Origin of the sequence: Photobacterium marinum (assembly GCF_000331515.1) — a bacterium.
In the GTDB taxonomy this organism is placed as follows: Bacteria; Pseudomonadota; Gammaproteobacteria; order Enterobacterales; family Vibrionaceae; genus Photobacterium; species Photobacterium marinum.
In genome coordinates, this window is sequence record NZ_AMZO01000020.1 from 115,343 (window position 1) to 173,013 (window position 57,671).

At 47.4% G+C, this 57,671-nt stretch carries 57 protein-coding genes (2 of these 57 running past the window's edge); 22 read left to right on the forward strand and 35 right to left on the reverse strand.

What is annotated here, in order from left to right; all coding sequences use genetic code 11:
* On the forward strand, positions 1–214 hold the 3' portion of the coding sequence (locus tag C942_RS13685) for a DUF4156 domain-containing protein (RefSeq protein WP_007466551.1). Its footprint begins 113 nt before the window's first position; only the last 214 of its 327 coding nucleotides appear in the window; the start codon falls outside the window, past its left edge; it ends in the stop codon at positions 212–214.
* Between the two features lie 56 nt (positions 215–270).
* Here C942_RS13685 and C942_RS13690 read toward each other — a convergent pair whose 3' ends face one another.
* Positions 271–552 carry a winged helix-turn-helix domain-containing protein gene (locus tag C942_RS13690; RefSeq protein WP_007466552.1) on the reverse strand — a complete coding sequence of 94 codons (282 nt, stop codon included), beginning with the start codon at positions 550–552 and terminating at the stop codon, positions 271–273.
* Between the two features lie 437 nt (positions 553–989).
* Between C942_RS13690 and C942_RS13695 the strand changes: the two genes are divergently transcribed.
* From C942_RS13695 to C942_RS13715, 5 genes are all read left to right on the forward strand, one after another.
* Entirely contained in the window at positions 990–1,388 is a 399-nt protein-coding gene (locus C942_RS13695; RefSeq protein WP_007466553.1) for an MAPEG family protein, read from the forward strand.
* A 113-nt stretch (positions 1,389–1,501) separates the two neighbouring features.
* Positions 1,502–1,852, forward strand: coding sequence for an ArsC family reductase (locus C942_RS13700; RefSeq protein WP_007466554.1), 351 nt, complete (start codon positions 1,502–1,504; stop codon positions 1,850–1,852).
* A gap of 9 nt (positions 1,853–1,861) precedes the next feature.
* Positions 1,862–2,995, forward strand: coding sequence for a succinyl-diaminopimelate desuccinylase (dapE, locus tag C942_RS13705; RefSeq protein ID WP_007466555.1), 1,134 nt, complete (start codon positions 1,862–1,864; stop codon positions 2,993–2,995).
* A gap of 23 nt (positions 2,996–3,018) precedes the next feature.
* A complete protein-coding gene (locus C942_RS13710; RefSeq protein WP_007466556.1) occupies positions 3,019–3,687 on the forward strand; it encodes a M15 family metallopeptidase in 669 nt (222 codons plus the stop codon).
* The gene (locus tag C942_RS13715) at positions 3,688–3,873 is read left to right on the forward strand and encodes a DUF2897 family protein (protein WP_007466557.1); all 186 of its coding nucleotides are present in this window, start codon (positions 3,688–3,690) and stop codon (positions 3,871–3,873) included.
* Between the two features lie 213 nt (positions 3,874–4,086).
* Here the strand turns inward: C942_RS13715 and C942_RS13720 are convergent, their stop codons facing one another.
* The 4 genes from C942_RS13720 to frsA all read right to left on the reverse strand — a co-directional run bounded on the left by C942_RS13720 (position 4,087) and on the right by frsA (position 8,547).
* Positions 4,087–5,328, reverse strand: a complete 1,242-nt coding sequence (locus C942_RS13720) for a glutamate-5-semialdehyde dehydrogenase (RefSeq protein ID WP_408633479.1) — start codon at positions 5,326–5,328, stop codon at positions 4,087–4,089.
* Between the two features lie 51 nt (positions 5,329–5,379).
* The gene (gene proB, locus C942_RS13725; RefSeq protein ID WP_083882350.1) at positions 5,380–6,576 is read right to left on the reverse strand and encodes a glutamate 5-kinase; all 1,197 of its coding nucleotides are present in this window, start codon (positions 6,574–6,576) and stop codon (positions 5,380–5,382) included.
* 122 nt (positions 6,577–6,698) lie between these two features.
* Positions 6,699–7,103 (reverse strand): sigma factor-binding protein Crl, encoded by a 405-nt coding sequence (gene crl, locus C942_RS13730; protein ID WP_007466561.1) that lies wholly within the window; start codon positions 7,101–7,103, stop codon positions 6,699–6,701.
* Between the two features lie 184 nt (positions 7,104–7,287).
* The gene (frsA, locus tag C942_RS13735; protein ID WP_007466563.1) at positions 7,288–8,547 is read right to left on the reverse strand and encodes an esterase FrsA; all 1,260 of its coding nucleotides are present in this window, start codon (positions 8,545–8,547) and stop codon (positions 7,288–7,290) included.
* 274 nt (positions 8,548–8,821) lie between these two features.
* Here frsA and C942_RS13740 point away from each other — a divergent pair, with 274 nt between their 5' ends.
* Positions 8,822–9,121, forward strand: coding sequence for a hypothetical protein (locus C942_RS13740; RefSeq protein ID WP_007466566.1), 300 nt, complete (start codon positions 8,822–8,824; stop codon positions 9,119–9,121).
* Between the two features lie 80 nt (positions 9,122–9,201).
* On the opposite strand, the gene gpt is transcribed toward C942_RS13740, so the two are convergent.
* The gene (gpt, locus tag C942_RS13745; RefSeq protein WP_007466568.1) at positions 9,202–9,660 is read right to left on the reverse strand and encodes a xanthine phosphoribosyltransferase; all 459 of its coding nucleotides are present in this window, start codon (positions 9,658–9,660) and stop codon (positions 9,202–9,204) included.
* Positions 9,661–9,714: 54 nt separating this feature from the next.
* Entirely contained in the window at positions 9,715–11,004 is a 1,290-nt protein-coding gene (locus C942_RS13750; RefSeq protein ID WP_007466570.1) for an NCS2 family permease, read from the reverse strand.
* Positions 11,005–12,247: 1,243 nt separating this feature from the next.
* Between C942_RS13750 and C942_RS13755 the strand changes: the two genes are divergently transcribed.
* Complete coding sequence (locus C942_RS13755) at positions 12,248–13,708, forward strand: aminoacyl-histidine dipeptidase (RefSeq protein ID WP_007466571.1); 1,461 nt, start codon at positions 12,248–12,250, stop codon at positions 13,706–13,708.
* 107 nt (positions 13,709–13,815) lie between these two features.
* Here C942_RS13755 and dinB read toward each other — a convergent pair whose 3' ends face one another.
* The gene (dinB, locus tag C942_RS13760) at positions 13,816–14,901 is read right to left on the reverse strand and encodes a DNA polymerase IV (RefSeq protein ID WP_007466574.1); all 1,086 of its coding nucleotides are present in this window, start codon (positions 14,899–14,901) and stop codon (positions 13,816–13,818) included.
* 223 nt (positions 14,902–15,124) lie between these two features.
* Here dinB and C942_RS13770 point away from each other — a divergent pair, with 223 nt between their 5' ends.
* Complete coding sequence (locus C942_RS13770; RefSeq protein WP_007466576.1) at positions 15,125–16,360, forward strand: GGDEF domain-containing response regulator; 1,236 nt, start codon at positions 15,125–15,127, stop codon at positions 16,358–16,360.
* 160 nt (positions 16,361–16,520) lie between these two features.
* Here C942_RS13770 and nqrM read toward each other — a convergent pair whose 3' ends face one another.
* The 10 genes from nqrM to bolA form a co-directional block, all read right to left on the reverse strand.
* Positions 16,521–16,742: a (Na+)-NQR maturation NqrM gene (gene nqrM, locus C942_RS13775; protein WP_007466579.1), complete on the reverse strand. Its 222-nt coding sequence runs from the start codon at positions 16,740–16,742 to the stop codon at positions 16,521–16,523.
* Positions 16,743–16,751: 9 nt separating this feature from the next.
* On the reverse strand, positions 16,752–17,774 hold the full coding sequence (locus C942_RS13780; protein ID WP_007466581.1) for an FAD:protein FMN transferase: 1,023 nt from the start codon (positions 17,772–17,774) through the stop codon (positions 16,752–16,754).
* 199 nt (positions 17,775–17,973) lie between these two features.
* Positions 17,974–19,197 (reverse strand): NADH:ubiquinone reductase (Na(+)-transporting) subunit F, encoded by a 1,224-nt coding sequence (gene nqrF / locus C942_RS13785; protein WP_007466584.1) that lies wholly within the window; start codon positions 19,195–19,197, stop codon positions 17,974–17,976.
* A 21-nt stretch (positions 19,198–19,218) separates the two neighbouring features.
* Positions 19,219–19,815, reverse strand: a complete 597-nt coding sequence (nqrE, locus tag C942_RS13790) for an NADH:ubiquinone reductase (Na(+)-transporting) subunit E (protein WP_007466586.1) — start codon at positions 19,813–19,815, stop codon at positions 19,219–19,221.
* Between the two features lie 7 nt (positions 19,816–19,822).
* A complete protein-coding gene (locus C942_RS13795) occupies positions 19,823–20,455 on the reverse strand; it encodes an NADH:ubiquinone reductase (Na(+)-transporting) subunit D (RefSeq protein WP_007466587.1) in 633 nt (210 codons plus the stop codon).
* Complete coding sequence (locus C942_RS13800) at positions 20,448–21,242, reverse strand: Na(+)-translocating NADH-quinone reductase subunit C (RefSeq protein WP_007466588.1); 795 nt, start codon at positions 21,240–21,242, stop codon at positions 20,448–20,450. Before C942_RS13800 ends, C942_RS13795 begins: the two co-directional genes overlap by 8 nt.
* On the reverse strand, positions 21,232–22,476 hold the full coding sequence (locus C942_RS24920; RefSeq protein ID WP_007466589.1) for an NADH:ubiquinone reductase (Na(+)-transporting) subunit B: 1,245 nt from the start codon (positions 22,474–22,476) through the stop codon (positions 21,232–21,234). The genes C942_RS13800 and C942_RS24920 overlap by 11 nt, the downstream gene beginning before the upstream one ends.
* A gap of 3 nt (positions 22,477–22,479) precedes the next feature.
* Positions 22,480–23,820 (reverse strand): Na(+)-translocating NADH-quinone reductase subunit A, encoded by a 1,341-nt coding sequence (locus C942_RS24925; RefSeq protein WP_007466590.1) that lies wholly within the window; start codon positions 23,818–23,820, stop codon positions 22,480–22,482.
* Positions 23,821–24,231: 411 nt separating this feature from the next.
* A complete protein-coding gene (locus C942_RS13815) occupies positions 24,232–25,377 on the reverse strand; it encodes a TRAP transporter substrate-binding protein (protein ID WP_007466591.1) in 1,146 nt (381 codons plus the stop codon).
* 194 nt (positions 25,378–25,571) lie between these two features.
* Complete coding sequence (gene bolA / locus C942_RS13820) at positions 25,572–25,886, reverse strand: transcriptional regulator BolA (protein ID WP_007466592.1); 315 nt, start codon at positions 25,884–25,886, stop codon at positions 25,572–25,574.
* Between the two features lie 242 nt (positions 25,887–26,128).
* On the opposite strand from bolA, the gene C942_RS13825 reads away from it, so the two are divergent.
* The 9 genes from C942_RS13825 (at position 26,129) to yajL (ending at position 34,488) form a co-directional block, all read left to right on the forward strand.
* Positions 26,129–27,253 carry a methyltransferase gene (locus C942_RS13825; protein WP_007466594.1) on the forward strand — a complete coding sequence of 375 codons (1,125 nt, stop codon included), beginning with the start codon at positions 26,129–26,131 and terminating at the stop codon, positions 27,251–27,253.
* Positions 27,254–27,317: 64 nt separating this feature from the next.
* Positions 27,318–27,887 carry a YajG family lipoprotein gene (locus C942_RS13830; RefSeq protein ID WP_007466597.1) on the forward strand — a complete coding sequence of 190 codons (570 nt, stop codon included), beginning with the start codon at positions 27,318–27,320 and terminating at the stop codon, positions 27,885–27,887.
* Positions 27,887–28,441, forward strand: a complete 555-nt coding sequence (locus tag C942_RS13835; protein ID WP_007466599.1) for a peptidylprolyl isomerase — start codon at positions 27,887–27,889, stop codon at positions 28,439–28,441. The genes C942_RS13830 and C942_RS13835 overlap by 1 nt, the downstream gene beginning before the upstream one ends.
* Positions 28,442–28,483: 42 nt before the next feature.
* Positions 28,484–28,849, forward strand: a complete 366-nt coding sequence (locus tag C942_RS13840) for a hypothetical protein (RefSeq protein WP_007466600.1) — start codon at positions 28,484–28,486, stop codon at positions 28,847–28,849.
* 217 nt (positions 28,850–29,066) lie between these two features.
* Positions 29,067–30,449 (forward strand): AmpG family muropeptide MFS transporter, encoded by a 1,383-nt coding sequence (locus tag C942_RS13845; RefSeq protein WP_007466601.1) that lies wholly within the window; start codon positions 29,067–29,069, stop codon positions 30,447–30,449.
* Positions 30,450–30,810: 361 nt separating this feature from the next.
* On the forward strand, positions 30,811–31,611 hold the full coding sequence (locus C942_RS13850) for a nucleoside-specific channel-forming Tsx family protein (protein WP_007466602.1): 801 nt from the start codon (positions 30,811–30,813) through the stop codon (positions 31,609–31,611).
* 369 nt (positions 31,612–31,980) lie between these two features.
* Positions 31,981–32,820, forward strand: coding sequence for a nucleoside-specific channel-forming Tsx family protein (locus C942_RS13855; RefSeq protein ID WP_007466603.1), 840 nt, complete (start codon positions 31,981–31,983; stop codon positions 32,818–32,820).
* Positions 32,821–32,969: 149 nt separating this feature from the next.
* Positions 32,970–33,875, forward strand: a complete 906-nt coding sequence (gene panE / locus C942_RS13860; protein ID WP_007466604.1) for a 2-dehydropantoate 2-reductase — start codon at positions 32,970–32,972, stop codon at positions 33,873–33,875.
* The gene (gene yajL / locus C942_RS13865; RefSeq protein WP_007466605.1) at positions 33,865–34,488 is read left to right on the forward strand and encodes a protein deglycase YajL; all 624 of its coding nucleotides are present in this window, start codon (positions 33,865–33,867) and stop codon (positions 34,486–34,488) included. The genes panE and yajL overlap by 11 nt, the downstream gene beginning before the upstream one ends.
* A 92-nt stretch (positions 34,489–34,580) precedes the next feature.
* On the opposite strand, the gene thiI is transcribed toward yajL, so the two are convergent.
* The 3 genes from thiI to pomA all read right to left on the reverse strand — a co-directional run bounded on the left by thiI (position 34,581) and on the right by pomA (position 37,879).
* The gene (thiI, locus tag C942_RS13870; protein ID WP_007466609.1) at positions 34,581–36,029 is read right to left on the reverse strand and encodes a tRNA uracil 4-sulfurtransferase ThiI; all 1,449 of its coding nucleotides are present in this window, start codon (positions 36,027–36,029) and stop codon (positions 34,581–34,583) included.
* Between the two features lie 158 nt (positions 36,030–36,187).
* Positions 36,188–37,108, reverse strand: a complete 921-nt coding sequence (locus C942_RS13875) for a flagellar motor protein MotB (RefSeq protein ID WP_036800187.1) — start codon at positions 37,106–37,108, stop codon at positions 36,188–36,190.
* Positions 37,109–37,117: 9 nt separating this feature from the next.
* Entirely contained in the window at positions 37,118–37,879 is a 762-nt protein-coding gene (gene pomA, locus C942_RS13880; RefSeq protein ID WP_007466613.1) for a flagellar motor protein PomA, read from the reverse strand.
* 259 nt (positions 37,880–38,138) lie between these two features.
* Between pomA and xseB the strand changes: the two genes are divergently transcribed.
* Genes xseB through dxs form a run of 3 tightly spaced genes read left to right on the forward strand, consistent with a single transcriptional unit; the run spans position 38,139 to position 41,160 of the window.
* A complete protein-coding gene (xseB, locus tag C942_RS13885; protein WP_007466616.1) occupies positions 38,139–38,381 on the forward strand; it encodes an exodeoxyribonuclease VII small subunit in 243 nt (80 codons plus the stop codon).
* Positions 38,374–39,276, forward strand: a complete 903-nt coding sequence (gene ispA / locus C942_RS13890) for a (2E,6E)-farnesyl diphosphate synthase (RefSeq protein ID WP_036800190.1) — start codon at positions 38,374–38,376, stop codon at positions 39,274–39,276. The genes xseB and ispA overlap by 8 nt, the downstream gene beginning before the upstream one ends.
* A gap of 24 nt (positions 39,277–39,300) precedes the next feature.
* A complete protein-coding gene (dxs, locus tag C942_RS13895; RefSeq protein ID WP_007466620.1) occupies positions 39,301–41,160 on the forward strand; it encodes a 1-deoxy-D-xylulose-5-phosphate synthase in 1,860 nt (619 codons plus the stop codon).
* Between the two features lie 49 nt (positions 41,161–41,209).
* Here dxs and C942_RS13900 read toward each other — a convergent pair whose 3' ends face one another.
* The 10 genes from C942_RS13900 to glyA form a co-directional block, all read right to left on the reverse strand.
* On the reverse strand, positions 41,210–43,279 hold the full coding sequence (locus tag C942_RS13900; protein WP_007466622.1) for a hypothetical protein: 2,070 nt from the start codon (positions 43,277–43,279) through the stop codon (positions 41,210–41,212).
* Positions 43,280–43,458: 179 nt separating this feature from the next.
* Positions 43,459–43,944 carry a phosphatidylglycerophosphatase A gene (pgpA, locus tag C942_RS13905; protein WP_007466624.1) on the reverse strand — a complete coding sequence of 162 codons (486 nt, stop codon included), beginning with the start codon at positions 43,942–43,944 and terminating at the stop codon, positions 43,459–43,461.
* Between the two features lie 3 nt (positions 43,945–43,947).
* Positions 43,948–44,922, reverse strand: a complete 975-nt coding sequence (gene thiL / locus C942_RS13910) for a thiamine-phosphate kinase (protein WP_007466626.1) — start codon at positions 44,920–44,922, stop codon at positions 43,948–43,950.
* Positions 44,923–44,980: 58 nt separating this feature from the next.
* On the reverse strand, positions 44,981–45,448 hold the full coding sequence (gene nusB / locus C942_RS13915) for a transcription antitermination factor NusB (RefSeq protein WP_007466628.1): 468 nt from the start codon (positions 45,446–45,448) through the stop codon (positions 44,981–44,983).
* On the reverse strand, positions 45,448–45,918 hold the full coding sequence (gene ribH / locus C942_RS13920; protein WP_007466630.1) for a 6,7-dimethyl-8-ribityllumazine synthase: 471 nt from the start codon (positions 45,916–45,918) through the stop codon (positions 45,448–45,450). Before ribH ends, nusB begins: the two co-directional genes overlap by 1 nt.
* A 206-nt stretch (positions 45,919–46,124) precedes the next feature.
* Positions 46,125–47,228: a bifunctional 3,4-dihydroxy-2-butanone-4-phosphate synthase/GTP cyclohydrolase II gene (gene ribBA, locus C942_RS13925; RefSeq protein WP_007466632.1), complete on the reverse strand. Its 1,104-nt coding sequence runs from the start codon at positions 47,226–47,228 to the stop codon at positions 46,125–46,127.
* A 34-nt stretch (positions 47,229–47,262) separates the two neighbouring features.
* Positions 47,263–47,919, reverse strand: a complete 657-nt coding sequence (locus C942_RS13930) for a riboflavin synthase (protein ID WP_007466634.1) — start codon at positions 47,917–47,919, stop codon at positions 47,263–47,265.
* A 20-nt stretch (positions 47,920–47,939) separates the two neighbouring features.
* On the reverse strand, positions 47,940–49,067 hold the full coding sequence (ribD, locus tag C942_RS13935) for a bifunctional diaminohydroxyphosphoribosylaminopyrimidine deaminase/5-amino-6-(5-phosphoribosylamino)uracil reductase RibD (protein ID WP_007466636.1): 1,128 nt from the start codon (positions 49,065–49,067) through the stop codon (positions 47,940–47,942).
* A gap of 52 nt (positions 49,068–49,119) precedes the next feature.
* Positions 49,120–49,569, reverse strand: a complete 450-nt coding sequence (nrdR, locus tag C942_RS13940) for a transcriptional regulator NrdR (RefSeq protein WP_007466638.1) — start codon at positions 49,567–49,569, stop codon at positions 49,120–49,122.
* A 212-nt stretch (positions 49,570–49,781) separates the two neighbouring features.
* Positions 49,782–51,032, reverse strand: coding sequence for a serine hydroxymethyltransferase (gene glyA / locus C942_RS13945; RefSeq protein ID WP_007466640.1), 1,251 nt, complete (start codon positions 51,030–51,032; stop codon positions 49,782–49,784).
* A gap of 455 nt (positions 51,033–51,487) precedes the next feature.
* Between glyA and C942_RS13950 the strand changes: the two genes are divergently transcribed.
* Positions 51,488–52,099 (forward strand): YitT family protein, encoded by a 612-nt coding sequence (locus tag C942_RS13950; RefSeq protein WP_007466641.1) that lies wholly within the window; start codon positions 51,488–51,490, stop codon positions 52,097–52,099.
* A gap of 217 nt (positions 52,100–52,316) precedes the next feature.
* Here C942_RS13950 and glnB read toward each other — a convergent pair whose 3' ends face one another.
* From glnB to C942_RS13970, 4 genes are all read right to left on the reverse strand, one after another.
* On the reverse strand, positions 52,317–52,655 hold the full coding sequence (glnB, locus tag C942_RS13955; protein ID WP_007466642.1) for a nitrogen regulatory protein P-II: 339 nt from the start codon (positions 52,653–52,655) through the stop codon (positions 52,317–52,319).
* Between the two features lie 111 nt (positions 52,656–52,766).
* Complete coding sequence (locus C942_RS13960; protein ID WP_232428178.1) at positions 52,767–53,189, reverse strand: hypothetical protein; 423 nt, start codon at positions 53,187–53,189, stop codon at positions 52,767–52,769.
* Positions 53,190–53,376: 187 nt separating this feature from the next.
* Positions 53,377–54,072: an HAD family hydrolase gene (locus C942_RS13965; protein WP_007466644.1), complete on the reverse strand. Its 696-nt coding sequence runs from the start codon at positions 54,070–54,072 to the stop codon at positions 53,377–53,379.
* Between the two features lie 223 nt (positions 54,073–54,295).
* Positions 54,296–57,671: the 3' portion of a hypothetical protein gene (locus C942_RS13970; RefSeq protein WP_036800195.1), read on the reverse strand. It continues 755 nt past the right edge of the window; the window shows 3,376 of its 4,131 coding nt (coding positions 756–4,131); the start codon falls outside the window, past its right edge — the gene reads right to left on this strand; the stop codon is at positions 54,296–54,298.

The window sequence follows — 57,671 nt, forward strand, 5'->3', positions numbered from 1 at the left end:
ATTTAAAACCTGTGATGAAAAAGGGGTAGTGACGGGTTCGGAAGGCAGCTGGTACTCATTCTGGTTCATCAGCAATGAGGATTTGACGGAAGGGGCAATTAACAACCTGAAGAACAAAGCTTCTGAGCGCGGGGCAAATACTGTCAACCTGTACAGCCCGCAATCATTCAGCACATCGGTAACATTAATGGGCAATGCCTACCATTGCCCATAATTACTGGTAACCCATCGCTTCTCTGATACACAAGACAAAGCCGTGAATCGACTTCATTAACTTGATACAGAAGAAACAATATCCTCTTCGCGGGACTGTACCCACTCCAAATCAAACGGTCCCCAGTCACTTAGCTGGTAATAACCATCATTATGGCGCTTGCCGTCCTGGATAAATGACAGCTCAATTCCAAAACCAGGAAGGGCTTTTAATACATCCTGAATAGTACGGCGCGGCCAACCCGTTAATTCGATAAGCTTCGGAACGTTCGGACGTTCCACTTTTTCAACAAGCAATGCGAGATAAAGACGACGGGCAAAAACCGGATTCAATTCCATTGAGACCTCCAAAATTTGAGGCTTCATTATTCCGCTTCTACCAATATTGATGTTGAGTTTGATCAAGATGCGGAAGGATTTATGGGCTACTTGAATATAAATAAGTGATTCATGTCTCACTTTTATTAAGCAACAAGCATCATTTCCAAAGCAACAGAAAACTAGCAAACTCTATATTATCAACGACTTGAAGAAGTACAAAAAACCAACAACGTGAGTTTTGAGTCACTTGTTACGCAAAAACACGAGCTGAAACACCATACATACAAAACGAAAAATAAATCAAATTTATTGCATAACCATATAGTAATTCTGTCTCTTTCATACCCTAAAGTAGCCCATTTACCATCATCACTAACCGACCACAACTACCTGACCACTTGCCGGATAATCCGTTCTACACTAAATACCAGATTCGATTTGATAAGGTACAACCTATGACACCGGCATTCTGGTGCATCATCATTTCATTTCTGATCAACTATCTGCTGGCTGCTATCGGCGGATGGCTGACGGTTCGCCAGACCGGGCGGTTTGATATCAACCAGCCCCGTATCCAGGAAAGAGAGCTAACCGGTGCCGCAGCCAGAGTTCAAGCCGCACAAGCTAATGGCTGGGAAGTAACACCCGTCTTCGCCTGCTGTGTTTTTATCGCTCATTTCGCCGATGTACCGCCAGAACAGTCAACCCTGCCCGCCTACCTTTTTGTTATCTCAAGAGTGCTCTACATGGTGTGCTATGCCTGTAAACTGAGTCCCTGGCGAACCATTGTCTTTGCCGTCGGCCTTGTGGCCTGCGCCTGGCTGATCCGAATGGCTGTCATTTCAACACCCTGATGCCACTACCAATCTTTCATTTCTGTCGTGAAGCCTTTGTTACCATTGCTAAGCCCCTGCATTCTCGTTATAAAGAAAGGCTAATTCGATAACAAAAAGTAAGTCAGTAAATTATGAACACAATTGCCTACGGTATTAAAAACTGCGATACCATCAAGAAAATGAAAAAATGGCTGGAAGCGGAAAGCATTGAATACAGCTTCCACGACTACCGTGTTGACGGCCTGGATCAGGCGATGCTGGAAGGCTTTGAGTCTGAGCTAGGCTGGGAAGCCATGGTCAACAAACGCGGTACCACTTACCGTCAACTGAGTGACGAACAGAAAGACAGCCTGAACCGCGAGACAGCAATCGCTCTGATGCTGGAATACCCGGCGATGATCAAGCGCCCGCTGCTGGTTCATAACGGCACCTATCACTTGGGCTTCAAGCCAGCCCAATACCAAGAAATTTTCCACTCGTAAGGATACAGGATGTCAGACAGCCCGGTAATCGCCCTGGCGAAAGACTTTATCAGCCGCATCTCGGTAACTCCGGAGGACGCAGGCTGCCAGGACGTAATGATTCAGCGTCTTGAGAAACTCGGCTTCACCATTGAACCGATGATCTTTGAAGATACTACCAACCTTTGGGCCCGCCGTGGCACCGAAGCTCCATTGTTTGTTTTTGCCGGACACACGGATGTTGTCCCGGCCGGGCCATCTGATCTCTGGCACACCCCACCGTTTGAACCGACCATCATCGACGGTTACCTGCACGGTCGTGGGGCGGCAGATATGAAGGGCTCCCTTGCATGCTTCATTGTGGCGATCGAACGTTTTCTGGAAGCCAACCCGGATCACAAGGGCTCGATTGCTTTGCTGATCACCTCTGATGAAGAAGGACCATTTATCAATGGTACAACCCGGGTTATTGATACTCTGGAAGCACGAAACGAAAAAATCGATATGTGCATTGTCGGTGAACCTTCCAGTACTCACTTCGTCGGTGATGTAGTGAAAAACGGCCGCCGCGGCTCTATTACCGGCGATGTTACAATCAAAGGCGTTCAGGGCCACGTCGCTTACCCACACTTGGCCGACAACCCAGTTCACCGGGCTATGCCAGCACTGGCTGAACTGGCGGCAACGACATGGGACAACGGCAATGCGTATTTCCCCCCGACCAGTTTCCAGATAGCTAACCTGTCTGCCGGCACTGGTGCCTCTAATGTCATTCCGGGAGAATTCCAGGTTCAGTTTAACTTCCGTTTCAGCACCGAGCTGACTGCTGATGACATTAAACGCAAGGTTCATTCGACTCTTGATGCCCACGGTCTGGATTACGAGATGCAGTGGACCCTGAGCGGTCATCCGTTCCTGACAGACCACGGTAAATTACTGGCAGCAACAGTCGAGGCTATCGAGGAAGTAAACCACCAGAAACCAGAACTACTGACCACCGGCGGTACTTCAGACGGACGCTTTATCGCCCGCACAGGTGCAGAGGTGATTGAACTGGGCCCGGTGAATGCCACCATCCATAAAGTCAATGAGTGCGTGAAGGTCGCGGATCTCGAAAAACTCACCGACATGTACCAGAAGGTATTAGAAAAAACACTTAAATGACCGACTTAACCTCCGCCCGGCACATGACTGCCGGGCAGCTTACCGGACAAGAAGACACCCACCTTGTCCCCCACCAGCAACACCTGCTGCACAAATCGATGCAGCCGGCTTTTGTCGACCTACAGCAAGCTGCCGCTAACGCGGGCTTTGAGCTTCGCCTTGCCAGTGCGTTTCGCCCTTTCGATCGCCAATTGCTGATTTGGAACAGCAAGTTCAACGGCACCCGGCCACTGCTGGACAGTCACAGCCAGCCGCTGGATGCCAGCCAATTATCGGAGCTGGAAAAAATCCACGCCATCCTGCGCTGGTCAGCTCTGCCCGGCGCCAGCCGCCACCACTGGGGGACGGATGTTGATATCTACGCTGCGAACTGTCTGCCAGAGGGAGTCAAACTTAGACTTGAACCCTGGGAGTACGAAACCGGCGGCCACCAGGCCGAATTCAGCGCCTGGCTAAACGAACACATGACCCAGTTCGGATTCTACCTGCCTTACGCCGAAGATCGCGGCGGTGTTGCTGTCGAACCCTGGCATATCAGCTATTACCCGCTCAGTAAGCATTTGCTCCAGCAGTTAACACCAGAGATGCTTTACCACACACTAAATGCATGTGAAATAGCCGGAAAGTCGCAGATCCTGGCAAACCTTGATAATCTTTATAGTAAATACATCGGGAATATCTGCGAGGTCTGAATGGAATGGCTACTTAACCCATGGGTTATCAGTATCATTATTGTCAGCGTGGTTGTCAGCAACATTGCAGCCTTGAAGTACACCGCGCATATGAAGTTCGGCTACAAAGATAAGATCAAGTACCTGCAGGAAAAGTACGACCGAGAACAACTGCAGAAAGAAGCCGAAAAGAAAGAGAAGAAATAGGTTCGAACAAGCTAAAGGCTTGCCTTGCTGAATTTCAACAAAAAACGGAAGCTGTGTAGGCTTCCGTTTTTTATTCATACCATCAAACGCTAACTTAAAGCGGAGCTATGCCACCTAAGACAAACACTCTAGAACAAAGAATAAGCGCGGAGTTTACGAACGTAAATGAGCACTTGTGATGACGTTATAGACTATTTGACGACGGAGGCATCGTTACGCGCGGGATAGGTAGTTTGCAACCCCCACCCACTTATAACTTGTCAGCTCTTCCAATCCCATCGGGCCACGGGCATGAAGCTTCTGGGTTGAAACCGCCACTTCCGCTCCCAGGCCAAACTGCGCACCGTCGGTAAAACGGGTTGATGCATTTACGTAGACCGCGGCTGAACCGGCTGCATTCACGAAACGCTCCGCTGACTGAAGATCGTTCGTCAAGATAGCATCGGAGTGGCTGGCGTTGTGCTTGCGCATGTGGGCAATGGCCTCATCCACATCCTTCACCACTTTCACACCCAGCGTGAAGCTCAGCCACTCTGTGTCGTAGTCACCGTCTGCTACCGGACGCAGCTCTGCGGCTTTACCTTCAAGCGCGCCGTAAGCTGCTTCATCGGCAACGAAAGTTACATTGCTTTTGTTCAGGCGCTCTGCAAGACGCGGCAGGAAGGCTTCGGCTACGTCTTCGTTCACCAACAAGGTATCAAGAGCATTACACGCTGACGGACGTTGAACTTTTGAGTTTTCAACCACATCCAACGCACGGGACAGATCAGCCGTCTTGTCGACATATACATGGCTGATACCGAAACCACCGATGATCACAGGAATCGTGCTGTTTTCTTTGCACATCTTATGCAGACCTGCACCACCACGCGGGATGATCATATCTACATATTGATCCAGTTTGAGCAGTTGAGAAACCAACTCACGATCAGGCTTTTCAATATACTGAACTGATGCCGCCGGCAGACCAGCTTTTTCAAGCGCCACCTGAATAACTTTCACCAACTCCATGTTGGAGTGGAAGGTTTCGCGGCCACCACGAAGGATACTGGCATTACCCGTTTTCAGGCACAGTGCTGCAATATCAATGGTCACATTCGGGCGCGCTTCATAAATCACCCCAATAACGCCCAGCGGTACACGACGGCGACTAAGGCGCATGCCATTTTCCAACACTCGTGTATCCAGCTCAGCACCGACCGGATCATTCAAGCTGATCACATTGCGGACATCGTTAGCAATTCCGGCAAGGCGGTCTTCATTCAGCAGCAAGCGATCAATCAGGGCATCTGTCATGCCGGCTTCCCGGGCTGCATCAATATCTTTGGCGTTCGCCGCCAGAATCAACTCGCGATTCGCTTCCAGTTCATCCGCGATAATCGCCAGCGCTTTATTCTTTTGTGCCGTCGCTGCAGTAGCCAATTCAAATGCAGCCTGCTGAGCTGCCTTACCCATCACTTCAAGATTCACAATACTTCCCCTTTATGTCCGTATATTTATTTTTAATCAGATGACAACCAGATCATCACGGTGTACTGCGACCGGTCCATATTCATAACCCAGGATCTGGTAAATATCCTGGCTGTGTTTTCCGGCAATTTTCGCCATGTCTTTACTTGAATAACGACAGATACCACGTGCTAGCAATGTTCCTTTCGCACTATAAAGACGAATGACCTCACCACGCTCAAAGTCACCTTTAACTTCGGAGATCCCTTTCGCCAGCAAGCTACTGCCCCGCTGTTGAACAGCAAATACAGCGCCATCATCAATCACAATATCCCCGGCTGGTGGAGGCCCGGCCAAGATCCAGCGTTTACGGCTTTCCAGTGGTGATTCAAGCGGAAGGAAACGGGTGCCGACAGCCGTGCCTTTAACCAGATCATTAATTACATCCGGTCGGCTGCCTGCGGCAATCACCACCTCAATACCGGCACGACGGGCAACATCGGCAGCCTGCAGTTTAGTCGCCATACCGCCGGTACCCAAACCGCCAACGCTGCCACCAGCGAGTTTGTGCAGGGTTTCATCAATGGTATGAACTTCGCGTATCAATTCAGCATCCGGGTTGTTACGCGGATCTGCTGTAAACAGGCCCGGCTGATCGGTCAGCAACAGCAATTTATCAGCACTGACCAAAATGCCTACCAGCGCAGATAGGTTATCGTTATCACCAACTTTGATTTCCGTTGTCGCAACCGCATCATTCTCGTTCACTACCGGAATGATTCCGTTATCCAGCAGCGCCAAGACCATATCGCGGGCATTGAGAAAACGCTCGCGGTCATTCAAATCGGCACGGGTCAGCAACATCTGGCCGACATGCAAACCATAAATTCCGAACAGGTGTTCCCATTCCTGGATTAGGCGGCTCTGGCCTACTGCGGCAAGTAGCTGTTTGCTGGCCATGGTTTTGGGCAACTCGGGGTAACCTAAATGCTCGCGGCCCGCTGCAATTGCACCGGATGTGACGATGATGACTTTATGGCCTTGACGGCGCAGCGATGCGCACTGACGAACCAGTTCCACCATATGTGCACGATCCAGCTTCAGCGTTCCGCCGGTTAACACGCTGGTCCCCAGCTTAATGACGATCGTCTGCGGAGACTGGTGTGAATGTCCAACCGTTTGGGCGCCATCCTGTTGAGAAATGTGCGTCCCAGCGTCCTGCGTTATAGCATTTGAGTTATTTGTATCTGCCATTGGGATAAAACAATTGTGATGAATAAATTTAGGTGCAATTGTTTTATCAATCCCCTTGGTAGATCACAAGAAAAATGCGCTATAAAAGCGCATTATTCTTTCAATTCCAAACTTGAGACAAATCAGGCAACACTACCAAGCTCTGCTTCCTCAAGCTCACCGGACGGTGTCAGCTCCAGATTAAACTCACCCTGAAGCAAGCCAGTCAGCTTAGGGTAAAAGTCATCCAGAGTCTGTAACACTGCCTGCTCATGTTTGGCTGGCACACTTTCCCGAACCCATTCGCCTTTGTTGTCAAAGCGACCAAAGTAGTAGCAGTATTCAAATCCGGTATCGGTTGTTGTCATCACCAGCCACCAGCCCCAGAACTCCCTTTCTTCCGGTGCTTTCTTGGCACTGATACAACTGGCGAGGCAATCAAAGAAGTAACGACCGTCTGAAGAATGCTGTTGACGCAGGTAAGGCCCCAGCGCCGTTAGCTTAGTGATCAGGCGTCCATGTGGCGGAAACGTCGTGTTTGTCGTCATAGCGTATCTCCATCCATAGTCAATAACACAATCACAGCAAGACAATAATTGATGATGCCGTACCCGTCGATTCCCGAGCCTATTCTCGAAGCGGCGGGCAGGTCATTGTTGTTATTCCATTTAAGCGACAAAGCCAAACAATAGCAACATTTTCTTTACATTCACAAAAGCCGGATCACCTTTATCAGGCCAGCTTTTCTTTTAGCCAGTCAACGACAACAAGCAACGCCCGGTGGTAACCATCGTACAGCGGTTTCTCCGCTATGGTCACCGCTTTACCGCCATAGCTCGACATCGCGATCAATTGGTTATCCATTTCGGTACAGACAGGATCGTTTTTCAGACCAATCCCCAGCATAGGAACATCCACCTTACGTCGTGCCAACAGTCCCTGCTGTTTTAGCGACCATGCCGACAAGTGTGATGTCAGACTCGCCTGGGATACCCCGTTCTTACCCATTCGAGAGGCAAGCATATCGAGGTACATACGAGGCATCGCATTCAATCGTTTGGAATCGGTAAGGATACTGTGGATCACGCCACCAAGGCTGACACAAGTCTTAAGTCGCCCCGGCTCCAGGAAACCAAGTCGAATCGCAGCATTACCGCCAAAACGGAAGCCAAGCATAGCGACCCGGGTATGATCGACCCAAGGCACTTCTTTGATCTGCTGGAGCAATGCCTGGTGCAAGCGGCTGGTGTCTTCTGTCAGAGCCCAGGCTGAACTGTGGCCGACTGAAGGCATATCCAATGTCACCATGGCAAAACCGGCCGGAGCCAGGTAGTCGTGATACAAACGCCACATGTCAGACTGCAAAGCATCCAGGCCACCACTAACGATAACGGTCGGCAACAACTTGTCTGTGCGGTGCATATGAATAAAGGCCTGAAAGGTTTTACCTTCATATTTCACGTCGATGGTGCGCATCTTGTGCGGCATGTAAGAAATGGCTTCCCGGTATGTCTGGTTAGCCTGCAGTTCTGCCTGTCCGGCAAGGGTATCACCTTTCAGGTGCGGATAAGCTCCGACACTATAGTACATACTGGCAGTCAGCAGCATTTCCGCAGCTTTTTCTGATTCACCGGCATTCACCAAATCACGGGCTGTTTTCTGGTACATCGCCCCGGCTTGGCTCCACTCATAAACCCAGTTACCCGGCTTATAACCAATTACCGTATCAAGCAACTCATCACTGGTTCTCGGAGCCTCTGAATTCGCCATGCGGGATAAGATCGCTTCTTGTTCAATCGGATCGATTCCCTGCCACGCCCATTGCGGACGCCTTAGCATCCGGTACCAGCCTTTCTCACTATCGCCATCGATCGCGTTATGGATCGGTTTAGCATTAGCATGGGCTAATTTGACCAAGCTGGAAGTTTCTTTTGATGTTTGGCGCGGCGCAAACAGCTTTTCAGATAAATTGGTTTTGGATGGTTCTGACACGGTACGCTCCATTTTCAAGTCTATCTATAACGTATTGCCCCTGAGAATGAACCTACTGAATAAGAGATATCAGCATTAGAAGACAGAGGCTATGTACGTAAAGATATTTATAGCAAAAGTATACCATCCAACAGTAGGTTGCAGTGTGCGCATCGAAACAAAAACATATCGCAAGTCTTAATCTGACAACAACTGGTAGCAGGAATAATCCCACTGATTTCTTATCCTAAGCTATGCTGATACTACTGTTAGTATTTTATACGGTGATGATTGTATGAAAAAAATACTCGGTATATTTGGCTTAATGTTGTTTTCAGGATCGGTTTTCGCTTTTGGTAGCGGAGGGGTATTAGGTGGAAATCCTGGCGAAGCTTCCGGCGCAGTAAACGCTAAAATCGCAGTCTGCCTGAATGCTTCCGGAGAGCAAATCCCTGGGTCTTACCAAACCAAACTCAACAGGCAATGTGAACTGACCGGTCGGGACATGATCGATCTTATCAACTACAACAACTTTTACCGTAACAAACCTAATGGTGAATCTCTGTCTGATATTCGTGCTAAGCGCAACAGTTAGACAGGTAACAGACGAGCATAAAAAAGGAGCCGGGTGGCTCCTTTTTTATCAGCATGTTAAATACTAATCAGTATCAGCGCTTATCGCTTCGCGATTGGATCAACAAAAGTTACAGCCATATCCCATGGCTGCTCGATCCACGTATCCTGAGCGATATCAACAACGTAATCATCTACCAAGTGCTTACCAGCTGGTTTTGCACATACAGTAACGAACTTCGCTTTAGGATACATAGCACGGATCATTTCAGCAGTGCCACCGGTATCAACCAGGTCATCAACAACCAGGAAGCCTTCACCGTCACCTTCAGCCTGCTTCAGTACTTTCATGTCACGCTGGTGATCATGGTCGTAGCTTGAGATGCAAACCGTATCAACATAGCGAATACCAAGCTCACGAGCCAGGATTGCAGAAGGAACCAGACCACCGCGGCTAACAGCAATGATGCCTTTCCATTGCTCAGCCGGAAGCAGTTTCTCTGCCAGCTGGCGAGTGTACATTTGCATGTTGTCCCAAGTGATGACGAATTTATTACTCATATCCGATGAACCTCTGAGTCAGCGAAACGTACGCTGAATATATTTTTAAAACTGTTATAAGAAGATAATTTTAGCAACAAACAAGGCTGCGATAACCCAGACGCTAATATTTACATCTCTTCCCTTGCCACTCATAACTTTGACAGCAGCATATGTGATAAAGCCAAGGCCGATACCTTCAGCGATGGAGTATGTTAATGGCATTAAAAGGCAAACTACAACAACAGGTGCCGCTTCTGTTAAGTCACGCCAGTCTACACTGACCAAACCCGACATCATAAGGATAGCCACATAGAACAATGCACCTGCAGTCGCATAAGCAGGAACCATTCCTGCCAGCGGAGCAAAGAACAGAGCCAGCAGGAACAATACGCCTACGGTAACAGCCGTCAGGCCGGTACGTCCGCCAACCGCAACACCAGAAACACTTTCAACAAATGATGTAGTGTTTGAAGTACCCAGCACAGCACCAATTGAAGTTGCCGTACTATCCGCCAGCAGAGCACGGTTAAGGCGAGGCAGCTTACCGTCTTCGCCGATCAGCTCAGCTTTAGTTGCGACTCCCACCAGCGTTCCTGCAGTATCGAACAAATCAACAAACAAGAAGGCAAACACAACAGAAACCAAACCGACTTCAAGTGCGCCGCCAAAATCCATCTGCATAAATGTCGGAGCCAGGCTTGGTGGCATAGACATCACACCAGCAAACTGGATATCGCCGAACAGAATTCCGAGAACAGTAACAGACAGAATCGCAATCAGTACCGCAGCTTTATAACCACGGTGTACCAGCGCAATTGTCAGGAAAAACCCCAGAGCAGCCATTACCGCCGGAAAGCTGGTTAGATCGCCGACATGAACCAAAGTTGCAGGATTATCAACCACAATGCCAGCACTCTGCAAGGCAATAAATGCCAAAAACAGACCTATACCAGCTGAAATACCGGTGCGAAGTGCGTTCGGAATGGCATTTATAATCCATTCACGCACTCGCAGAACACTCAGCGCAATAAAGCACAAACCAGACAGGAATACCGCCGCAAGCGCTACCTGCCAGGTATGCCCCATACCCAGAACAACACTGTAGGTAAAGAAAGCATTCAACCCCATACCCGGAGCCTGAGCGACCGGATAGTTCGCCACAAAGCCCATGATAAAACAGCCAACCATCGCTGCCAGACAGGTAGCGACGAACACCGCTCCCTGATCCATACCAGTAGTAGCCAGCATCGTCGGGTTAACGAAAATGATATAGGCCATTGTCAGAAAGGTCGTTAAACCTGCCAACATTTCAGTACGAACATCAGTGCCGTGTTCTTTCAGTTTGAATAGTTTCTCAAGCATTGCTCTCGGTTCCTTGGAGACATTTCGCCGCAAGTTAAAAAGTAAAACGTTTGCGCAAACGATTTTAGGCGACGATTATATGCGGCTTGCCTGTCAATTTCCAGAGATTAACGTAATTATCATTAGAGATTTCGGCCAACAGAGCAAAAAAACATCCAACCTAAAGTCACATTAAATTTATTCCCTTTAAAATCATCAACTTAACGTTTAGTTAACATATATAGGTACCGTAGCATTCAGCATTTTCTACTAGTACGCAAACGATAATATACATCAGGTTAAGTTTTTTATTGTCAGCTTGAAGCTATAGCCATAGTTATAAGGCTAAATTTAATGCAGATGGTGAGAGAAGGCTTATAAAGCCGTTTTTTTAGAAGAAGGAAATAAAAAAAACGCCACTTCAAACTGAAGTGGCGTAAGAATGTGTTGAATAACCAATTAGCGAGGGTATTCCGAATTCTCAAATCATAAAGGGGGTGAACAATACTGCTCGAACACCATGCCTGACTACCAGAGCCCGGCACAGTATCAAGAATTAGTAGCCGAAATAGCTTGGGTACTGGAAGTTTGCTGTGTACACAGAACGGTTATTCCAAAAATTTGCAATTGAATCAAATACTTTCATTTCTATCACCTTTAAATATTAAGTTTACTAAACACACATACATTTCGTGCTCAGCCATAGTGGCTTGACTTAATCTCAGTTCCTTGGAGGCGATACCTCGGGCTCGTCCTAAGCAGTTTCTGTGTATTTCTGTCTTCACCAGAAGATGTGTAAACTATACCCATCTCGTAATTAAGTTACAAGCATTTTCTTTAACTGCGTCACACTTTTTTTATTTATGTGCACTTGGACATACTTTTCTGTAATTTTATTACATTATCAATAGCGAGAATACGTCTCATTAGATGACATGAACTGGTTGAAAATTACGAAACGAATATTGAATAACTAAACGCAACAAAGGGATATAAGCACAAGGATATGACAAAAGAGTGAATACTCTGTTTTATTTAAGTGCAATCAATAGCACATCTTTCAACCTCAAAATCATCACTTCTTGCCAGTGATCACAAACTTAATCCCTGTATTTAGCTTTTTAAGATTTCACTATCACAGGCTTATCACCCGGTGGTATGCTTGAATCAATCGCGATAGATTAATCTGCTGCAATTACCAGCCCATTGGTTGATCTTCAGCTAATGGATCGCTTTAGCCCAAAAGTTTATAAGGGAGAATGCTGTGTCTGAAATCAGTCAACTGTCACCACAACCTGTGTGGCAATTCTTCGATCAAATCTGTTCTATTCCACATCCATCAAAGCATGAAGAACAGCTCGCTCAACATATTGTGAAATTTGCTGAAAGCGAAGGTCTTGAAGTTCGCCGTGACGCTACTGGTAACGTATTTATTAAGAAGCCAGCTACGCCAGGTATGGAAAACCGTAAAGGTGTAGTACTTCAAGCGCACATTGATATGGTGCCGCAGAAAAACGAAGACACCGACCACGACTTCCTGACCGATCCAATCCAGCCGTATGTCGACGGTGAATGGGTAACAGCAAAAGGAACAACCCTGGGTGCCGACAACGGTATTGGTATGGCGACTTGCCTGGCCGTATTGGCATCGAAAGATATTGAGCACGGTCCGCTTGAAGTCCTGCTGACTATTGATGAAGAAGCCGGCATGACCGGTGCGTTCGGCCTTGAACAGGGTTGGCTGGAAGGTGACATCCTTCTAAACACTGATTCAGAGCAGGAAGGCGAAGTTTACATGGGCTGTGCCGGTGGTGTAGACGGTTCTATCACTCTGCCTTTAGAGCGTGAAGCGGTTCCAACCGAACACGCTGCAGTAAAACTGGTGATTAAAGGCCTGAAAGGCGGTCACTCTGGCTGTGACATTCACACCGGTCGCGGCAACGCGAACAAACTGCTGGGTCGCTTCCTGTTCGGCCACGCTGAAGAACTAGGTCTTCGCCTGACTTCACTAAGCGGCGGTAGCCTGCGTAACGCTATTCCTCGTGAAGCTTTCGCAATGGCAACCCTGCCAGCTAAAAATGTCGACAAGCTAAATGAGCTGTTCACTTACTACCAATCAATCCTGGCTGCGGAGCTGGGCAAAATAGAAACAGACATCAACCTATTTATTGAACCAGCTGAGCTACCAGCTGACGTGATGACTGAAGCAGTTCAGAAACGCCTTCTTGCTGCACTAAACGCTTGCCCTAACGGTGTACTGCGTATGAGTGATGAAGTTGAAGGTGTAGTTGAAACATCACTGAACGTTGGTGTGATCACAACAGAAGCAGACAAAATCACTATTCTTTGTCTGATCCGTTCTTTGATCGATACTGGCCGCAGTAATGTGGAAGGTATGCTGAAAGCAGTCGCTGAGCTGGCTGGTGCTGAATGTGAATTCTCTGGCGCTTACCCAGGCTGGAAACCGGATGCAGACTCTGAAGTAATGCACCTGTTCCGTGATACATATAAAGGTATCTACGGCAGAACACCGAACATCATGGTGATCCACGCAGGTCTGGAATGTGGTCTGTTCAAGAAACCATATCCAACCATGGATATGCTGTCTTTCGGCCCGACCATCAAGTTCCCTCACTCTCCTGATGAGAAAGTGAACATTGAAACTGTCGGCCTGTTCTGGGAACAGATGATTGCAATCCTGAAGAACATTCCGGTTAAGGCATAAGTATCAGGATACAAGTGATAAAAGGCGAGTTTCGATACTCGCCTTTTTTATACCCAATTGGATAGTAAAACCCTACTTTAGAAAGGTTACTGTTAAACCTAGTTTGATTAAAAACCTTCGAAAGAAAGCTGCTGCGCCTTAAGCCCGAGCTCTAATCCTACACTCAGGCCTATCAGGCGGATTTCCCGTCCTTTCTGACGAGTTAAGGCTTCTGTCAGCAATGCGACAAACTGACTCTTATCCAGCTTTGGCTGGCCATGTTCAACTGTGGTTTGCTGAAAGTCCGCAAACTTCACCTTAATTCCCTGCTTAGCAATATTAAGATCAGGGCGAACCCGGCGAAGGCGCTTTTCGAGCTCAGGAAACAAACTTTCCACCACCTGCCAGCACTCGTCATAGCTGCTGATATTCTTAGAAAAGGTCCGCTCGACCCCAACTGATTTACGCTCCCGCTCAACAACAACTTCACGATTGTCGAGACCATGCGCTCGTGACCACAACGACTGGCCGAACTTACCGAACTGTTGCAACAACAAATGATGATCATAATTCTGCACATCACGCCCGACATACAAACCACGTTCATGAAGCTTTTGGATCGTGACCTTCCCTACTCCGGGGATCTTTTCCAGCTTCAAATCGGCAACAAAATCCGGCACCTCATCAGGAATGACGACAAACTGACCATCCGGCTTATTCAGATCAGAAGCCACCTTGGCAATAAACTTCACCGGTGCGACACCAGCAGACGCTGTCAAATCCAACTCTTCCCGAATTGCCCGGCGGATATCCTCGGCAATCAAGGTGGCCGAGCCATGCAGCAGCTCGCAATCGGTGACATCAAGGTAGGCTTCATCAAGGGACAGAGGCTCTATCTTGTCGGTATAACGCTGAAAGATAGCCCTGATTTGCTGGGAGACTTCTTTATAAACAGACATCCTGCCGGCAACTAACGTCAGGTGCGGGCACAACTTCATCGCCTGAGCTGTCGGCATCGCCGAACGTACCCCATACTTACGAGCCAGGTAATTACAGGTACTGATCACGCCCCTTTGCTCTGAGCGGCCGCCGATAGCGATAGGAATATCACGTAGCTCAGGGTTATCCCGCATCTCTACGGCCGCAAAAAAGCAGTCCATATCAATATGGATAATTTTCCGTTGCAGGTTGGAAGTCGGTGTTTGCTGCACCATGATTAAAATCGCTACCGGCCGTGATGAAGGTTCAAACAAGGTGATACAGTTTATCACTGTTTTTATATACAGTAATTATTATAGAAAGTTTTTTCAGAAGGAATCAACGTCTGTTATCAAAACTGACAGCCCGGCTTGCCGCACTTCTGACAACAATGTTATTAGTTTATATTTATAACCATAAGAATACTGGTGATTTGCCAGTTTCAGATAAGGATTCGAGATGTCGCGGTATAAAATACTGGTTGTTGAAGACAGCAGAGCCTTCAGAAACTATCTGTGTTTCCAGCTGAATCAAGCCGGATTCCAGCCAGTGTTTGCCGACAGCATCAAACAAGCGAAAGCCATTCTGAGCAACGAGCAAGACTTTCTCTGCGCTGTGCTTGACTACTGCCTGCCCGACGGTCAGGACGGAGAAATCATTGATCTCATCCTCAGCCAGAACATAAAGGTCATCGTTCTGACCGCCCAATTCAGCCGGAAAATACGCGATACCGTGCTGTCAAAAGGAGTGATTGATTACCTGCTCAAAGACAGTCCGGCCTCAGTCGCTTACCTCACCCCGCTGTTACAACGACTGGAAGCTAATTTCCGCCACAAAGCGATGGTGGTTGAAGACTCTGCAACAGTACGTCGTTATCTGGTTAACCTGCTGCAAAAGCAGAACCTGGAAACTATTTCGGCACACAATGGGAAAGACGCACTGAAATTACTGGCTCAACATCCGGACATCACGCTGATCATCACCGACAATGATATGCCTGAAAAAGATGGCCTCACCCTGATCAGGGAAATTCGCCAGCAATATAACCGCAACCAAATTGCGATACTTGGCCTGTCCGGCAGCAACTACAGCACTGTCACCCCCTTGTTTCTGAAAGCCGGCGCAAATGACTTCCTGAAAAAACCATTTAACCAGGAAGAGTTCTATTGTCGTATTCATCATATGCTCAATATGAAAGATACATCTGACAAGCTCTACCGAATGGCGAATCAGGATGCTCTGACCGGATTATGGAACCGACGCTATTTCTTTGATCAAGGCTGCGCTGACAGTTGCTGCAAAAGCCGTAACATTGCCATGCTGGACATCGACTTTTTCAAAAAGGTCAATGATACCTACGGTCATGATGCCGGTGATGTCGTGCTGGTGCATGTCAGTCAGCAACTGCAACACCATTTTCCGGATACCGATGCCACCGTTGCCCGTTTTGGTGGCGAAGAGTTCTGCATTCAGAGCTGTCTCGGTAAAGAATTATTTATCAACCAGTTGGAAAAACTGCGCGTCTGTATTGAAGAGCTGGTTATTGAGTATCAGAACGCCCCTATAAAGGTGACCATCAGTATTGGCGTTGCCAGTGGTGCCAAACCCTTGGGTGAGCTGCTAAAAGCAGCCGATGACGCGCTCTATGACGCCAAGCAAAACGGTCGAAACCAGCTAAAGCTGGCAGCTGCCTAGTCCCTTTCCATCCCAAGTAAATCCTTTTCTCAGGACGGGACAAGCAATAAATACAAAAAGCCCGGGCACAAACCCGGGCTTTAGTATTCTTTATCTTCAGATCTGACATGGAAGCAATCACCACCGCCATAAACAGTGGTTTAGGAATGACAACCAAAAATCAAATGATCTGGTTCTTTTTCCACTCAGCTTGTTTTGCCGCTCGTGCTTCACGCTTTTTACGTGCATCACATGGTTCCGGGCAATCACACTCTTTGGCAATGCCGATACCGTCTAGGCCACCGCAGCTGCCGCTAACTGTCTTACGCTGAAAAATATAGCCGACGGCCATTGCAACGATCACCAGCAAAAAGACGGCAAAGGTGGTTAGATATACAACCATGATATTTCTCTACTTCTTCTGCAAATAGGGAACAAAGGCATCAGATTTATACTCTGCGTATCCTTGCTCAGTTTTCACCACCAGCAGAACCGGCAGTTTCTCTTTCTTCGCCAACTCCAGCGTCTTCTTTTCGCCCATTACAGAAAAGGCGGTTGCCATTGCATCTGCCGTCATGCTCGACGGATGCAAAACCGTAACAGACACGACATGGTTAGAAATCGGCTTACAGGTTTTCGGATTGATCAGGTGCGAATAACGAACCCCATCTTCCTCGAAATAGTTTCGGTAATCTCCCGATGTTGCCACAGCCATGTTGCCCGGTTCAATAATTTCCTGCACCGCACGGCTACCGTCATCAGTTGGCTTCTCAATCGCAATACGCCATGGTGTACCTTCCAGGTTATTACCTTTCAGTCTCAGTTCACCACCGATTTCTACAAGATAATCAGCGGCATTCAGCTGCTCAAAGTAATCAGCAACCACGTCGACACCGAAGCCTTTGGCAATCGAAGACAGGTCAACATAAAGCTCAGGAATATCTTTCTTTAGTGTATTACCTTCAACAGAAAGATGGTGAATACCCACTATCTTTTTACGCTCAGCGATTTCTTCTGCCGTCGGGGTATGTTCCGGGCGGGCTTCAGGCCCAAAGCTCCACAAGTTCACCACAGGGCCAACAGTCACATCCAAAGCACCGTCAGTCAGCTTTGCCAGGCGAATCGCTTCTGTCACCACTTTAGCGGTATCGGCAGACACTTCAAACGGAGCATCACTCTTGTGCTGATTAAAACGGCTCAGTTCAGAGTGCTTGCGATAAGTCGACATCTGGTCATTAACCAGCTCGAGACGACGATCAATTTCAGCCTGCATCTCTTCAGCCGACGGTAATCCTTCCTGATTAATCACCTTAATCGAGTAATAGGTGCCCATAGTCGAGCCACTCAAGTGAACCATCTCTCGCTGATCACTACAGCCGGACAGGATAAAAGCAAAAACAAGCAACCAAATTGCTTTGCTCAGGAACGTTTTCATTCAACAACTCCCAAAAGGAAATACATCAATTTTTGTTGTGGTTGTCGCCATCGAGTAGTCGAAAACGAAAACCAGAATATACTCAAGTAACCTCAACATAGAGACTTAAAGGCAAAGTCACTTGGGTATATAAACATTCAGGACGAAAAAAGGCTGGCCCGAACAGGACCAGCCAGTTTCTTTCTGTGGGTGTAGCTAATTAGCCACCGAAATCATCCAGAAGGATGTTTTCGTCTTCAACACCTAGATCTTTCAGCATGCCGATAACAGCTGCGTTCATCATCGGTGGACCACACATGTAGTATTCACAGTCTTCTGGTGCTTCGTGATCCTTCAAGTAGTTCTCGTAGATCACGTTGTGAATGAAGCCTGTGTAACCATCCCAGTTATCTTCTGGAAGAGGATCTGACAGGGCAACATGCCACTCGAAGTTCTCGTTGTCTGCTGCCAGCGTGTCGAAATCTTCAACGTAGAACATTTCACGCTTAGAGCGGGCACCGTACCAGTAAGTCATCTTACGCTTAGACTTCAGACGAAGAAGCTGATCGAAGATGTGAGAACGCATCGGAGCCATACCAGCACCACCACCGATGAATACCATTTCGTTGTCAGTGTCTTTAGCGAAGAACTCACCAAACGGACCAGAAATAGTACACGTGTCGCCAGATTTCAGTGACCAGATGTATGAAGACATCACACCTGGTGGCACGTCAGGGTTGTTTGGCGGCGGTGTTGCAATACGTACATTAAGCTTAATCAGGCCTTTCTCTTCTGGGTATGACGCCATAGAGTAAGCACGGATTGACGGCTCTTTTACGATTGACTCGTAACGGAACAGATTGAACTTGTCCCAATCTTCACGATATTCCTCAGGAATATCAAAGTCAGCGTATTTAATGTGATGCGGTTCAGCTTCAATCTGAATATAACCACCGGCACGGAAAGGAACTTCCTCGCCTTCAGGAATTTGCAGCACAAGCTCTTTGATGAAGGTCGCTTGGTTGTCGTTAGAAAGAACTGTACATTCCCACTTCTTAACACCAAAGATTTCTTCTGGCAGCTCGATTTCCATGTCAGATTTCACGTTTACCTGACAAGCAAGACGTTCGCCTTCACGCGCTTCACCTTTAGTGATGTGATCAAGTTCTGTCGGCAGAATGTCACCGCCACCAGATTTAACTTTCACACGACACTGACCACATGAGCCACCGCCACCACATGCAGATGATACAAAAATACCATTTGCAGAAAGAGCACTTAGTAGTTTGTCACCGGCAGCAGTTGTAATTGCTTTTTCCGGATCACCATTTACTGAGATAGTAATATCACCTGATGGTACCAGCTTAGATTTAGCGAAAAGAATCACTAAAACTAGAGCCAGGATAATCAAGGTGAACATGACTACGCCAAGAATAATATCCATTGACTATTCCTATTATCCTGATTACAGCTGTACGCCAGAGAAAGACATAAAGCCTAACGCCATAAGACCAACAGTGATGAAAGTAATACCCAAACCACGCAAGCCTGCTGGTACGTCTGAGTACTTCATCTTTTCACGAATACCGGCAAGGGCAACGATTGCTAGCATCCAACCAGTACCAGAACCGATACCGTAAACTACAGACTCTAAGAAGTTATAGTCACGCTGTACCATGAAAGATACACCACCGAAGATTGCACAGTTAACAGTGATCAGCGGCAGGAAGATACCCAATGCGTTGTATAGCGGCGGAAAGAAGCGGTCCAGAACCATTTCAAGAATCTGTACCAGTGCAGCAATAACACCGATAAAGGTAATGAAGTTCAAGAAGCTCAGATCAACGCCTTCGACCAATGCACCGTCTTTCAGCAATAGGTTGTAAACCAGGTTGTTCACCGGTACCGCAATCGTCAGTACAACGATTACTGCAACACCCAGACCGAAAGAGGTCTTAACTTTCTTAGATACCGCCAGGAAGGTACACATACCCAAGAAGAACGAAAGTGCCATGTTCTCGATGAAAATCGAACGAACTAAAAGGCTTAGATAATGTTCCATGTTCCCCTTACTCCTTCGCTTCTACTTGTTCTGGACGGAAAGTACGGATAGCCCAGATCATGAAACCAATCAGGAAGAAAGCAGATGGTGCTAATAGCATAATACCGTTAGGCTGGTACCAGCCACCTTCAGAGATCAGAGGCAGAACCTGCATACCGAATAGCTTGCCAGAACCCAGTAGTTCACGGAAGAAACCAACAGTGATAAGTACGAAACCATAACCCAGACCGTTGCCGATACCATCGATAAGCGATGGCAGTGGCGCTGATTTCATTGCGTATGCTTCTGCACGACCCATTACGATACAGTTGGTAATGATCAGACCAACGAATACAGAAAGCTGTTTAGAGATATCGTAAACAAAAGCTTTCAGTACCTGGTCAACAACGATTACCAGTGATGCGATGATTGCCATCTGAGCAATAATACGCACGCTGTTTGGAATGTGGTTACGGATCAGTGATACGAACAAGTTAGAAAACGCAGTAACAAAAGTTACCGCCAGCGTCATAACAAATGCTGTTTCAAGCTTAGTCGTCACTGCCAAAGCAGAACACACACCTAGAATCTGAAGCGCGATCGGGTTGTTATCGATAAACGGCGCAAACAGAATCTTCTTCATTTCTTTAGTATCAGCCATTGTTTAGGCCTCCTTCACGCACTTTAGCTAGGAATGGACCAAAGCCCATATCACCCAACCAGAAGTCGAAGGTTTGCTGAACACCATTACCTGTTAATGTCGCACCAGACAAACCGTCTACACCGTGGATGTCGCCTTCACGAGCGCCACCTTTAACAATACTGATAGCTGGCTTGAAGTTGTCATCAAACAGTTTCTTGCCAACAAACTGATCACGCCAGCTTGGGTTCTCAACTTCACCGCCAAGTCCAGGAGTTTCACCCTGCTCGTAGTAAGTGATACCAGAAACTGTGTTGCCGTCTGTTTCAACTGCAACGAAAGCGTACATCATTGACCACAGACCGTTACCGTGAATTGGCAGGATCAGTTTTTCAATGTTGTCACCAGCATCTTTAACCAGGTAAATCGTTGCAACATCAGCACGACGGATGATTTTTGCTACGTCCTGATCAGCAGTCAGTTTGATTGACTGAGCCGGATCTTTAGCAGCTACACGCTGCTTGTACTGCTCGGCAGTCTGACCGGCTTCAGTTGCTTCAACGAACTCACCGGTTTTCAGGTCAACCAGCTTAGGTTCGATGAACTGAGCGTAAGTTTCTTTAATGTCCGCGTCTTCAGAAAGAAGACCGGCAACAGAAAGAATGTTGCGCTGAACATCAAGCACAGCGTTCTGCTGCTGCAGCGGACGCAGGCTAACAGCTGCTGTTGAAACCACGATAGAGCACACCAGGCTCAGTGCGATAACAACAATCAGCGTTTTTTTAATGCTATCGTTATTACTTGACATGACGAGCCAGTCTCCGTTTGATGTTGCCTTGAACCACCAGGTTGTCAAATAGAGGAGCAAACAGGTTAGCGAATAGGATTGCCAGCATCATACCCTCTGGGTACGCCGGGTTAACTACACGAACCATAACTGCCATAGCGCCGATTAGTGCGCCATACCACCATTTACCTTTGTTAGTGAATGCTGCAGATACCGGGTCTGTTGCCATGAACATCATACCGAATGCAAAACCACCCAGAACCAGGTGCCAGTGCCATGGCATGCTGAACATTGCGTTAGTGTCTGAACCGATGATGTTGAACAAAGTAGCTGTCGCAATCATACCCAGCATAGTACCCGCGATGATGCGCCATGAAGCGATGCCCATGAACACGATCATTGCGCCACCTAGGATGATAGCAAGAGTAGAAACTTCACCGATTGAACCAGGGATGCTACCGATAAACGCGTCCATCCAGCTGATTGTCTCGCCTGTTACAGTGTTAAGCAGTGCAGACTGGCCGCCCTGTGCCCACTGGCTAAGTGCTGTTGCACCAGAGAAACCGTCAGCAGCTGTCCATACCAGGTCACCAGAGATCTGAGCCGGGTAAGCAAAGAACAGGAATGCACGGCCTGCAAGCGCAGGGTTCAGGAAGTTACGACCTGTACCACCGAAGATTTCTTTCGCAACAACAACACCGAAGGTAATACCCAGTGCAGCCTGCCAAAGTGGTAGTGTTGGCGGTACGATCAGTGCGAACAGGATAGAAGTAACAAAGAAACCTTCGTTAACTTCGTGCTTACGCACCATACAGAAAAGCACTTCCCAGAAACCACCTACAGCAAATACAACTGCGTAGATTGGCAGGAAGTAGGTAGCACCAAGTAGCATTTTGCTACCCCAGCCAGCGTCTGCTGACATTGTGCCGCCCAGCATTTGAGTCAGCCAGTAGTGCCAGTCGCCTGCGATAACCGCAGCCAGCTGCTCACCAGCATACATGTGGTTCAGCGCTACAATCGCCTGATGACCGGCGTTGTACATACCCCAGAACATTGCTGGGAATACGGCGAACCACACCATGATCATGATACGCTTCAGGTCGATGCTATCACGAACGTGTGAGCTAGAACGTGTAACCTGGCCCGGCGTATACATCAGAGTTGCAAACGCTTCGTAAAGCGCAAACCACTTCTCATGCTTACCACCCGGCTCAAAGTGGTGTTCAATTTGCTCTAGGAAATTCTTGAGGCTCATGAATTACCCTTCCTTCTCAATTGTGTCCAGGCACTCACGCAGAAGTGGACCAAACTCATACTTACCCGGGCATACAAATGTACACAGAGCCAGATCTTCTTCATCTAACTCCAGCGCACCCAGTTGCTGTGCACTATCAACGTCACCGGCACACAGGTCACGAAGCAATAGTGTCGGCTCGATATCAAGCGGCATAATGCGCTCGTAGTTACCGATTGGCACCATTGCACGCTCAGAACCGTTCGTGCTTGTAGTCATGTTGAACAGCTGACCAGGGAAGAACTGGCTTAGGAATGAACGAGTAACAGAGAACTTGTTCTTACCAGGCACGATCCAGCCAAGAAACTCTTTCTCGCGACCTTCACGCAGCGCAGAAACCTGAACGTTGTAACGGCCAAGGTAAGCGTGAGGTCCTACAGCATGAACACCATTCAGAACAGAACCGGAAAGCACACGTAGCTCACCAGGCATCATTTCAGAATCAGTCAGCTGCTCGATAGAAGCACCAAGACGGGTACGAACAAGACGAGGGTTGTTTACTACAGGACCTGCCAGAGAAACAACACGATCAGTGTATAGCTCACCAGTCAGGAACAGATTACCGAATGCAATCACGTCCTGATAATTGATATGCCATGCCACATGTTCAATGCTCGCGCCAAACAGAGTATGAATGTGCGTACCAACCAGACCTGCAGGGTGCGGGCCGTTGAATACGTGTTCTTCAATATTGGATTCGTTTGAACGAGGAAGGCTTGCACCAGATTTACAAACCATCACTTTACCGCTGGTCAGACGAGAAAGAAGCGTCAGACCGGCAACGAAAGCGTCGCTTTGCTCATTAATGATGACTTCTGGGTTAGCAGCCAGAGGGTTGGTGTCGATGGCAGTAACAAAGATAGCCTGTGTTTCAGCGTCGATAGCCGGGATCTTGCTGAAAGGACGCGTACGAAGCGCAGTCCACATACCAGACTCAACAAGCTGTTCCACGATAACTGAACGCTCAAGTTGAGCAAGCTGAGCTGCATCGTAACTGTTGAATGTTACCTGCTCGTCGCCTTCTACATCAATCACAACTGATTGCAGAACACGCTTCGCACCACGGTTGATTTCAGCAACCTTGCCGCTGGCTGGCGCAGTGAATTTAACGCCTGGATTCTTCTTATCTTCAAAAAGAACCTGACCTTTTTTCACTACATCCCCTACGCGGGTATGCATAGTAGGACGCATACCAACATATTCTTCGCCAAGCAAGGCGACTCGAGTGATGGCTTTACCATCATTTATCGCCTGGGTAGGAGTCCCTGAAATAGGGATATCCAGACCCTTTTTTATTGTAATCATACGCACTTGCACTACATTAAAGGGAAAAAGAACTTTCTATTGCGTAATTTAGACACGACTTTCCTTCGTCCGAAGCCGGTTCAACTCCACCACCGACACCGCAACATCCTATTTACTTATCCATCACACTTCTCATGACGAATATTTTTAAGGCCGCGATTCTAGCATTAATTCACGTAATTTTACTATGCTAAACCGAGCTAAACGAGGTGAAAATCAGTAAACAATTCAAACGCAATACATTTGTTGGGTTATAAATTTGAGCTAACGCACAAATATGACAAGCAAGATGATTTATCAAAACATTTTCATCAAAAGCAACGGATTAACAACTAACAAACAACCCAAAAACAACCACAACAAACCAATAGCATTAAATCGCCTTATTTGTTTTTTATTTGTCACTTTTTGTTAATCCGTGTTCACATCTGCATTTTCTGTTACTTTACCGTACTTGCGAACCTCTGACAGGAACAACTTATAGGATGAATAGATACGCTCAAACACCGGATCTGTCTGACTTTTCTCTTCCAATAATTGCTGTGTTAACACTTTTAACTCAGCAAGCACCTCCGGCGGAAAAGGCCTAAGATCAACCTCATGCTCTCTCAACATGACATTTAAAGCCTGGATATTCTTCACTGTATACTCATCCAGCATATCCTGATTCACCGCCTGGGCCGCTGTTATCACAATCAACTGCAAATCATCAGGTAAAGACTGAAAAGCGTCCTTATTTATAAGAAACTCCATTAATGCGCCGGGCTCATTCCATCCGGGGTAATAATAGTATTTAGCAGCATTATGTAATCCAAAAGCGAGGTCATTATACGGTCCGACCCATTCAGCGGCGTCAATTGCGCCGGTCTCCAGCGCTGTAAACAGCTCGCCGCCTGACAAACTGACAGGAATACTGCCGATACGTTTCAATACATGAGCGGCATAACCGGCAAGACGAATCTTGAGCCCCTGAAAATCTTCAATCGTATTGATTTCTCTGTTAAACCAACCGCCCATCTGTGCGCCGGTGCTTCCTCCGGGAACAGGCAGAACACCATAGGGGTCATACAGTTCCTGCCAGAGTTCAAGCCCACCGCCATTATTAATCCAGGCGCTCATTTCCAGGCTAGTCATCCCAAAAGGGACAGCCGCAAAAAAAGACGCCGCCGGAATCCTATCCTGCCAATAATAGGCCGCCGAGTGCCCCATCTGAGCCGTACCTTTCGAAACGGCATTAAAAACTTCAAAGCTAGGCACCAGTTCACCAGCACCATAAACCCGGATCACCAACCTTCCTTGGCTCAATTTATTTATTTTTTCGGCCAGTCTTTCCGGTGCCAACCCAAGGCCAGGAAAGCCTTTAGGCCATGATGTCACCAGCTTCCACTCAATTGGCTTAACTTGCTTATTATCGGCTTCGCTCCCCTGCTGCCCGCAGGCAACCAAACCGAACAACACCAACACCCAAAAAACTATGCTACGACTCAGTCTTATCATTCCATGTCCTTCTGCCGAACAAAGCCCTGCCAGCCATAGCAGAACTTTACGTTTAACCAAGTATAGCCAGCCTTCTGACTTCTACTTGGGCCCGGCCAACTGCTCTCCCAGCGGATGCCCTGCCCGTCAGATAAGCAAAACCTGTTCAATAATAAGTCAGAATAAAGTCTAATGATGTCAGCTGACTCAAATTTCAGACTAAAAAAAACCGCAAAAATATGCGGTTTTTCAATCAATTCTGCAATGTGAGACTTTCAGCCAAGCTTAGACCCACCTCGGCAGGATGGTGTTGATGGCGCACCATCAAACAAATTCTGCCATTCACTCTCAGTGTAAGTATGCATAGCAAGCGCATGGATATCTTTTGCCAACTCATCCGCTAACACAGCATTCACAGCTCGATGGCGGCCAATCAGGCGCTGCCCTTCAAATTGCTCACTGACAATCACCACCTTAAAGTGGCTCTCGGAACCTGCAGGGACATTATGCATATAACTTTCATTAACGACTTCAAGATGGAGCGGTTCAAATGCCTGCAGTAACTTTTCTTTAATGCGATCCTGAATCATATTTGTCATCCTCGACGAGGCTACATACCCAAGTGACCTCATGATGCTCAGGTATATGGAAACTTAGTGAACACTCAGTGGGCACTTCGCGAACACTCCTTACTTTCTGGCGGTCATCTATTCCGGATGCGCGTTGGCAATCCCAAATTTATCAGCCACAAAGACTGTGTTTTTGTTTTCAGCGCAGGCTTGTTCTGCGAAAATAGATACCAAATCGTTAACATACCCCAAAGTAATCTTTAATGAAACCAGAGCTGACCCTGCATGAGCGTACGCTGACACTCCAGCGTTACCCTGCACGTAAGAATGAAACCCTGCAAGCATGGGATGCGGCAGATGAGTACATTATCAACCATGTACAAGACATGGAGTTAGATCCACAGCGCCCTATCCTGATCATGAATGACAGTTTCGGTGCGCTGGGCTGCTGGTTCGCAGAAAAAGGTAAAGTCACCAGCATTACCGATTCTTATATTGCCAAACAAGGCTGTGTTGCCAACCTGAAAGCCAATCAGCTACCACATATTAAGATTACTGATTGCCTTGCGGCGCTGCCGGAAAACCCGCAACTGGTTCTGCTCAAGCTACCGAAAAATAACCGTTTACTGGTGTGGCAACTTAAGCGACTTTGCAATTTGCTGCCAGAAGACTGCGTAGTTATCGGTGCGGCAAAAGCCAAAGAAATCCATACATCGACCCTGAAGCTGTTTGAAAAGCATCTGGGTGAAACTAAAACATCGCTGGCTGTAAAAAAAGCCCGCCTTATTTTCTGTCAGCCGAACCCGAAACTGGCGGCACCAATGCCGGCTCCCCAACAATGGGACGTGCCGGAACACAACATGACAATCACTAACCACGCTAACGTCTTCTCAAGTGACAGTCTGGATATTGGTGCCCGCCTGCTGCTAGAGCACATTCCGCAAAATGACCACCTTAAGGACATTATTGACCTGGGTTGCGGTAACGGCGTTATCGGCCTGAAGGCCGCAAGACTGAACCCACAGGCGAAGATCACCTGCGTTGATGAAAGCTATATGGCTGTTTCGTCGTGCCAGGCCAATGCAGAACTTAACCTGGAAACACCTGAGCAAATTACAGCTAAGGTCAATAACTGCCTGGATCAGTTTCCGGCAAAGAGTGTTGATCTAGTGCTGTGTAACCCTCCATTCCACCAGCAAACAGCCATCACAGATCATATTGCCTGGCAAATGTTTTGTGATTCAAAGCAAGTTCTCAGATCAAAAGGCCAGTTAATCGTGATTGGTAACCGTCACCTAGGCTACGATGGGAAACTAAAGCGCCTGTTCGGTAATGTTTCGGTGATCGCACAGAATAATAAGTTTGTCGTTTATAAAACAGTTAAGTAACCTAGTTACATTTGCTATTAAGTTGCTGTATGCGCGCAGCAATTTTTGTTAAGGATAGATAAATATGAAGAAGCTTCTTATTGCTGCCTCAGTACTGGCACTGACTGCCTGTTCAGCTCCGTCTGAACCTCAGCTAACCATCAACCCGCAGCCGGTTATTTCTGCTCAACCGACAGCAAAAGGTCAGGCTCTTAGCATCGAAAGCCGCGACCTGCGTACTGCACAGTTCATTGCAGTGGTTGATAGCGGCCGCCAGAACGTGCAACCACTTCACGCCACCCAAAACCTACGTGTGACTCTGGAAGAGGCCCTATCTCGCCAACTAAGATCACAAGGCTATACTTTGACAGAAAGTAGCCAGGGAACACTACGCCTAGATATTTTAGAAGCGATTGTGAATGTCAAACACAGCGTGATGAGCCATGAAATGACAACCAAGCTTCAGCTTCAGTTGGTTGTTGAGTCTCCGAAAGGTAAATTCGTTAAGCGTTACTCAGGTAAGTCTGCACGCAACGGTGCAATGAGCGCGTCTGTTGAAGATATGGAAGAAGCAATGAACAACCTGATCAGTGCAGTTCTGAAAGATATCTATGCCGATCCTGACCTGAATACTTACATGCAGGAGAACCTGTAATGCGACGTTTTCTTGTTGCACTACTTGTGTGTTTCGCGCTACCTGTCAGTGCTGCTACACAAGTACTGGTTACAACGAATCTGGGTGATTTTACCATTCAGCTTGATGAGAAAAATGCACCAGTTTCCAGCCAGAACTTTATCCGTTATGTTGAAGATGGCAGCTATGAAGGCACCATCTTTCACCGCGTAATCCCGGGCTTCATGGCTCAGGGGGGCGGCTTTGATAAAGATCTGAAACGCCGTCCGAGCTACGCGCCGATCAAAAATGAATCCACTAACAATCTGAGTAATGAGCGAGCCACTATTGCAATGGCTCGTACTTCTGATCCGGATTCGGCAACCCGTCAGTTCTATATCAACTACCAGAATAACGCGTTTCTTGATGCCCGCGGCAACCGTCCTGGCTATGCTGTTTTCGGTAAAGTTGTGAAGGGGTTCTCAGTTATTGAAAAAATGGCTGAAATTCCTACCACTACGGTACGCTCTATGGGTATGAAAGATGTTCCACAGCAGCCTATAGTTATTAAAGCAATAAAAATTATCAAAGAGTAGGCTAACGTCACCTGGCCGTTAGTCTGCGACCAGGTGACAACCATGCTTACATTGATTTCATCAAGGCCAGATACCAGCTCAGAATTAATTGATCAGCATATTGCTGATTATGCGCCGGCTCTGGCCCTGAGTACCCTCGCCACTCTCAGCGGGGAAGTCAGCTACGACTCCCTTAAAAAAACCTGCACCGAACACCTCAGTGACTGGTGGAAACTGTCAGTACCCTCAGGTTCTTCTCCTTCAAACCATTATGAATCAGGCTATTGGTATCTTCTTCACCTGCTTGAGTCACTTGAAGAACATGAGCTGCTCGGAAACACCTTTATTCAGTTTAAAGTCTCCACAACAGCACAATACCTCCTTGGCATAACTGAATATCAAAACAAAATGCAGGGAACCAGGCCTTAGAAATCAAACAAATGTTGAGAATAGACAAATATCAAAAGACAGGTGGCGAACATAATATCCTCGCTTACCATTACGTTTAATGTCTTATCCCCATAGCTACCATGTCAGTTTACTCGCCTCTCCATACCTTAATCCGGACATCTTGCCCCTTTTTGCTGAAGTTCTTACTCTGTTCGCTTTATAATCGAAAAAAACGTAACACCGGGATTAGGGGTTCATGGAAAAAACGATTGATAACAACAAACTCGGCTGGCGAGTCTATTTAGAGAAAAAAGTCCTGATCATGCTTGCTCTGGGTTTCTCTTCAGGGCTACCGCTACTACTGGTCTTCGGTACACTTTCTTTCTGGCTCCGTGAAGCTGAAGTCAGCCGGACTGATATCGGCTTTTTCAGCTGGGTAGCACTAGCTTACGGTTTTAAGTGGGCCTGGTCACCACTGATTGACCGCTTTCCTATCCCGGTTTTATCCCACTTGTTAGGCCGTCGCCGGGGCTGGATGGTGTTTTCGCAGCTGATGATCATTGCCTCTCTGGTCGGTATGGCCATCAGTAATCCACAAGTCGATTTAATGCAGCTAGCAATCTTTGCCCTGATTGTCGCCTTCTCTTCCGCGTCACAGGACATTGTAATTGATGCCTACAGAATCGAACTTGCCTGTGAGCGTTTACAAGCAGCGCTTGCCGCGGCCTATATGACAGGTTACCGATTGGCGATGATTATGGCCGGCGCAGGCGCACTGGCTTTTGCGGCCTGGTTCGGTTCCGATATCGGTTATGATGTGAACGGTTGGAAATACGCTTATCTCATCATGGCCTCCCTGATGTTAGTCGGTCTGTTTACCGCACTTTGCATCAAAGAGCCAAATATCGACAGCTCGGAAATAGACGATCTTGAGCATGACTATTGCCAGAAACTGCTGGATAAAGGCTTACCAACGAAAACGGCCAAACTTCTGGCATGGTTCTATACTGCCGCCATCATGCCATTCAAAGATTTCTTTACCCGCTATGGCAAAGACGCAATGGTCATTCTGGTGTTGATTGGCTGCTACCGTATTTCAGATGTGGTGATGGGGGTAATGGCGAATGCATTCTATGTCGATATGGGCTTTACCAAAACCGAAGTTGCTTCAGTGTCTAAAGTCTATGGTGTGATAATGACCCTGCTGGGCGCAGGGCTAGGTGGCATACTTGTCAGCCGCTTCAACACCATGAAAATCCTGGCTTTGGGCGCAGTATTGGCAGCCTGCACCAACCTGCTGTTTATGGTCTTTACCTATATGGGTAACAGCCTCCCAATGCTGACTCTGGTGATATCGGTTGATAACCTCAGTGCCGGTATAGCCACTGCCGCCTTCATTACCTACATGTCCAGCCTGACCAATGTCGCCTTCTCTGCAACCCAATACGCGTTGTTCAGCTCTATCATGTTACTGTTCCCGAAATTCCTTGCCGGATTTTCCGGCCTGTATGTCGACACTTTCGGCTATAACATCTTCTTCCTGAGCACAGCTCTGATTGGCATCCCGGTTCTGCTGCTGATTTTTACTGTGAGTAAAAATTCAAAATCAAGTTCAGAAACTCAATCCGAGAGTAACTGATCTTACCGTCGGGAGCATTTCAGTGCTCCCGACGCAAAAAACGGTAGTATTTTGTTGAAGCATTTTTCTTCCACTTTCCATATATCAAACTTTTCTCTCCGAAATACCGCTAAAAAGCCGCCATTAGATGAGCGCCTTATCACTTAGTTCAGAAAATATTCAGAAAAAACATAAAAAATAACGATCAAGATCACCAATAACCTGAAATGTAATGGATTACAGAAGATCGTGATCACGTTTAGAAAAGGATTGCGCAATCGTTACATTCCAAAAAGTGACTCGAAACCATAAAATCTTCGCCATAAATACGGGCTCCCCAAAAAAAGCCCGATTCTTAAAAAACAATTAGCGAGAGTTAACCATGCGTAAATCACTAGTAGCACTGAGCGTCCTAGCAGCAACAGCTCTTCCAGCAGCAGTAAATGCAGCAGACTACTCTGACGACATCCACAAGAACGACTATAGCTGGTCACAGTTCAACCTAATGTACGCTTTTGACGAGCTGCCTTTAGAGTCTAGTCATGACTACCTTGAAATGGAATTTGGCGGTCGCTCTGGCATCTTCGATCTTTACGGTTATGTTGACGTATTCAACCTAACTAGTGATCCAGATAGCGACAAGACCAAAAACAACGCCGAAAAAATGTTCATGAAATTCGCACCACGCGTTTCTCTTGATGCAGTGACTGGCAAAGATCTTTCTTTCGGTCCAGTTAAAGAGCTTTACCTAGCTACTCTGATGGAGTGGGGTGGAAATGCAGGTGTAAACACTCAAAAAATCGGTCTTGGTTCAGATGTAGAGGTGCCATGGTTTGGTAAGGTTGGCCTGAATCTATACGGCACATATGATTCAAACGCTAAAGACTGGAACGGCTACCAGATTTCTACCAACTGGTTCAAACCATTCTACTTCCTGGATAACGGCAGCTTCATCTCTTACCAGGGTTACATTGACTACCAATTTGGTATGGAAACTAACGGTAACCCAGGTAAAACAAGCAACGGTGGGGCGATGTTCAACGGTATCTACTGGCACTCTGATCGCTACGCTGTAGGTTACGGTCTGAAAGCATACAAAGACATCTACGGCCTGAAAGATGGCGGTTTCATCGGTAAAGCGACAGGTGTAGGCCACTACGTAAGCGTAACTTACAAATTCTAATTGCTTCAGCAATTAGCATGAAAAAGGCGCCTCATGGCGCCTTTTTATTTTACTGTCCCTATCTTCTCAGAAATAAGATCGAAATTACTTGCGAGACATCCCCGCTTTCTACTTCTTTTTCTTCCATATTTTTCACCACAATCCAAACCGAAACCTGAGATAAACGCCTTAGCTTTAAGACGGAGCCACAAGGCTGAGAGATTACGCTAGCCTTTGCTGTATGAGCGCAACGTAAATTTACCCCATAACACGCTCACAACCGCGACTTGTCGCAATATTTGCCCGACGGTATCTCCCCCATAGATACCGAAAAGCAACGCTGACAAGGATGCATCTCAAGCAATGGCAAATGGTTAGCGAGAACTCATCATGTATAGAACTCTGGCAGCTCTTAGCATCAGTACAGCTCTTGCCTTATCCGGCGCGAGCTTCGCCGTCGATTACTCTGACGACATCCGCAAGAACGACTATAAATGGTTCACTTTTAACTTGATGCAAAGTATCGACAACAAAATTCCTTTCGGATTTCAGGATGATACTTACTTTGAAATGGAATTTGGTGGCCGCTCAGGTTGGCTAGATCTCTACGGTTATTTGGATGTTTTTGATGTACTCAATTCAAGTAATTCTGACCGAAACAAACCTGAAGGTAGCGATGACTTTGCCGATAACTTCTTTTTCAAATTTGCACCACGCGTCTCTCTTGATGGAATAACAGGTAAAGATCTCTCATTCGGTCCAGTACAGGAACTCTATATCTCTACCGTGACTAACGTCGGTGATAACGCGTTATTTGAGCACTATATCGGTATCGGATCTGATATCCAGGTTCCCTGGTTTGGCAAAATGGGGCTGAATACCTATGCCCGTTACGTTCGTGAAAACTTTGGGGCAGCCAACGAAAGTGAGTGGGACGGCTATATGGTTTCCACCAACTGGTTCAAACCCTGGTATACCATGGACAGCGGTGATTTTATTACCTATCAGGGTTATCTTGACTACAAATTTGGTGCGTCAAAAATCTCTGACGGTATAAACCGCTCTACTACATCCGTCGAATGGTTTAACGGTATTTACTACCACACTCCGCAATGGGCATTTGGCTATGGCCTGAAATATTATAAAGATATGGCCCTGTTTAAAGACGGTGGTTTTGCCGGTGAAACCACAGGCTTCGGTCATTACCTCTCAGTCAACTATAAGTTCTGATCAAGCCCGACAGACATTACCAATATTCAAAAGTGTCAAACCAAAGAGCACATCATTCTGGTGTGCTCTTTCATAATTGATTAATTCAATTAATCTCCCGTGATATCCTGACGTTCTTTAATACAATGATCATCAAAGGGAGAGTTCTGGTGAGATTTACCGTGGTAGGAGCCGGTGCCATCGGACGTTTATGGGGATATAAGCTAAGCCTGCAACATCAGGTACATTTCTGGACCCGAAGCCAAATTCAGAAACTAACCTTCAGCTTTCACCCCGTTGAACCGGAAACCACGTCGCAAACAGCCTGTTTCCCGGCCAACCAACAAGAATTATTACAACACTCTGACTGTGTGCTAATCACAGTAAAAGCATTCCAGGTTCAACAAGCCATCCTTGATATTCGCCCTTTCCTGAGACCCGGTGCACCTGTGGTGATCATGCATAACGGGATGGGCAGCCAAGACTCAGCGCTGGCGCAGTTACCTGATAACCCTGTTATCTATGCCACCACCGCTCAGGCTGCATTTCGGCCGACAGAGCAAGAACTCAAACATACCGGTCTCGGTCAAACCTGGATGGGGGCATTAAACGATGCCGGAACTCATCATGAACACCTGGCAGAGCTTTTTGATCAAGCTCTGGCACCATGCCAGTGGCACTCTGACATCTACAATCCGTTATGGCAAAAGCTAGCCATTAACTGCTCAATCAATCCGCTTACCGCCATACATCAGTGTCGTAACGGCGAACTGGCTCATGATAAATATTCAGAAGAACTGGCAACCATCTGCAATGAAGTCGCTCAGGTTACGAGTGCCGAAGGCTATCCAACCAGCGGCAATGAACTCAAAGCACTGACTGACAAGGTTATCAAAGCAACATCCAATAACTTTTCTTCAATGAATCAGGATATTTGCCAGAAAAGAACGACCGAAATCGACTATATTACTGGCTATCTGATAGCACGGGCTAAAGCACACCGAATAGAGGTTCCGGCCAACACCCGGCTATGGCAACAAATTAAACAATTGGAGCAGAAATATAATGACCAATGACGCTCAGCTGCAGCGCCCGATTAAAGTTGCAGTTTGTATCGCACCGGGCAGCGAAGAAATGGAAGCCGTCAATACCATGGATATCCTTGTTCGTGCCGGTTTTGAAGTAACAGCAGCCAGCACGGCCTCAGACGGTGCTCTGATTGTTGAAGGCTCACGTGGCATCAAGCTGGTCGCTGATGTCGCGTTAGTTAACATTGCCGATGAACAATTCGACTGTGTCGTTCTTCCGGGCGGCCTTGGAGGCGCTGAATGTTTCCGTGACAGCCCGCTGCTGGTTGAATTTGTGATGCAACATAAATATGACGGCAAGCTGATTGCAGCCATCTGCGCTGCACCTGCTGTGGTACTGGAGCACCATAAGATGTTCCCGGAAGCAATCATGACGGCTCACCCTGCTTTCCTTGAGCAAATCCCAGAAGAGCGCCGCCGCACCAAACGTGTTGTCTATGATGTTAATCACAACCTGTTAACCAGTCAGGGACCGGGTACATCAATGGAATTTGCTTTCGAAATCATTAATCGTCTGGCAGGCAAAGACAAAGCGGTAGAAGTTGCTGAACCTATGGTGGTATGGCCAAACATGCACTATAACGTGCTACCGAGGAAGTAAGGTTCGAGGTATAAGTTTAAAAAGCCTTACCATTAAGTAATAAAAAAACGAGAGCCGAAGCTCTCGTTTTTCTTATTCAGATTCAACTCAGATTACGGACGGTAAACCTTCACGTTATCGAAGCCGTTTTCTTTCAGGTACAACGCCTGCAGACGGCTCATGACACCACGGTCACAATACAGCAGGTACGTTTTGTCCTGTGGCAGATCGCCAAACTGAGTCGCCAGCTTGTAGAACGGTAGGTGCTTCACCTCAACGTTATCAATTTCAAGCGGGTTCTCGTCTTCTTCATCCGGGCTACGGATATCAAGAACAATCGCACCAGCATCAATCTGATCAACCAGTTCGATTTCCGGTGCCTGCTCCTGGCTTTCTTTTTCGATAGCACGAATATCAATCACACGAGCTTCCTGAACAACACGATCTAAAACCGTAAAGTCGAACTTGGCTTCTTCAACTTCCAGCTTCTCTTTAACCGCTTTAACTGTCGGGCTCTTCGAAATCACACCACAGAATTCCGGCATCGTCTTAGCAAAATCTTCTGTGCCAATCTGACGAGCAACATCAATGATGTCTTCTTTATCCCAGTTGATCAGCGGACGCAGGATCAGAGTATCCGTTACATTATCAATGTGGCGAAGGTTAGTCAGAGTCTGGCTTGATACCTGGCCCAGAGCCTCACCGGTAACCAGCGCCTGAATACCGAAGCGCTCAGCCACTTTACCTGCTGCACGCATGAACATACGCTTCAGCACCACGCCCATCTGGCCGTCATCGATATTCTCAAGAATTTCAGCTACTACCGGCTCGAAATCCACAGCGATGAATTTAACTTTGGCTGATGAACCGTATTTCTTCCACAGGAAGTGAGAAACCTGCTTAACGCCGATTTCGTGTGCCGGACCGCCAAGGTTGAAGAAGCAGTAATGAACCTTACTACCGCGTTTGATGTGCAGGTAGCTTGATACACCGGAATCGAAACCGCCAGAAATCAGACTCAGCACATCTTCCTGAGTACCCAGAGGGAAACCACCCAGGCCTTTGTGACGCGCAAGGATCTGGTTCAGCTTCTCGTTAGCCACTTCAACACGAACTGTAATGTCCGGATTTTTCAGTTTAACTGACGCCGACTCAACAGCCTGATTCAGGCCACCACCTACGTAGCGCTCCAGCTCAATCGAAGTAAAGTCGTGCTTACCGGTACGCTTCGCACGTACACAGAAAGTTTTACCTTCAAGCTGATCACGTACATGTTCCAGTGTCTGCTCGTAAATATCATGCAGATCTGTAAATTCAGTTTGCTTTACTTCCAGAACGTGGTGAATACCAGGCGTTTGCGTTAATACCGCCAAAACCTCATCACGAATGCTGCCATCTTTGGAAGAGACTTCGATATGACTACGACGGTTGTGTACCGCGATAGAATCAGACAAACGCTGAAGGATAATGCGGATATTACATTCTAGGATTTTGGTAAAGCGTTTTCGAACCGATTCACTCTTTACAAAAATCTCTGGATGGGGTTTAACGATAAATTTCATAACACGCTTCGCTACACAGGGCCAAACAATACCATAAGGAATTAAAGGCGCGGATTATACAGCAAGCAAGCTGTTGCTGAAACAAAGATTATACTCAGATAACTTCAGAGCGGGTTACCCCGCCCTGAAGATAATACACGGTTAGGATTAGTGTAGGCTTAATTTGGGCTGCTAGACATTTCCTCGGAGTAATGCGGTTTACCCTGCATTATCGAGATTTCCACCCGGCGATTCTCTTTACGCAGCTCTTCGGTCTTGTTGTTATTCAACGGCGCAGTATCCGCCAAGCCAACAACCCGCAGGCGCTTATGATCAAAACCGTCAACTTTTTCCATCTCCTGGGCCACAGACACAGCACGCTGCGCAGACAAATCCCAGTTTGAACGATACAGCTCTGAGTCCAGCTTCTGATTATCGGTATGGCCAGACACCCGGATAACTCCCGGCACATCTTTAACCAAATCAGCAACCTGTCTAACCAACGGGCGGAACTTAGGCTGCAAGAATGCAGAGCCTGCCGGGAAAGAGCCTTTTTCCTTAATCCGGATCACTACCTGTTGACCAAAGCTTTCCACTTCAATTGCCCCTTCTTCAATTTCACGATCAAGGGCTTTTTGCAGCACTTCCAGCAACTGCTTCTGAGACTCTGACATCTCAGACTCACTACTTTCATTCAACTCCGTTGACGTCTGCGGGCTCTGACCACCGGTCAACTGGCCGGCATCACGCTGAGTGCCCCCCGCACGCTCAGATTCACCTTCATGGAAGTCCAGTGTCCGCTGGGTCATATCAATCGTCTGCTGCATGATAACTTCTATCGGTGTCGGCTCCGGTCGTCCCGGACGGAACTCCTGGGCAATCACGCTGGTTCCTTTCGGAATATCTTTAACTTCCAGCATATTTTGAACACCGAAGGCGAATTTCATCGAGCCTGCGATCTGCTTGAACTTCAATACGTCCATTTCAGAGAATGAAAGCAGCAGTACGAAGAAGCACATCAGCAGTGACATTAGATCGGCAAACGTACCCATCCATGGAGGTAACCCCGGAGGGGGGCATTTGCATTCATCTTCCATCATCCCCTCCCGTTACTCGTCGCCGTCAATAGTTCGTTTCTTTTCGTTGAGGTAGTTTTTCAGGTAACCATCAATAACCCGCGGGTTTTGACCATCCTGAATCGCCAGTACGCCATCCAAAATCAGACGACGGTTTAGTTTTTCCTCATCTTTACGCAACTCCAGTTTGGCCGCGATTGGCAACATCACCATGTTCGCCATAACCGCACCATAGAGCGTCGTCAAAAGTGCAACCGCCATTGCCGGACCGATCGACTTCGGATCATCCATGTTTGACAGCATAGCTACCAGGCCGATCAGTGTACCGATCATTCCCATCGCCGGGGCAACATCACCAATCGCCTTGAAAATTCCGGCACCATGTTCATGTCGCTCATTAGTCAGCGCGATATCTTTTTGCAGTGTGGCTCGAACCACATCGGCATCATGGCCATCAACCAGTAAGTCGATCCCCTTACGCAAAAAAGAGTTTTCTACTTCCATCTCTTCCAGAGCAAGAAATCCACCTTTACGGGCGGCATCAGCCATTTCGACAACCTTAGCGATCAGATCTTCCGGATTATCCGTTTTGAACATGAAAGCCTTAGCCGCAATTTTTGTCGCTCCAAGGAACTGCCCAATACTGTATTGCATCAGTACAACAAACATTGAGCCACAGCACACGATCAGGATCGACTGTGTATCAATGAACATACTGATACTGCCGCCCAGTACCATCGCCATGATGACAAAGGCAAATGACCCGATTAAACCTATAAGGGTAGCCAAATCCACCAGCAATTCTCCAATTTACGACATGATGCCAACTAACTTATCAACGAGTATTCTATCGAACTCGGTATTAATTTGAACAACCATCTTGCGATTCAGCGATGATCGTCCAGAGACTATATCGGCACAAGGCCGATTTGGTTTAGTATTCTCTCAGCAAAAATCGAAAATAACTGTCGGTTACACAGAATCCTGTGACATAATTTGACCCTGAATAGTCTCTACGTTATTTTTCCTGCACTTAACTCAAAGTGAACCCCTTATGGCAGCTAAAAAACCAGAAAATATGGCGTTTGAAGCCGCACTGGATGAACTGGACAGCATCGTAAATGAGCTGGAATCCGGTGAGATTGCGCTGGAAGATGCGCTGAAAAAGTTTGAACGAGGTATTGCACTTGCCCGTTGCAGTCAACAAAAGCTGACCCAGGCCGAGCAGCGTGTAGAAATTCTGCTTCAGGCAGATGATGAATCCCCTCTGACTGAATTTGATGCAAATAATGAATAACTCTTCGACTCTGTCACAGTCTTTGCAGTATTACGCAGAGCGTAATAACCAGCGACTTGCCGAGTGGCTTGCCGCCCAGCCTTTTGCAGATCAACCCCTGATAAAGGCAATGAAACACGGCACCCTGCTTGGCGGCAAACGCGCCCGCCCGTTCCTGACTTATGCCACAGGAGAGATGCTGGGAGCCAGTAGTGAAGAGCTGGATACTCCGGCAGCAGCAGTTGAGTGTATTCATGCCTATTCCCTGATCCATGATGACCTGCCTGCAATGGATGATGACAACCTACGCCGCGGTCAGCCAACCTGCCATATTGCCTTTGATGAAGCGACCGCCATTCTGGCCGGTGACTCTCTGCAAACCCTGGCTTTTGAAATCCTGGCTTCCGGCCCACTCAGCGAGCACGGTGAGAAATACCGGGTAAAAATGATTGCCGAACTGGCGCAAGCATCCGGATCCGCCGGTATGTGTATGGGCCAGGCATTGGATCTAGAAGCTGAAGGCAAACAAGTGTCGCTAGAACAGCTGGAAAATATCCATAAACACAAAACCGGAGCCCTGATCCGCTGTGCTATTCGCCTTGGAGCCCTGGCTGTAGGTGATAAAGGGGTCACAGTATTACCGCAACTCAACCAGTATGCTGATGCTATCGGCCTGGCGTTCCAGGTTCAGGATGATATTCTTGATGTAACCAGTGATACCGAAACCCTCGGCAAGCCGCAGGGTTCTGATCTAGAACTGGAAAAAAGCACCTATCCGGCACTACTGGGATTAGAAGGAGCCAGGGTAAAAGCGCAGCAGTTATATAAAGAAGCGCTACAAGCATTGGATGCAATACCCTACAATACAGACCAATTAGAAGTTTTTGCCCGATACGTCATCGAGCGCAATAACTAAAATCAGTAAAAGCGCCGTACTGTTATGACACTGGATATTTCAAAATACCCTCATCTGGCTTTAGCAAATACCCCAGATGAACTTCGACTGCTGCCAGCTGAAAGCCTGCCGGCAGTATGTGATGAGCTACGCACCTACTTGCTGAAATCAGTAAGCCAGACCAGCGGCCACTTTGCCTCTGGCCTGGGAGCTGTCGAGCTGACTGTAGCCCTGCATTATGTTTACAATACCCCGTTTGATCACCTGATCTGGGATGTTGGCCATCAGGCATACCCGCATAAAATTCTGACCGGTCGCCGTGAACAGATGTCAACTATCCGCCAAAAAGACGGGCTTCACCCGTTCCCATGGCGTGGAGAAAGTGAATACGACGTTCTGTCCGTCGGTCACTCATCAACTTCTATCAGCGCTGGCTTGGGTATGGCAATTGCCGCTGAAAAAGAAGGCCTTGGCCGTAAAGTCGTCAGTGTCATCGGAGACGGTGCTATCACTGCCGGTATGGCTTTTGAAGCAATGAACCACGCTGGTGATATCCACTCAGATATGCTGGTGATCCTGAACGACAATGAAATGTCGATTTCAGAAAATGTCGGTGCACTCAACAATCACCTTGCTCAGCTGCTTTCCGGCAGCCTTTACACCACCATCCGCGAAGGTGGTAAAAAAGTACTGTCCGGCGCTCCGCCAATCAAAGAACTGGTTAAGCGTGCAGAAGAGCACCTGAAAGGCATGGTTGTTCCAGGCACCATGTTCGAAGAACTTGGCTTCAACTACATTGGTCCGGTTGATGGTCATGATGTTGAAGAGCTGGTCAAAACACTGAAGAACATGCGTAACCTGAAAGGTCCGCAGTTCCTTCACATTATGACCAAAAAAGGTAAAGGTTATGCGCCGGCAGAAGCCGATCCTATCAATTACCATGCGGTTCCTAAATTCGATCTGAGCCAAAATCCGATCCCTAAAGCACCAAGCAAGCCGACATTTTCCAATGTCTTCGGCGACTGGCTGTGTGATATGGCAGAACAGGACAAAAAGCTGATGGCTATCACTCCTGCGATGCGCGAAGGTTCTGGTATGGTTGGCTTCTCGAAAAAGTACCCGGAGCAATACTTCGACGTTGCGATTGCAGAACAACATGCAGTTACGCTGGCAACAGGTATGGCCATCGGTGGCTATAATCCTGTTGTCGCGATTTACTCAACGTTCCTGCAACGCGGTTACGATCAGCTGATCCACGATGTAGCCATTATGGATCTGCCTGTAATGTTTGCCATTGACCGAGGTGGATTAGTTGGTGCCGACGGCCAAACTCACCAGGGCTCTTTCGATCTGAGCTTCATGCGCTGCATTCCGAATATGGTGATCATGACACCGAGCGATGAAAATGAATGTCGCCAGATGCTGTACACCGGCCATACCCATAAAGGCCCAAGCGCCGTTCGCTACCCTCGCGGCAGCGGAACTGGCGTAACACCTGAGCGTGAAATGACAGCATTGGAAATCGGTAAAGGTATTGTACGCCGTGAAGGTGAACGTATTGCGATCCTGAACTTCGGTACAACCCTGAGCTATGCACTGGAAGCGGCTGAAAACCTCAATGCAACCGTTGCCGATATGCGCTTTGTCAAACCGTTAGATGAAGCCCTGATCCTAGAACTGGCAGCTAAACACGACGTACTGGTGACAGTGGAAGAAAACGCCATTGCCGGCGGTGCTGGCAGCGGTGTCAATGAATTCCTGATGAAGCAGAAGGTACTGAAGCCAGTACTGAATATCGGCCTTCCTGACCGCTTCATTGAGCAGGGCACTCAGGCTGAACTGCATGCAATGCTGGAAATTGACGGTCCAGGGATCGAAAAACAGATCCGCGAATATATGGATTAAGAACAAGAGCCTAGTACCGAGATCTCTCGGTACTAGGCTTCCATCTCAATCAATTGTTCACCTTTTTCAGTACAACGCCTTCATAACCGCCAATCTCAATGTAACTTAAAGGTTCGCTCAATGAACCGTCATAACTGACACGTTGATATTCACCAGGCAGTGATACCCGAAGTGGTTTTGCCATCAAAAAGCTTTTGTCATTTCGCTCCCTGACTCCACGATACAGCACCAAACCGTCGCTATAACTGCGAGCAATCACCCCTTCTTTCGGAATAGCACCAAACCAGCCAGCACGATACAACCAGAACCAATCAGCAGGTCTGATCGGAATATCGGTAATCAGGTAGGCAGTTGATTTCACTTTGGCATTTTTGTTATCCCAAAAAACCGTTTTATATCCTTTAGGTGCGACTTCTGGGTGGCCGATATCCACTTCCAACATCGCTGACGGCTGATAAGCCCAGTTTTTGGGTATACCAGCCCGATACCAATTCTTCAGGGAAGTGTTGCCGCTGCCATAAACATAAGTTTGATTCCAGCTATGGTAATAGGTGTAGCCAGGTAAATTAAACAGATAATAAAGGGCAAGCCCGGTTTCAATATCTCTATGCCAGGCATCTGGTTCAGAAGGTTTAAGTTCACTCATTCCCCCTTTCATTGATGCCATGAGCAGGCTCTTATCACCGGCTTTTGATAAAGCAAAACTATCCCAGGATTGTTGCAAACGCTCCAGCCCCATTGCCGGTGTCAGATAGTGTTCTCTTAACCAGACATCAACGACATTCTGTAACTCGGGCGGCCAGGCTGAGTAATGCCACAAATTAAGTTCAGAAATATTCGCTGCCAGCCACTGCGTCTGGGTTTTCTTCTTTATCTGCTGCAAAAATGCAGCAAGCTTAATTGCGTAAGCACTTTCAGCGGCTTCAGTTCCGGCTTTATGAGGCATTTCAATGATCCCACCGCCAGAGGTAACCTCAAACTGATTGGCACCCAGCAGTTTTGCCATATCATCGTTATAAGCACCGCTTAAGCCCTGCTGCTGCCAATCTTCCCGGTACCAATTGGCATGCAAGTCGTTGAATTTCTCGTTAGCAAAATTAACTCGATGCCAGCATGTTCCCGGCCACATATTCACGGTCGGGATCAAACGGGCCTGATGACGAAAGCGGGCACTGGCACGAGTGTTTGCACGCTTGGAAAACTCACGATCATTCACATAACCGTCACCGTTTGCATCATTCGTGGCATCCCAGCCAGGAACCGTCATCTGCTGATTATCCAGTAAAAGCCATGGCTTAATAGCCAATGAATTCAACGTCGTTTCCTGAGACCAGGACAATTTAACCATCCAGGTTTTTAGCCCTTCATCCAAACCAACCTTACCGCTGTTTAGTTTACGCTGGCGATAATACGGCCATGCACTCAACCATGATTTGGTAAGTGCCAACTTACCGCTAATACTCTGGCTTATCCCTTTTTTATCCGCCCCGATGTTCAGTTCCCAATCCACTTTCAGCTTTTTCCAACCAGCAATGTTACCTTCATCATCGCTCAAATTTCGCTTTACCAGCGGCGTCGCAGTGGCCTGAACATCAAGGACATCAAAAGGATAAGAAGAAAAAACTACTATTTCATCTTCTGGCTGCAAAGTCAGAGGCAAACGGGCAGTCGAAAACTGATCATTACGGATCAACAATAAATGATAGGGCTTACCTTCAAGTAAATAATCTAAGCCTGAACTTGGGTTATTGACCGTCAAAACAGTATCTTCAGAAAAATGTAGAAAACCATCTTCCATATCGATACCCTCTTCAGCAGTATGTTTACTGAGCCAGGCTGAACGACGACCGGGGCGGCAATCAAGCTTCTGGGTATACATATAACCCATAGCGATCATTTCAAGGTTGGTATCAACATCCTTCATGCTTCCAAATACAATATCTGCGTGAGTCGCCTCCCACTCTTTAACTTCATCAGCCGTATCAAAGTAAGACGTTGCTAAAGGATCTGCCCATCCTCCCGGCAATACCCAGGCAGTCCCTGTTGACGGATAAACATCAGCAAACACCGGTAAGGCAACCAGCCCCCACATTAACCCTTTCGCCCAATGCGCCAACATAGAACCCCGCTTAATCATAGAGTTACAAAAATGAGGCCGAGCACTACGAACCGCTCCAACCAAATCAAATCTGATATAACGATAAGCCTAGACGATGAATGGTTAGCATGTTGATTTTATGAGCAAATAAAAAAGCCGTGCATCTTGCACGGCTTTGAATTTATAAATATTGGGAAGGCTTACCACCCCATGGCGTATCCGACACCCCACAAGGCAATCATGGCCATAAAACCGGCCAGGATATCATCAACCATGATCCCCAACCCGCCATGAATATGCTTATCAAGCCAGCTGATAGGCCATGGCTTGACCATATCGAAAAAACGGAACAGCACAAAACCGGCCAACACCCATTGCCAGGTCATGACCGGAGCTACCGCCATAGTGATCCAGAAACCGACGAACTCATCCCAGACGATACTACCGTGATCATGAACGCCCATATCATCTGATGTCTTCTGGCATATGGTGATACCAATCAGAGAAGCAACCAGAATAATCATCAAATAAGCAGCAAACGGCAACTGAGCAAGCAGTAAATAAAACGGAATCGCAGCCAGGGTGCCCATTGTGCCCGGCACGACCGGAAACAAACCACTGCCGAATCCTGTTGCTAATAAGTGCCAAGGATTTTTTAAATTAATTTTATCTTTTGGATTTCCCACATCTTACTCCGCAAAGTGGTCATAGCCGTGAAGATGCCAGTCAAGTTCCTGCCCGTCCCGGACAAGTCGGATCCCCGCTCCTGAACGCAGCTGTCCTATACAGGTCGCCTTCACACCGGAATGAACGAGCGCTGTGTCCAGTGCACCGCGATTCTGCTCCGGCACCGTAAAGCACAACTCATATTCTTCACCGCTGCTAAGTGCCATCTGGCAAGCTTTTATTTCATCGGATTCAAACTGACATAATTCAGGTGAAAGCGGTATTTTATCAACCTCAATGTCAGCGCCAAGCCCGGAACGCTCAAGAATATGGCCGAGATCGGAAATCAGGCCATCAGAGATGTCCAGTGCCGCCGATGCAATACCGCGCAATGCCTGTCCGGCCAGAATTCGAGGCTGGGCTTTATAGTGACGCTCCAGCAATGTGGCCTTCAGGCTTTCATCATCCGTGCTCTTCTCTCCCAGCAGTAAAGACAATCCTGCAGCGCTGTCACCCAGGTTACCGGTCACATACACCCAATCACCGGCTTCTGCACCGCTTCGAGTCAACGCCTGCCCCTGCGGGACAAAACCGTGCACGGTAATCGTGATACTCAGCGGCCCCTTAGTTGTATCACCACCAACCAGCTGAACATTGTAATACTCCGCCAGGGCAAAGAAGCCCTCACAGAAAGCTTTCAACCATAGTTCATCAGGACCCGGCATGGTCAGCGCCAGCGATACCCAAGCAGGGGTTGCACCCATTGCGGCCAAGTCACTTAAATTGGAAGCAAGAGCTTTATGGGCAACTAAGACCGGATCAGCATCAGAAAGAAAATGAGTGCCGCTCACCAGAGAATCGGTACTGACAGCCAATTGACTACCCGCAGGGACTTCAAGCAAAGCACAATCATCCCCGATAGACAAAGCAACATCACGGCGACTTACTTTCTGCTGCTCGAAATAGCGGGCAATAAGATCAAATTCGTTACTAGCCATATTGAATTCTTCAGACAAAAAAAAGGCCAGCTTAGCTGGCCTCTGGAATCGTATTCGATTACTTCTTGCGAAGTGATGGTGCAGCTTTATCAAGTACACCGTTCACAAACTTGTGGCTGTCTTCAGCACCGAACGCTTTCGCCAGTTCGATTGCTTCGTTGATTACCACTTTGTAAGGAACATCATCACGCTTCACCATTTCGTACATAGCAAGACGAAGCAGAGCCAATTCCATCTGATCCAGATCCTGAAGCGGACGAGACAGATATGGACGCATCTTACTATCCAGTTCCTGATGGTTCAGTACTACACCAGTTAACAGGTCACGGAAGTATGCAACGTCTGTTTGTGGTACTGCTAGCACAGGCGCGTCTGCCTGGTGCTCTTCTTCTTCAAAATTATCGCCAGATAGGAAGTGCTGCTCGATATCTGCAACATTACCTTTAGTGATCTGCCAAGAGTAAATTGCCTGAACGGCAAACTGACGTGCATTACGACGTGCGGCTGGTTTCACAGTAACCCCCATTAGGATTCAATTTGGGACAGGACATTAACCATTTCAAGCGCGCTTAGTGCAGCCTCTGCCCCTTTGTTACCAGCCTTGGTACCGGCACGCTCAATGGCTTGTTCGATAGAATCAACAGTCAGTACGCCAAACGCAACTGGAGTATTGTACTCAAGTGCGATTTGCGACAGACCTTTTGTACACTCACCGGCAACATAATCGAAGTGTGGAGTACCACCACGAATCACAGAACCCAGTGCAACAATCGCGTCATAGCGATCGCTCTTGGCAACCTGCTGAGTTACCAGCGGAAGCTCGTATGCACCAGGGCAACGAACAACAGTGATATTGTCATCGCTTACCTGACCTTGACGTTTCAGCGCGTCCAACGCACCTGAAAGCAAGCTTTCATTGATAAAGCTGTTGAAACGTGCAATTACGATAGCAACTTTAGCGTTTGGTGCCGCGATGGCGCCTTCAATTACCTTCATGGGCCTTCCTGTGACTATGTCTTTTCCGGTTTGAGAAACCGCGGGAGTCTATCACACTTTGATACTTATACCAATTGACATATTGCCTTGCCTGGCATAATCCCCAAAGCCGATGGTTAACCACTGTCCTAACCGATTAATTGTTATCACCCGTTAAGAAACGGGCACCTGATTATTTTTGCAAGCCTGCAATATTGCCTGCTGCATTATTCGCAAATATATTCGACCACTTCGAGGCCAAAACCTGACAGCGAGTGATAACGCTGAGAGCTGGATGAAAGCAAGCGCATTTTCGCCACTCCCATATCCGCAAGGATTTGAGAACCGACGCCGACCTGACGCGACTGATCTTTCGGATTCAGTTTCACCACAGGATGGCCGCTCGATTGCGCGGCAAGATTTCTCACCTTAGTGATCACCGCTTCCTGGCTTTCGTGTCGGCTCAGAACCACCAGCACCCCGCCTTCATCGGCGATACGTTTCATCGCAGTCGGCAGTGTCCACTGGGTTGCTCCAGAGTGGAGAATGTCTTTAAACGTATCTTGAAGATGAACTCGCACAATCGCGGGTTTATCTTTAGACACCTTGCCTTTACGCAATGCGTAATGAACTTGGTTATCGATCGTATCGCGGTAGGTGATCATCTCAAACTCACCGAACTCAGTCGGCAAATTACACTCAGCAATACGCTCAATGGTAGTTTCGTTATTGTTACGGTACTCGATCAAATCCGCGATAGTACCTAATTTAAGGCCATGCTTTTCAGCAAACACTTCCAGATCCGGGCGACGGGCCATGGTGCCGTCTTCATTGAGTATTTCAACAATTACACTTGACGGTTCCAGACCGGCAAGGCGGGCAACATCACAACCGGCTTCAGTATGGCCTGCGCGGGTCAGTACCCCGCCTTCCTGGGCCATCAGCGGGAAAACATGCCCCGGCATCACGATATCAGCCGATGTCGCATCCAATGCCACTGCCGCCTGAACGGTACGGGCGCGGTCAGCCGCAGAAATACCGGTCGTCACCCCTTCTGCCGCTTCAATTGAAATGGTGAAGTTAGTGCTGAACTGTTCGCTGTTATCCTGCACCATCAACGGCAGGTTCAGCTGACGGCAGCGTGACTGAGTCAGAGTCAGGCAAATCAGGCCGCGGCCATGGGTCGCCATAAAGTTAACCGCATCCGGGGTGATTTTCTCGGCAGCAATGATCAGGTCGCCTTCATTCTCGCGATCCTCATCATCCATCAGGATCACCATTTTACCCTGTCGGATATCTTCAATGATTTCTTTTGCGCTGCTTAGTGCCATAACAATCCCCTTTATAAACCTTGTATCCTGAGTCTTAACCTAAGAAACCGGTTTTAGCCAACAGATCCATCGTTACTTCTGACTTTTTACCCGCCGCCTTTTCACCCAACATTAGGCGCTCCAGGTAACGGGCAATCACATCGACTTCAAGGTTCACCTTACGGCCAACCTGGAATGATTCCATCGTCGTTTCAGCGGCGGTATGCGGTACGATAGTCAGCATAAATTCATCACCGCGAATCGCATTAACGGTCAGGCTGATGCCATCTACAGACACCGAGCCTTTTTCTGAAATATATTTGGCCAAATGAGCAGGCGCTTTTACCCAAAACTCAATCGCGCGGCCGGTATGAGTGCGCTCAATAATTTCCGCAACATCATCAACGTGGCCGGACACCATATGACCACCGAAACGGGTCGTCGGCAACATGGCTTTTTCCAGATTCACCTTCTGACCGGCTTTGTAATCAACAAAGGCCGTACGCTTCAGGGTTTCCAGCGACAAGTCGGCAATATAACCTTTACCTGTAAGCTCTACTACCGTCAGGCATACACCGTTGGTCGCAATACTGTCACCCAATTTTACATCGGACAAATCAAGCTTGCCTGAATCAACAGTCACAGAAATGTCGGCACCTTTTGGTGTCAGTGCTGTAATAGTGCCAACTGCTTCAATAATGCCTGTAAACATGAATTAAAATTCCTTGATCGTTAAACTTGTTTGATTCGGGCGGTGATCCGGATGTCCGGGCCAACCATGCGAACGTCGGTAATGTCCAACTCTGGAACTTGAGTCATCGCAGTTAACCCATTCAGATCAACCAAGCCACGACTGTCGCTCCCCATCAGTTTAGGCGCCTGATACAAAATCAGCTCATCGACCAGTCCGGCCGACAACAGAGCCCCGCCTAAACCGGCACCGGCTTCAACCCAGATATGATTGATATCCTTACCGGCCAACTCCCGAAGCAGAGCCTCAAGATCAACCTGTTGATTATCGTCACCCACAGCTGGAACTACCAGTTGTTCGACAGCCTCAGGCCAGACTTCATCCCCCAGACTTGTACGCGCAAGGTAAATGTTCCCCGGCAAATCAAAAAGCCGATGTTCAGGGGTGACACGATTCTGACTGTCAACCACCACTCGATAAGGTTGACGAAGGGATGATTCAGGATATGAATTCTGGACTGTCTCGCCCAATTCACTCCAGCGGACATTCAATGAAGGGTCATCGGCCAGTACGGTCGCACTGGTAGAAAGAATAGCGCCGGCCTGTGCTCGGAAGCGCTGCACATCGGCACGGGCGTCAGGACCGGTGATCCACTTGCTCTCACCATTGGCCAGAGCTGTACGGCCATCAAGGCTGGCAGCCAGTTTAAGCTGAACAAAGGGCATACCGGTTTTCATGCGTTTGATAAAACCGACATTTAGCTGATGGGATTCCGCTTCAAGCAAACCGATCTGAACTTCTATACCGGCATCACGAAGCATCTTAATTCCCCGTCCGGCAACGCGCGGATTGGGATCGACCATGGCACAGACAACACGGGAAACCTGGGCTTTTACCAATGCCTCGGCACACGGCGGAGTCCTGCCATAATGAGAACAGGGTTCAAGGGTCACATACGCCGTCGCCCCGTGAGCCTTTTCTCCGGCTGCACGCAAGGCAAACACTTCGGCATGAGGCTGCCCGGCCTGGTAGTGATATCCTTCGCCCACAATATCTTCGCCATGGGCAATAACACAGCCAACATTCGGATTCGGAGCAGTCGTAAATCGGCCACGTTTTGCCAGCTTAATGGCACGCAGCATCATGGCATGATCAATAGATGAGAACATCTGGCTTCATTTTCACTTCACGGAGTTATCGGTTGAAACAACGTTAACTCACTTACTTTTCCAACTTGGCGATTTCTTCACCAAATTCACGAATATCTTCAAAGCTTCGGTAAACAGAAGCAAACCGGATATAAGCAACCTTATCCAGCTCTTTCAGCGCTTCCATCACCAGATTACCTATCATTTCTGACGGCACTTCGCGCTCACCTGTCGCACGAAGACGGGATTTAATCGTATTAATTGAACGTTCAATGTCATCAGTGCTGACCGGACGCTTTTCCAGTGCACGCTGAATACCACCGCGAAGCTTATCTTCATTAAACGGTTCGCGGTTGCCGTTGGTTTTAATTACCCGCGGCATCACAAGTTCTGCAGTTTCAAACGTTGTATAACGTTCATTACAGGCCAAACACTGGCGGCGACGACGGACCTGATGGCCGTCTGCAACCAGACGGGAATCGATTACTTTGGTGTCATTTGCACCACAAAAAGGACAATGCATCATGCCTCCTCAAATTCGTCGACTCAGTGTAACCCATTTCAGTCATATATAGAGAGTATTCAGGTGTTTTTTCTGGCTATTTATGCTGCAAAAAGGCAAAAACCAATGGAAATAGCGTAATAAAAAAGGGCCTGCCTGGTGGCATGCCCTTTTCGTTGCGATTAATGCACCTTTTTCAGTACTATGTCCGAAGCATTAAAATGCCCGGAAAATCATGCATAAACAGGAAGGCGTTTACAGATCTCCAGTACTTTTTCTTTTGTTGCTTCAATCACTTCCGGGTTCTCGATGTTATTCATCACATCACACATCCAACCTGCCAGAGCTTTCGAATCATCAACCGTAAAGCCACGACGAGTGATCGCTGGTGTACCAACGCGGATACCCGAAGTTACAAACGGGCTGCGAGGATCATTCGGTACACTGTTCTTGTTCACAGTAATATTTGCAGAACCCAGCGCCGCATCAGCTTCTTTACCGGTAATGCCTTTGTCGATCAAATCAACCAGGAATAGGTGGTTTTCAGTACCGCCGGAAACAATCTTGTAACCGCGCTCCATGAACACCTCAACCATTGCTTTAGCATTCTCTACAACGCGAGCCTGATATTCTTTAAATTCCGGCTCCATTGCTTCTTTGAATGCCACCGCTTTAGCTGCGATAACATGCATCAGCGGGCCACCCTGACCACCAGGAAATACTGCTGAGTTCAGTTTCTTGTAAAAGTCTTCGCCTGCGCTTGACAGAATCAGACCACCACGCGGACCCGCCAGCGTTTTGTGAGTTGTTGTAGTCACTACATGAGCATGAGGAACCGGGTTCGGGTAAACACCAGCAGCAATCAGACCGGCAACGTGCGCCATATCAACAAAGAAGTACGCACCAACTTTATCGGCGATTTCACGCATGCGCTTCCAGTCAACAACCTGAGAATAAGCAGAGAAGCCACCGATGATCATCTTCGGTTTGTGCTCTAGTGCCAGCGCTTCCACTTCGGCGTAGTCAATCTGGCCGTTTTCATCGATACCGTAAGGGATGATGTTATAAAGCTTACCAGAGAAGTTTACCGGTGAACCGTGAGTCAGGTGACCGCCATGTGCCAGGCTCATACCCAGAACAGTATCACCGGCATTCAGCAGTGCCATGTAAACTGCGTTGTTCGCCTGCGAACCGGAGTGTGGCTGAACGTTCGCATACTCTGCACCAAACAGTTGGCAAGCACGCTCAATAGCCAGCTGCTCAGCCTTGTCGACATACTCACAACCGCCGTAGTAGCGCTTGCCCGGGTAACCTTCGGCATATTTGTTTGTTAGCTGAGAACCTTGTGCTTCCATTACACGCGGGCTGGTGTAGTTTTCAGAAGCAATCAACTCGATGTGCTCTTCCTGACGCGCAGTCTCTTCCTGAATGGCTGCAAAAAGTTCTGCGTCATAATCGGCAATATTCATGTCGCGTTTTAGCATCTGTATCTCCTGACTCAGATTGTTCTCATACAATTCACATAATCACCTGGATATTTCAAAACCTTATGTGAACTGGTGGTAATCACTATTTTTCTATCAAAAAGGCAAAACCACAAAGCTAGGCGCCGCCTGGACGCAAACGTTTTCGTTCCGCCAATATCTAACGCTGTATATTACATAATTTGATCTAAATCAGATAGCCCTGATTTAGCTTTTTATTGTCATTTCTGTTTCTAAATTTTCAACAATTGCATGAATTATTTTCATCTTGGTGAATGCCTCACCAATATCAATAAATACCCATTTAGACAGAATACAAGTGCAAAGGGAAGATTATCATTTACATTTTCGTAAACAGCACCTTACACAGCTCGGCAGGCTCTTTCCAGCTCTGTCTTCTTTTTTATAACAGTTCCAACTTATTATTGCGCCTCCCAAAAATAAGGAGAATTGAGTTGAGCGGTTATTATCACTCCCGAAAAGAAAATATTATTGCGATCCTTACCGGTACTTTTGTCGTTTCGCAAGGGGTGTTCTTTCTTCAGCAGGCAGACCTGTTAACTGGCGGTACCACCGGACTGGCATTGTTACTAAGTCAGTTTATCGACCTGTCTTTCGGCCAGCTGTATTTCCTGCTCAATACACCATTCTACCTAATGGCCTGGTTCCGGATGAGCAAACGCTTTGCCATTACCAGCATTCTCTCTGGTGGTATGGTATCTGTAATTACAGATAACCTTCACCATGTGCTTGAAATCAGCCGCCTTGAACCAATGTACTGCGCAGTGATCGGTGGCCTTTTGATGGGACTGGGTATGCTGATCCTATTCCGTCACCAAACCAGCCTAGGCGGCTTCAATGTCCTGGTGCTGTATCTGCAGGAAAAGTTTGGTATGTCGGCAGGCAAACTTCAGATGGGAATTGATATCAGTATTTTGATCGCCTCTTTCTTTCTGGTCAGCCCGGTTATCCTCGGCTGCTCAGTAATCGGCGCGATCATACTGAACCTGGTGCTAGCCATGAACCACAAACCAGGCCGCTACCAGGGAGCAGCTGTCGCAAGTTAATGCAACGCTGGCAAATTAGCGAGAAATAATAAAAAGGCCTGTCATATGACAAGCCTTTTTTACTTCTGTTTGTTAGATAACGCGTTTTTCGCTCCGGATCCTAAAATTTCTTTTGCAAAGCTGTATCATTCTTTAGCAAAGAGGAAGCGCGGAGTTTATAAGCATAAATGAGCACTTCCGATGCAGATAAAGGATGAAACAGCAAAGAAAAAGAATTTTAGATGGCGTCTTCATCCTCTTCACCAGTCCTGATGCGCACAACGCGCTCAACATCGAACATGAAAATCTTACCGTCACCGATCTTACCGGTTTGCGCTGTTTCGATGATGGTATCGACACATTGATCAGCCACTTCGTCTGCTACAACAATTTCAAGTTTCACTTTTGGCAGAAAGTCCACCATGTATTCTGCACCGCGGTATAACTCGGTATGACCTTTCTGACGGCCGAAACCTTTAACTTCGGAAACAGTCATGCCTGTGATACCAACTTCTGCCAGAGCTTCCCGAACATCATCAAGCTTAAAAGGCTTAATAACAGCTTCAATTTTCTTCATCTTTCATCGTCCTTTTCTGAGCAGAGATCCACCGGTGCGCCAGGCGTCACCAACTGCCTGATTAATATTGGTCAGTATTATCACAGATTTGAGGCTGAAAGCTCAATCTGATCACCAGCCTTTTGCATGCGGTTTTTCGGTATGAACAATAACTTCTGAGTCCATCATTCTAAGCAGCAATAACACAGCATAGACTAAGACAATACTGTTGAGAGCGACAATGGCTATCCGGCGATATTCCGGCTCCACCAGTGAAGGTAAAAATGGGATAAGACTGAATTTAAAAAACAAAGTGACGGCAGGAATGAAAAAATAAAGCGGGATAAATCCCCACATCTGGCCTCGAATCAAGCCGACCGTAGCTAACACACCAGAAAGCAGAACAAGGATAGCGACAATACTTGGCACAATTCCCACCTGGTTAAAGCTGAAAATAACGGCAAAAGTGTCGAAATAACGAAGCAGGCAGATAACCACCAGCACAGCCAAGCCCTTAGCTGCACTTACCATTCCATTGTTGTTGGGATATTCCATACCCATCTCTCTTCCGTGACAATGATTAGTCAACAAGCCATCTGCTCAAAAAATAAGCCACAGATTCTATGTGGGTTTAAGCAATGACTCAACTTAAAAATATGACAAATACCTCACCCACATCACACTCTTTGATTAATTTCTTAATAGACATCAGATAACTTATTAGTTCAACTTACATGCCTGCCTATATACACATTGTGGTTTTCACTAAATCTGCAAAGCCCGTTAATGAACGTACAACCCGAGTTCCGGGCCGAATTTCGGATCGAGTATCACTTCCATAGCGATTGAGCCAGACAGCTTTCATCCCGACTTGTTGAGCCGCCAATGCATCATTTTCAGGGTGATTACCGATATACCAACAATCCTCCGGGCTTTCTTTGGCTGAATTTATCGCAGCCTGGAATATTCGAGGATCCGGCTTGGCTACCCCGGCTTGTTCTGAGGTCATAACCAGGCTGAAATAATCCAATATTCCTGTCTCTCGCAGCTTTGCTGTTTGTTGTGAGTTAAAGCCGTTGGTAATAACAGCAAGGGGGGAGAGTGTGTGCAGCTGTTTCAGCGCCGGCTCGACATCAGAAAATAGCCGCCAGTGACGACGATAAATATCATAATACTCAGCAAAGAGCTGATCAGCTTCAGCAACTGTTAATGGTCGTTCAAACAATTCACTGATCCGCGCCCGGCGTTGTTCTTCAAAATTCAGCTCACCGGAGCGCCATCGAGCACGGTGTTTGTCGGTAATTTCCCGCCAAAGCTGCTCCGGCGTGTCCGGGTAAGGAATTATGCTATTACGATAACTCGCGAAAAAACTGCGTATGGCATCTCGCTCCGCGCCATCGTGATCCAGCAAGGTATTATCAAGATCGAAAAAAATCATAGGCCCTACCCCACAACACCATACTCTCAGCTTAATTTCATCTTATTCATAATGACGAGAAAATTTCGTGAAATAGGTAAACTCTATAAACTTCTGTCTCATCGATGGTGATTTTATACTGCTCTTTAACTGGATAAGGTACTCAATAACAACCGCTTTCTTTGGCCAAAAAAACCGCCCCGAAGGGCGGTTTAATCATTTTAATTACTTTTCCAAGCGAAGTTTATGGCTGGTAAGTCACTTTAATTGCATCAGCAGCAATACCGTAAGATCCGTAAGGATTGCTAACTCGAACTTTATACTGTTGCCCTTTAACTAAAGAAACTGTAGCTAACGCCTCAAAAGAGTGAGGGTTGTCATATAGGCTAACTAACTTCTCAGCTAGTACTTGATGACCATTAAGCAACTCATACTTAGTTTGCTTCGAACCATAGCCATGTGACCATCCAAAACCGCCAGGCGAATTAAACTCAACCTTATACCGGCCACTTTCAGCTACCATAAATGTCCATTCTGCCTGAGCAGATGTATCAGTAAAGAACAGATAATCAGCGCCATCCTGACCATAACTGTCAGACTTTAACTCACCTTCTACATTGACCGAAAAGTTCTCCGAACGATGACTCATCAGTCTGCCATCACGTTCAATGCCAACAACAGGCGGCTGGGCTACTTTACTCTTTTCAAGCTCACTAAGAGCTTTATCAAACTGAATCTTGAATGCCAACATTTTTTCCGTCGACATCGTGTTGTCAAAAGTAAATGTCTTCACACCTTCCAATACAGCTTCCAGCTTACGTACCGGCTCTTCAATTGTATATTGCCCCGGCTTATCTCCAATCTGTGCAGTTGCAACCAAATGTTCCGTGTGCGCAATCAAACGCTCCAGCTCACCGCCAGCAGACAGGTTTGTATTACCGGATACATACTCAATCTTAACGGCATCCGCCATCAACGGACCTGTAATGATTTCAACACTACGGTTATGCACCGTTACTTTGTAATCATGGTTGATATCAAAAACAAACTCACCCAGTTCAACATACTCACCGTTTGGTGCTAGCGGATAGTCAAATGGCGCCTTGTTATTCACACCTTCAACTAGGTTAAACATCCTATCTTGAGACTCACCAACCGTTGAGAACACATTATAACGAGCCCCGGTTGTTGCTCCATGCGGAGTAACCTTGTTTAATGGATTCCATGAATCTTCTGTTTTGACAAATTTTGACGGTGTACGCATCGACACACGGTATGTCCCGGCTTTATCTACACGGAACCACCACGCTGCATGAGCAAAGTAATTTGAGCCACTACCCGAAGCATAAGCATAAGTGCGCCCTTCTGTATCACCTGGACGATCAGTCTGATATGTCCAGTTCCCCACAGTTTCAAATGCCTCATCATCGTTATCAATGATACATGCTTCGCCAACTTTACATGTCACCGGCAGCTTGCTAACCAGGGTCACTGGTGGCAATGGTATATCACCTTCATGTGGATCCTTCTGACTCAGGAAGTTAGCGTCATTAACCGCCACTTTCTGGCCATTGCTGGTAAAGAAGTCACTCACCTGGCCAGTCATTTCAACGAATAGCCCGCCAGAACGCTTAAAGGAGTCTGCGGCTAAGTAAATAAGAGACAGGTGTTCCTTACCCATACCACCGGATTTAAATGCTTCCACCAACTTTTGGTTATCCACCAGCATGCGCTGAACATTATCTAACGCCATTACGGGAGAAACATGAGTACCACGGTTAAATCGCGCTACCACTTTAAGCGGATAACCATGCTCTGCGTTTACAGAAAAACCACGGTTTACTGAATAATCATCAGAAACTACCTCATCAGATCTTAACGACTTCAGTCCCATCAACTTAACCATAGGTTCAGTCCCCGCCAACGGTGCTGCAATACTGCCTTTGTATGGTGCAGTCGGCTTACCGTCAGCGCTGTTCGGAATAGTCTGATCTGGCAGTGTTGTCATTGGTTTTCCGTCTGCGCTGTACTGCTGATAACCATAGGCATCAAGAACAGGTGCACCACCGACTACCTCTGCCATATAAATACCAGTATCACTCGCTTTTAACTTAGCGGCATAGTTCAGCGGATCGGCACCATCGATCATACTCTGCAGAGTATAGAAATAATGCTCAAACGCTTTTGAACCCAGAGTAAGTGACTGATCAGCATCTAGGTGCTTCAATGCTCTCAGAATTTCGGGGCGGAAACTCGGTGAGTGCTCCAACAGTTTTGGTACACCACCACCGGTGGTTAAAAAGGCAGCCGCCTGAATTTTAGGCAGATTCGGATTGTACTGATGAACCAAAAGGTCATTATTAACCGCCACAAACGGCATACCCAATACACCACCCAGAGAATGGCCGACAAAATAAACCCGGCTGGTATCAAAATCACCGATACCATCACCATCAAGATCGATGTCTTTCAGTGTGGCATTCAGGTTCAGCAGATCTGAAATCGCCTGACGCATACGATCACGCTGGCTCAGCACATTACTGAAGTTCATAAAGGTTGAACCTGAGCTGCCTTCAAGCGAAGCAAGGTCCCAACTCATTTGCTTCATCTGACCTGTTGGAGTACGTGTCGCACTGAAATGACGCTCAACGATACCGTCCATTTCTTCCATGCGTGCATCAAGCTTATCTTTTTGCTGCTGATAATCCGGAGCCAACGGATCCAAAGCCTTCAACTTCTCATCTGTTTCTTTACGCAGTGAATCCATGCCAAAACCAATGAACGGTGAAGGTACTGCGGCAGTACCCACCAACAGCTGAGGCGAAATACCATGTAGCGGCAGGTCCATTGCAATCGTCGCAAAACAATCATTTTGCGGACGCTCTTTATCACACAGTGATGCTAATGCCATACCGGCCGGGAAGCTGTTACTACGGTCACCCAGAATACCATGCTGGAAAATCACAACCGGCCAGCCCTGTGCCGGTTTGTGCCTTGCTTCAGGCAATGTCACCAAGAAAGGAACTTTGTATTCGGCCTGCTGCTCAGGATACGGGAAAGCAGCCTGGGCACTTGTGCTCGTTGCTGTCTGTCCCGGATCGCCGTATTGCCATTCATCATTACCAAATGATGTCAGCGAGCCCGGTGTAATATGACCATTATTGTCTAAATCAGGCGCAGCAAGGTAATACGGCAGCGTGATATGTCCCTGAGCGAATTTGATTTTTGGATAGCCAAAAGAAGCAGAACTTAGGACAAAACCAGTAGTTGGATCTTTAAAGCCATCAGAAAGCAACTGATCCAACAGATCGCCATCCAGCTTAAAATCTTTGTACTGTAATTTAAGCTGATCAATTTGCTCCACTGGCATATTAAATTGATGTGCCAGCGCACGGCTGTCCAAAGAGTTGAAAACTACACCCAGCTTCTGCAGAAAAGGATCCAGCATATCACCAATAGACAGATCGCGACGGATAATCCCCACCTTACGTGGTTGAGGAACAGCATTACCATTAACCGTTGAAGCCAGTAATTCATCTGCTTCCTGCTCAGTCAGTCCCTGGTTGATCAGAGCCGCTTTCGGACTTGCCAATGCTTCCAGCACCTCAGTGCCAGCTGTC

Coding starts and splice junctions, on each gene's coding strand:
- C942_RS13825 (WP_007466594.1), top strand. CDS start 26,129: ATGAAACCAGAGCTGACCCTGCATGAGCGTACGCTGACACTCCAGCGT.
- dinB (WP_007466574.1), bottom strand. CDS start 14,901: ATGGTGCAGCAAACACCGACTTCCAACCTGCAACGGAAAATTATCCAT.
- yajL (WP_007466605.1), top strand. CDS start 33,865: ATGACCAATGACGCTCAGCTGCAGCGCCCGATTAAAGTTGCAGTTTGT.
- nrdR (WP_007466638.1), bottom strand. CDS start 49,569: ATGCATTGTCCTTTTTGTGGTGCAAATGACACCAAAGTAATCGATTCC.
- nqrF (WP_007466584.1), bottom strand. CDS start 19,197: ATGGATATTATTCTTGGCGTAGTCATGTTCACCTTGATTATCCTGGCT.
- proB (WP_083882350.1), bottom strand. CDS start 6,576: ATGGCAGATACAAATAACTCAAATGCTATAACGCAGGACGCTGGGACG.
- xseB (WP_007466616.1), top strand. CDS start 38,139: ATGGCAGCTAAAAAACCAGAAAATATGGCGTTTGAAGCCGCACTGGAT.
- C942_RS13930 (WP_007466634.1), bottom strand. CDS start 47,919: ATGTTTACAGGCATTATTGAAGCAGTTGGCACTATTACAGCACTGACA.
- thiL (WP_007466626.1), bottom strand. CDS start 44,922: ATGGCTAGTAACGAATTTGATCTTATTGCCCGCTATTTCGAGCAGCAG.
- C942_RS13795 (WP_007466587.1), bottom strand. CDS start 20,455: ATGGCTGATACTAAAGAAATGAAGAAGATTCTGTTTGCGCCGTTTATC.
- C942_RS24925 (WP_007466590.1), bottom strand. CDS start 23,820: ATGATTACAATAAAAAAGGGTCTGGATATCCCTATTTCAGGGACTCCT.
- C942_RS13960 (WP_232428178.1), bottom strand. CDS start 53,189: ATGGAATATCCCAACAACAATGGAATGGTAAGTGCAGCTAAGGGCTTG.
- crl (WP_007466561.1), bottom strand. CDS start 7,103: ATGACGACAAACACGACGTTTCCGCCACATGGACGCCTGATCACTAAG.
- C942_RS13830 (WP_007466597.1), top strand. CDS start 27,318: ATGAAGAAGCTTCTTATTGCTGCCTCAGTACTGGCACTGACTGCCTGT.
- C942_RS13900 (WP_007466622.1), bottom strand. CDS start 43,279: ATGTTGGCGCATTGGGCGAAAGGGTTAATGTGGGGGCTGGTTGCCTTA.
- C942_RS13840 (WP_007466600.1), top strand. CDS start 28,484: ATGCTTACATTGATTTCATCAAGGCCAGATACCAGCTCAGAATTAATT.
- C942_RS13850 (WP_007466602.1), top strand. CDS start 30,811: ATGCGTAAATCACTAGTAGCACTGAGCGTCCTAGCAGCAACAGCTCTT.
- C942_RS13710 (WP_007466556.1), top strand. CDS start 3,019: ATGACTGCCGGGCAGCTTACCGGACAAGAAGACACCCACCTTGTCCCC.
- C942_RS13835 (WP_007466599.1), top strand. CDS start 27,887: ATGCGACGTTTTCTTGTTGCACTACTTGTGTGTTTCGCGCTACCTGTC.
- dapE (WP_007466555.1), top strand. CDS start 1,862: ATGTCAGACAGCCCGGTAATCGCCCTGGCGAAAGACTTTATCAGCCGC.
- C942_RS13845 (WP_007466601.1), top strand. CDS start 29,067: ATGGAAAAAACGATTGATAACAACAAACTCGGCTGGCGAGTCTATTTA.
- C942_RS13740 (WP_007466566.1), top strand. CDS start 8,822: ATGAAAAAAATACTCGGTATATTTGGCTTAATGTTGTTTTCAGGATCG.
- C942_RS13750 (WP_007466570.1), bottom strand. CDS start 11,004: ATGCTTGAGAAACTATTCAAACTGAAAGAACACGGCACTGATGTTCGT.
- glnB (WP_007466642.1), bottom strand. CDS start 52,655: ATGAAGAAAATTGAAGCTGTTATTAAGCCTTTTAAGCTTGATGATGTT.
- C942_RS13695 (WP_007466553.1), top strand. CDS start 990: ATGACACCGGCATTCTGGTGCATCATCATTTCATTTCTGATCAACTAT.
- C942_RS13770 (WP_007466576.1), top strand. CDS start 15,125: ATGTCGCGGTATAAAATACTGGTTGTTGAAGACAGCAGAGCCTTCAGA.
- C942_RS13715 (WP_007466557.1), top strand. CDS start 3,688: ATGGAATGGCTACTTAACCCATGGGTTATCAGTATCATTATTGTCAGC.
- C942_RS13690 (WP_007466552.1), bottom strand. CDS start 552: ATGGAATTGAATCCGGTTTTTGCCCGTCGTCTTTATCTCGCATTGCTT.
- C942_RS13720 (WP_408633479.1), bottom strand. CDS start 5,328: ATGGGTAAGGCAGCTCAGCAGGCTGCATTTGAATTGGCTACTGCAGCG.
- dxs (WP_007466620.1), top strand. CDS start 39,301: ATGACACTGGATATTTCAAAATACCCTCATCTGGCTTTAGCAAATACC.
- C942_RS13800 (WP_007466588.1), bottom strand. CDS start 21,242: ATGTCAAGTAATAACGATAGCATTAAAAAAACGCTGATTGTTGTTATC.
- C942_RS13965 (WP_007466644.1), bottom strand. CDS start 54,072: ATGATTTTTTTCGATCTTGATAATACCTTGCTGGATCACGATGGCGCG.
- glyA (WP_007466640.1), bottom strand. CDS start 51,032: ATGCTAAAACGCGACATGAATATTGCCGATTATGACGCAGAACTTTTT.
- ribD (WP_007466636.1), bottom strand. CDS start 49,067: ATGTTCTCATCTATTGATCATGCCATGATGCTGCGTGCCATTAAGCTG.
- nqrE (WP_007466586.1), bottom strand. CDS start 19,815: ATGGAACATTATCTAAGCCTTTTAGTTCGTTCGATTTTCATCGAGAAC.
- C942_RS13855 (WP_007466603.1), top strand. CDS start 31,981: ATGTATAGAACTCTGGCAGCTCTTAGCATCAGTACAGCTCTTGCCTTA.
- C942_RS13875 (WP_036800187.1), bottom strand. CDS start 37,108: ATGATGGAAGATGAATGCAAATGCCCCCCTCCGGGGTTACCTCCATGG.
- C942_RS13700 (WP_007466554.1), top strand. CDS start 1,502: ATGAACACAATTGCCTACGGTATTAAAAACTGCGATACCATCAAGAAA.
- bolA (WP_007466592.1), bottom strand. CDS start 25,886: ATGATTCAGGATCGCATTAAAGAAAAGTTACTGCAGGCATTTGAACCG.
- thiI (WP_007466609.1), bottom strand. CDS start 36,029: ATGAAATTTATCGTTAAACCCCATCCAGAGATTTTTGTAAAGAGTGAA.
- nusB (WP_007466628.1), bottom strand. CDS start 45,448: ATGGGGGTTACTGTGAAACCAGCCGCACGTCGTAATGCACGTCAGTTT.
- C942_RS13780 (WP_007466581.1), bottom strand. CDS start 17,774: ATGAAAACGTTCCTGAGCAAAGCAATTTGGTTGCTTGTTTTTGCTTTT.
- ispA (WP_036800190.1), top strand. CDS start 38,374: ATGAATAACTCTTCGACTCTGTCACAGTCTTTGCAGTATTACGCAGAG.
- ribH (WP_007466630.1), bottom strand. CDS start 45,918: ATGAAGGTAATTGAAGGCGCCATCGCGGCACCAAACGCTAAAGTTGCT.
- C942_RS24920 (WP_007466589.1), bottom strand. CDS start 22,476: ATGAGCCTCAAGAATTTCCTAGAGCAAATTGAACACCACTTTGAGCCG.
- gpt (WP_007466568.1), bottom strand. CDS start 9,660: ATGAGTAATAAATTCGTCATCACTTGGGACAACATGCAAATGTACACT.
- ribBA (WP_007466632.1), bottom strand. CDS start 47,228: ATGGCACTAAGCAGCGCAAAAGAAATCATTGAAGATATCCGACAGGGT.
- nqrM (WP_007466579.1), bottom strand. CDS start 16,742: ATGGTTGTATATCTAACCACCTTTGCCGTCTTTTTGCTGGTGATCGTT.